The organism is Mesorhizobium sp. STM 4661, assembly GCF_000359125.1.
GTDB lineage: Bacteria > Pseudomonadota > Alphaproteobacteria > Rhizobiales > Rhizobiaceae > Mesorhizobium.
The window spans coordinates 1-55758 of record NZ_CAAF010000045.1; the positions used below are offsets into that span (position 1 = coordinate 1).

Consider the following 55758-nt stretch of genomic DNA (forward strand, 5'->3'; position numbering starts at 1 on the left):
CCGGCGCCGAGCAGGTGCTGAACTATGTTGGACGCTACACGCACCGTGTAGCGATCGCCAACAGTCGCATCGTTGACATCGAAGATGGCAAGGTCCGTTTTCGGTGGAAAGACTATCGTGACGGCGATCGGCAAAAGGTGATGACGCTGGAGGCCGGGGAGTTCATTCGACGCTTCCTGGTCCACGTCCTGCCCGACGGGTTCAAACGCATTCGCTATTATGGGCTCCTGGGTAACCGTCATCGCAAGGAGAAGCTTGCCCGTTGCCGCGAACTGCTTGGAATGGCGCGCGCCGATGTACAGGCGGAACCGAAAGACAGCGCCGATTATCACGACAAGGTCGAGAAGCTGACCGGGGTTTCCCTGCGTGAGTGCCCGAGCTGCCGCAAGGGGCGGATGGTCTGTGTCGAGGTCCTGGTGCCGTCTTCATCGAAGGCCGTGCTATTTTCGGATACGTCATGACGAGCGGCTGCACGCAACCATCGTTGGTTCGCCATGCTGCCTGTCGCGTCAGGCAACGGGGACCCTGTTGCCGGGCTTCCGGAATTGACCGATCGACGCTTCGTGCTTGCCGCCCTTGCGCGTCACGACAACATGCTTTGACGTGGATCTTTCGTCCTGATGCCGCGCTTGGCATGCGCAGGGACACAGCATTCAAAACCCATAGCAGCAACGTCGCGCCCTGCGGCTTCGTCCAACACGTTTTTAGCTTACCGGCGCAGCCAATGTAGGCGCTTGAATGGCAGGCGGCCGCTACAGCGCCGCCAACCTAAAAACGCTCTTTACTATGTCGACCAAGACATAGTCGGCACACGGTGGCGATGGACTTGCTTCACCACCGCGTCGACCGCTCCGTGATCGCGCTCTGGCTCGGCCACGAGGTGGAAACGACATCCATTTATTTGCAGGCCCGATATGAAGCTCAAGGAAAGACGCACTTGGCAAGTCGCCGTCCGTCGATGTTCGCGCCAGCCGGTATCGTCCCGACGATCACCTCATGGCTTTCCTCAGGGGCCTCTGTTTATGCCGACACACATGTGAGCCATACCCCGAGAAACGCTTGGGTTTTCGCGCCTTCTTGGGGCCATTCGGAGCAATCTGGGCCTCGGAATTATGGCGAAGGATGTGCACCGTCACCCGCTTCTCAACGGCCAGGAACTCGCAGGCTGCCCGACAGGCGCTCCCAAGTCTGCGGGTGGAACGGACCGCGACCATCGCGCCAGGGAAACTGTCATTGCCCCGGCTTGGTCAACCGCCAATAGACGCGCAAAATCTCCAGCAACTGCGGCGACAGCATCACATAGCGGTCCTTGCCGCCTTTGTCCTGATCAAAGCGAATGACCATCCGGCTGCATCGATGCCCTTCACCTGCAGACGCGCCGCCTCCGCAGCGCGTAGGCGCACCGCATAGGTGGTCATCAGAGCGACCGGTTCCTCGTGCACTCAGCACGACTAGCAACTTGCGCGGCGTCCTGGCGATCCGCTCAGTCAGCTCAGATCGACCCAGCGTCAGCCGTACAAGAGACGCAAGGCGCAAACGGTTTGGTTCAACGCGCCCACGAGACCCTTCGACCACCAAGCAGGCCTGATAGGCGCACCTCTTCATATCCAAAAAATCGACTGAACCTCGCCACGTGGGGGCGTTTGCTCGTCCGGGCGGTCAGTCCGAGGAACTGGCACAGCGTGGCGGGATGCTACGAGCAGTCGAGGGATGCTGGTTCGCGGGTCAGCCCAACCTGAAAAGTTGCCGTGGCGCCTTTGTGAGAACCTCGACGCCGAATTCGGTGACACGAATGCTCTCGCTAAGGACGTAGCCGAAGTCTTCCTCGACCCAGGAACCCAGATGCAAGTGGAAGGTCATGTTTGGCTCGAGAACCGTCGTATCGCCAAGCTTAAGGCTGGTCGTGTTTTCCATCCAGTCGATACCGATGGAGTATCCGGCGCGCGACCGCTTCTTGAATCCGTGTTTCTCAGTCGTGCTGTGAATCACACTGGCCACTTCGCCGCTGACGGCGCCGGCACGGATTACATTCAGCCCCGCCTCGAGACCGGCGAGCTGGGCTTCGTGAATACGCAGCAAGCGATCGGTCGGCTTGCCGAGGATATAGGTCCGGCAGATCGGAGCGTGGTATTCATGTCGGACGCCGGCGATCTCAAGATTGACCTGTGAACCTCGCTGGAGGGTATCCTCACTCCAGGTCGTATGCGGATTTCCAATTCGGGATGTGGCGCAGAAGTAGGGCGTTGCGATCCAAGTTCCTGGTTTGCCATTCGCTCCGCGGGCGAGCGTCCCGACAATTTCGGCAATGGCATCTGCTTCCCGCATGCCGGGCCGCATAACTTCTGCGGCCATGAGCACACCAGCGTCCGAAATCGCCGCCGCTTCCCGCATGGCGACAATCTCGAGATCCGACTTGAGCGTGCGGATTCGGCTTACCACTTTCGAGAAATCCTGGATGCGCGCCTGCAGCAAACGGCCCTTGAACTTTTCAGCTGAGTCGACCGTCAAGTTGCACAGCTCGAACCCAATGCCGCTCTGCCCAAGTCCCTGGTCCAACAGGAAGTCAATCACCGCGTCGTAACCGTTCTTCCCAGGGTCGCCCATCAACTCTTCCGAGTAGCCCATGATGCTGTCTCGTTCCATGAACGTCTCCTGGACGGCCGCGGCAACGTCCATCCAGCGCAGAATAAAGACCGGCTCTTCCCGCGAGGCCAGGATGACGACACCGCGCGTGTCATATGAGTGAGCGACGGACCCCGTGAGGTAAGTGATATGTGCGTTGTCGGTGATGACAACCGCTGCGATATCACACTCAGCCATCTTCGCTTTCACCGCAGCGAGCCTGCGCAGATATTCTGAGCGCGGGAATACCTGCGGACCTCTGACTACTGGCATAAAAAAACTCTCTGCTGGAAGAGACGGCATTGCACGCGGGGTAAGGCTCCGCCCATACGAGTAACCGAAGCTATGCGCATCCTCAGGCGGCCGGATCCGGTGAGGTGCGCCTAGCCAGCTTGTTTGCACGCCACCAGCTAGCTCCTAGCACCGCTAGCCAGAGCACCGGCAGCAGCGTCAGCAGCGACGCCACCGCAGCGATTGTCGGGTCGATCTCGTTGCGCATATTCTCCCACATCTTCAGCGGTAGGGTGCGGATAGAGAATCCGCTGACCAGCGACGTGATGATCACCTCGTCGAAGGAAAAGAGGAATGCGAACACTGAGCCGCCGATCATACCAGGGCGAATCAGCGGCAAGGTCACCTTGGTGAAGGTCCGGAATGGCCCGGCGCTCATGCTCATTGCCGCCTGTTCCAGCCTTCTGTCAAAGTTTCCCAAACTCGCCGAAACAATCACTACAACCATGCCGACTGCGCCAATACTGTGGGCGAGGACTATTCCGATTTTGGTGCCAACTAGTCCGAGGTTGAGAAGTCCGAGGTAAGCCGCGATTCCCACCACGACGATTGGGAGGATGATGGGCATCAGGATTCCCAGGGTCAGGATGCTGCGCACCCGAGACGAAGTACGGCTTAGACCAAAGGCCGCGAGCGTTCCCACGGCGGTTGACAGTATTGCCACGGCAACGCCGATCTGGATGCTGGTCCAAGCTGCTCCTGTCCAGGAGGGATTGCCGAAGAATGAATGGTACCACTGTAGCGACAGACCGGACGGCGGGAATTGCAGGTGTGTCCCAGGGCTGAAGGACATGATGATGACAACGATACTGGGGAAAAGCAGGTACAGGAGTACCAGCCCCACAGACACCGTTCCGGCGGTTGCCCACAGAGGGCCGCCTTCGCCGGCTCGATAAAGCTGTAAGGCCCACCGTCTGGCCCTGTATGGCGCGGCTATCTCGCTCAACGAGCGGCCCACAGCGGCGACCAAGGATGGACGTGACTGGCCGGGCTTTTGAAAGGAGCGTGTGGCAAAGCCCCGGTTATCGGAGAGGTCGACACCAAACATGAACAGGATCGCGGCGACTACCGCGAGGAGAACGAATGCCGAGGTGGCAATACGCGCAAGGTCGAAAGAACTGGACACCGCCGACGCGATGAACGTGGAGAGCATCGTGTCACGAAGCCCACCTAAGGCAGCCGGTGTAATGTAAAAGCCAAGGCAGGAAATGAAGACGAGTAGGGACCCCGCCCGAAGCCCGGGCAAGCTGAGGGGAAGAAATACCCGCCAACAAGCACCAAATGGCCGCGCGCCCATGCTGCGGGCAGCCACCATGAGCGACTTATCAATACCAAGCATCACACTGACAAGTGGGAGGATCATGATCGGCAACATTATGTGAACCATGCCGACATAGACCGCGGTGCGATTGTAGATAAGCGGAAGCGGGTTGGATATCAGACCCATGTCCAAGAGCAGATTATTGATAAGGCCGCGGTCGCCGAGGATTGCGACCCAAGCGTAGGTGCGCGCTAGGACGCTGGTGAGGTAAGGTACGAATACTAGGACCGTCAACACCCTACGCAACCGCTTCGGCCGCCCTACTATAAGGTAAGCAATTGGGTATCCGATGATCACGCATATCACTGTTGTAACTGCGCTAATCTGGATGGTTTGCAGCAGCACTCGGATGTTCGCGGGCTGACCAAAGAACGCGCGGTAGTTCCCCAACGAGAACGTCGGTGCACTGACACTAGTTAGGAAAAGCTGCACCATCGGTATGCCGAAGACTATGAGCAGAACCGCTAGGGCGGGGGCGACCAATCCGGCCGGAACGAGGTCCCGTTTCTGAACGGCTTTCATGGGTTGTCCTCTCCCGAACTCAGGCTGCTACGAACCGCACGTCGGAACGTAGCCAGTGCAGTTGGACCTTATCGTGGGGCCGGAAGATAGGCTGCCCCGAGACAACGTGCTCGCGAACGACAAAGGTGCTTTCGGCGACGCGGACTACATATCTGCGCAACGGCCCGGCGTAGATCACATCCTGCACGGTACCGCTGATCACCTGGCGAAGGGCATCGCTGTTGGGATTCGCGCCAATCTTCATGATAGCCACTCTCTCCGGACGTATCATCGGTAATGTCCCGGAGGGGGGCGCGGCGTCCACTTCGACCTCAAAGCCGGCCTTGTCTATGAAATTTGCCTCGCCAAGGAAGTTCGCAACGAAGCGCGTCGCAGGTCGGTCGTAAAGAAGCTCAGGCGAATCGACCTGCTCGATCTGGCCGCCCCGCATAACCACGATGCGATCCGACAGCGTCAACGCCTCCTCCTGGTCGTGGGTCACGCAGATAGTCGTCTTTCCGAACTCCCGATGAAGGCCCTTGATTTCATGCTGCATCTGTTCGCGCAGGTTGCGATCCAGCGCTCCCAGCGGCTCATCTAGGAGGAGGATCGGCGGGTCGGCGACGAGCGCGCGGGCAAGCGCGACGCGCTGCTGCTGGCCGCCGCTCAGCTGCGACGGCATGTGATTGTTGAAGTCCTGCAGGTGGACTCGCTGTAGCATCCTGTCAACCCGCCGCGCCCTCTCCGCTGCATTGATACCTCGCATTTCAAGTGGGAATTCCAGGTTACGCCGCACTGTGAGATGTGGAAAAAGTGCATAGCTCTGGAAGAGGATACCCTGGTCCCGCCGGTGAGAGGGGACGGCGGCCACAGATTTTCCGGATACGAGAATATCGCCGCTCGTCGGGGCGACGAAGCCCGCCAGCAACATCAGGGCTGTGGTTTTCCCTGAACCGCTTGGGCCCAGGAGGGTCAGAAACTCGCCGCTTCTAATCGAGAGCGACATATTTTTTACCACGGCGACGGACCCATAAGTTTTGGTGACATCCAGGAACTCGATTTGAGTGGGCGTAGGAGTTGCGTTCAATGTATCCATACCGAAATGAAGGACCTTTTATATGGCAGTGCATTCGATGCCCGAACAATCTAGGAGCGCCCGAAGGAGTGCAGCTCAACGATGCTGAAATCGGAGGTCGGCAAGCCGATAGTACATCGCAGAGCTTGCCCGCGCGTAGGTGAATCCTAAAGCAAGATCCACTCGTTCCAGCATCGGATCAGTCGGTCGGTATTTGTCAGGCCATCCGCCCCGACTTCGCCATACCAGTCTATATTCATCGCGACGCTCTGCTCGACGTATTCGGGATAAGTGCACAGCTTGCGCGCGAGACCGTCGGGGATATCCTTAAAAGCGTTACTGTTGCTAGGACCCTGCGGGAATAGTTTCACGAATGCAGACTGGCGGTCGGCTCGGCTCGCGAACTCGATGAATTTCTGCGCATTCTGCAGATTCGGGCTACCCTTAGGGATTGCCCAATAGCTCCAGTTCAGCTTGCCCTGGTTGCGGTTGATTTCGAGGGGCGCGCCATCGTTGATCGCCAACAACGCTCGTCCATCATAGGAATTGGTCAGATCAGTAGCTTTGTCGCGCATTATCTGCTGGATTTCCGAACCGCTGGTCCACCACTTCCGGGCGTGCGGCTTGATCCTGTCGAGGCTCGCAAAAATGCGGTCTACATCCATGGGGTAGACCTCATCAGGGGTGACGCCATCCGCGAGGAGTGCTTCCTCCCAAGGACCTTCCGATCCATAGGAACCGGACATCATGCTCCGCACGCCTGGAAACCTCTTCACATCCCAAAACTCCGCCCACGTATTCGGGCGCGGCTTGCCGGCGGGGTATTTCTCTATATTGTAAACCATTACTGATGCAAAAAACAGGGCCCCAACGCCCCACGGCTTCTTCGCGATCTCTGCAATACCGTCCAGATCGTCCTTCTTAAAAATCGAATAGTCGATCTTTTCAAGAAGGCCCTTGGCGGCGAGCGATACTGCCAAACCCTGTGCCGGCCCCACCACATCGACGGTGACATTGCTCGTTACCGCCATCAGTTCAATCTGGGCTTGAGTGAGGTCGTCGGAAATTGGCGTGACCTTGATTCCGGTTTCGGCTTCGAACGGTTTGACGTAGGCTTTAATGTTCGCCTTGCCCCAGTCGCCGCCGCCAACTGAAACGCGGAGTTCGTCGGAGGACTGCGACTTGGCACGGCTTGTCCCGGAGGAAAGTGCGCTGACGGCAACGGCGCCGGAGCCTGCCTGCATCAGGTGCCGTCGGGTGATATTGGAACTCATGCTTTCCCCTTGTTTGTCGGTTATAGGACAAAAAGCCCGCAGAAGGTCTTATGGCCGACGACAGTTGCGAGCTACAGAGACGAAAATCGGCGATTTACGCTGTGATGCCGAAGTCCTGCAATCTCCGGGCCAACTCCGCTTGTTTTCATCGCCGTGCTAGGTAGACGTATCCAATGGACGATCGCAAATGGAGGATTTCATGGGGTGCAGCTCGTGATGATCGCGAATACTTTCTCCGCAAAGAACACTGGGGCGAACAAGCTCCTACCCGATATGCTGCCCTCGATCTCCACAGTTGGATTAATACCTCAGGGAAATTAATCGCCGCCGAAACGCTTCCCAGGTGCGCGGATGGAGGACCAGTAATTCCCATCTGTTCGATAGTATTCAACTGTCCACCTCTGCCTGTTTTCCCAACCGGATGTTCTATCGAGCGGTTGTATCTACGCCGCCGACGTACCAACCATTCACGCACACTTGGCCAGTCCAATGGCGATCGGCGGTCCAAAGGGACCGGCAAATCCCGCGTGAACACGCCTGCTGCCAAGCCCTGATCGGTGTCGCTTTACGAGCTCGACCGCCATTACCGGATCTCGAACGTAGTGACGGCAAGAACCGGACCGACTACCTTTTTCCGGATGAGACTACTGTGTCGCTCAATATCGGGGATCCCACCACTTAGGGTCCGCTCCGTAGCGCGTTGAATGGCCACTTTTGTGCGAGCGGAACAGACGAAGTCGGGGGTGCTAACGATTGATCCAATTTCAGGGGCGGGAGAAAACGTACCGATAAGCCAGGCGTCGTTGCGGCAATATATATCTCTGACACGTATACATCTTATTAGACGAATTTAACATATGGCGGATAATCTGAGATATTCTTATACATATGTGTAATTTCCTCGCCCACCATTATGTCCTTTATTGCTACGATGCTAGCCCACGCGCCGGCGTCTCCGTCGGTCCAAATTGTTTGTGCATTTGGATTCAAGGAGTGATTCACTATCGAAATAAACCCAAAAACGACGTAACCTGCCACGGGACCAGCTTTTGATATCGGATCGTCGGGAACAAAGTAATACTCCAGAAGCCCCGTGCGCTTGAACAGTTTTTCTGCCTCTCTATCAAATCCCCACGTCGGAGCGCGATCGATCAAATCTCCTGATTTGAATGGAATGTTTGCAAATACCCCACGACCTTTTTGCGGAACTTGCTTAATATACACTGAGTAGCTGCGATCAAAGATCTTATCGACCATCGTTGGTTCCTTCTGATTTATGAGCGATTTACAACCTTGTCATCTCGTCATTGATGGCCGAGCTTCATTCGCAATACTGACTTCAACGATATTGGGGGTGGCGAGGCTCAATCCCGCTACCGGACGAGGCCCGCTTTTTCTTGTGGCAACCTGGTCCTTCACGGAACTGCCCCAGGAGGCAGGCCAAGCCAGGTATCGCCATCGCCATTCTCGCGCCCATGCAACGGGGCAGTTCCACCGGGAGAACATGTTTTCAACACCTCTACCTCTCAAGCGAAGATACCCTGCACTGCACCTCCTGGTACCTACCAATATGCGTGGGTGCTCCGCCATTTAGGATGTACTATTATTGGCATACGCTGTTTCTACGCGTACCTGGATCGACAGTGGAAACTGACCTTCAGAAAATTCACTCTGCCGGAGATTTGCGCGGACGCGGTGAATGCTGGTTGGAGAGACGTCTGTGCACCTGCCCGTCGGAGGGTTGTGAATATACCGCAAAGGCGCAAAGTAAATGAGTGAGTGCATCACAATATTTGATGTTTCCAAATATATTAACCTACTTGCTGAGGCAGCTAAGAAGTCCGGAATGCAATTCAGAATGGGCGAAAATTTCGAAGAATATGTCCATATCACGGAAAATATCGTTGGCAAATTGCCGACAGATCCGAGCTTTCGGCCGGATTGTTCGAGGCTTGAAGCTGGCCGTGCGTTTTGGATTGTCGGGGAAGATCAATCTGGCGAAATAGCGCATGTTCAGGCCCTTCGGGTGGACGATTTGACGACCACCAACTTGGCTAGACACCTCGAGTCTTTGAAAGCCTTCTACGCCAATCCAAGAAGCCACGCTGGCACAGGCTCGTTATGTATTTGCCGCGCACCGACCGCTCAAAACATAACTGGGTCGGTAGTTTATCACGGCGACATATGGCTACGAGAGGACTTCAGGCGGCAGGGGTTACCTAGAATTTTTGCGGGTATCGCATTTGGGCTCGCGTGGGTGAAATGGTCGCCCGATTTCATTTATGCCTTGGTCCATACCTGGTCAATCCAAAAGGGCGTCGCCGGTCAATATGGTTATCTCCACAGAGAAGCACATGCGGCGATTTTGAGTTTACCTGACAGGGGTATCGAGGAGGATGATTGGCTGATTTGGCTAACGCGACGCGAATTGTCTCGGATTATTAAACGTGGGAACCAGGGGCACTCATGAGCCTATCCTCAAGCCAGCAGGCGAGTCATGGGAGAAATAGAGAGGTTTGCCGGTAGGAATGTATCCAGATCAGCCATACGGTCGCTGTGGTGGAAGGCGCCGGCACAGCCAGGCCAGAGATTTCCGGACATTTCCTCAGATCTAGCGTCAGTCCGGCCGGCCTTCGTTGGCGGCCTCAGGCATTCAAATTCGCTTTTGCCGCGAGGCTGGTTCGACGGGCTCTGCAGTTTAGCGCGTTCGACCAAGACTGCGTGGTAACTGGCCCACGGCTGAAGCCATACGTCGCCTGTTAGCACATGTGGATGGGGGTTATCTTGGTTTTCGATTATATTGTGGTCGGCGGTGGCTCCTCCGGATGCGTCATAGCGAACAGGCTATCAGCCAATGGAAGTCGCGTCCTGCTCATCGAGGCTGGTCCTGACTTTTCCCCAGATGCCATTCCTGATGATATTCTCGATGGTAACCCCACGAGGGCTTACTACAATCCTCGTTATCAGTGGCAATCTCTCAACGCGACCATAGTGCAGGACGTCAGCAGGCGCGCCCACTATGAGCAAGCTCGGGTCATGGGTGGGGGCTCTACCATTAATGCTCAGGTGGCGAATCGGGGAGGGCCCGCAGACTATGACGAGTGGGCGTCTATCGGTGCGACGGGCTGGGATTGGGCAGGTGTCCTTCCATACTTCCGCCGACTTGAGTGCGATTTAGATTTTGATAATGAATTTCACGGCAACGAAGGTCCACTCCCTATCAGCCGCGTGGGTAAAGCAGAATGGTCTGGCTTTATTCGCGCTGTATCCACGGCTTACGAAGACAGAGATATACCGTTCCGGCCAGACTTTAACGGCGAGTTTGGCGATGGGCACTCAGTTGTTCCATTGACGAACCGCAACCGTCGTCGCGTCTCAGCTGCGATGGCCTATTTACCGGAAAGCGTCCGAGCTCGGCCCAACCTGAAAATCCTGTCCGAGACCACGGTCGTACGGTTAACCTTTTCAGGACGTCAAATAACTGGGGTGGAGACCGAAAGTAAGACCGGCCGGCCCTGCTATGGCGCTTCAACGGTTGTCCTATGTGCCGGGGCCATTCACTCGCCGGCCGTGCTGATGCGATCCGGAATCGGCCCAGCTGAGCAGCTGTTTAACCTCGGCATTCCAATTGTCGCAGATATAAACGGCGTAGGGAAAAACCTTCAAGAGCACCCCGGGGTCGCCGTCTCAGCGTATCTAAGACCGGGCGATCGCATGTCGGCTAACGCGACCGGGTATATTCAGATGCATGCTCGTTACTCGTCAGGCTACGAGGGCTGCCCGTCAACCGATATGGCTATCTCAGCCCTCGCAAAGTCTGCGTGGCATCCAATCGGCAACCGCCTTGGTACACTGGCTTTCTGGGTTAATCGCTCCTACTCAACAGGAACAGTTTCGCTCAAGAATTCTTCTCATGCTATTGAGCCGGAGGTGAATTTCAATATGTTGAGCGACAAACGCGATGCTGAGCGATTGAAGGAGGCGTTTCGGTTTGTAGCACAGTTGCTTGAGCACAAGGCACTGGTGGCGGTCGCCCTCGACCCATTTCCTTCTACCTGGACTGGGCGAGCAAAGCGGATCAGCAAGTACAGTCGTCTAAATCTGGGGCTCACTTCCATTATCGCCACCCTTATGGATAGCTCCCCGTGGCTGCGTCGAAGCCTCATAAGGTGTGCGATAACCGATGGCCGTAGCATATCAGACCTCATCCAGAGCGACGAGCTTCTTGACCAATTTATACGCCAGAATGTCTTTGGGAACTTCCATCCGACTTCAACTTGCCGCATGGGGCCTGCTCTGGACCCAGCTAGTGTTACGGATCCGTCCGGTCGCGTCCACCGAGTGGCGGGCTTAAGAGTTGCCGATGCGTCGGTGATGCCATTCTGCCCTAGAGCAAACACGAATATCCCAACAGTTATGGTTGCAGAAAAAATGTCAGACGCAATGCTCAATGAGCGTTAAGAGACCCGTGGGTGTCGTAGCGAGTCGTGTTTGAATCACCGCGGCGCGTCGCCACTTCCTCTGCCGCGGGAGCGGAGCGGCTCTGGCCGCGCTGGTGCGAGAAGTCGGTGATCAAGCCGTGGGTTCCTCGCAGCCACACGCTGTTGTGATCGTGTTGTTAGGAATCCTAGGACGCGTCGCCCTGCTGTCGGGCGAATTGAGAAGCTGAGTCCTCCTGAGTCACCGGAGAACGTTTGCCGGAGCCTTATGGTGCGTCGGGCTGTTGATTCCCGTCGCCGTCGAGGTGCTCTATCGCGCCAGAAAGCTGGACCGCGGACGGCTGATAGCCTGCCGCCGCCCGACCGAATGGTGCCCGCGACGAGTTGCACCTCCCCGCCAGCCGACCCCAGCCGGCGCCGCTTTGTAGACACTCATGGCAAGACGCCTGTCTCAGGCTGGCCAAAGGTCATGCAGCACGCTTGAAGTTGCGGCCTTGGCCTCTTCGATCTCTACTGCAGAGAAACGGTCCGCTAGCTGGCTTAGGACGCAGCGGGCGATTTCTTCCGAATCCACGGCAGGGTCACGGCGGACGCCCTCGTGGACCCTGTCGAGAAAAGAAGTCCGGTTTCTGGCTTTGGGGCGGCCGGGATGCCAACCCTCGTAGTAAAGGCCGCGTAGTAAGGCTGGCATCTTCGCGCCTATGTACACCGCCTCGTTGCAATCGAGGCAGTCGCGCAGGGCGTGCAGCGTTGCAATCAGGGTGTGGAAAACCCGCTCGCGATCATGCCAACTAAGTCTCCACGCGAGATCGCTGACCCAATTCTGGGTGGCCTGCAACGCATAGTTGAGATCATCGCTTGCCGACATGAGTATTTTCTGTCCTTGAAGTCAGGATCGATTACTAGCCTGCACGCGAATGCGTCTCCCGGCCTTGAGCCAGACAAAGCTCGTGAGAGGGGACGAAGCGCTACGAGGGCAGGTGGCTAGAAAAACGGTTTCCGTTCGCTCCAGATGCAAAGTGCCTGGAGCATGAATGTCGTTGATGTCGGAGTCGCATCCCGAGGCGCATTGCCGCGCGCTATACGCGCGACGCGGGACGGATCAAAAAGTGGGAGAGTTCTCCCAGCGTATCACCCGGATGCCCCGCGTCGTAGCCATAAGTCTGCGAAGCCTGAGATCGCCGAACACTTACTGCAACTCGCGCGCGCGTCCGGCGCCATTTCCGGTTTCGACTGACTCGTAATTGCGCAACATCATTTCCGCGACACTGAAGGCGTGGCGCCCTTCCCGCGAAGTCAGGCGCGCGTCGACGTCGGGATAGATAAAGAAGGGAAGCGAAATTCGGTCGGTCAGGCCATTGTGCGCGACCTGATGCGGCGTACTCTTGAAGCGGTCGTCACTCAAAGCTTGAAGCATATCGCCCAAATTGACTACGAGGCTGTCGGGCAGGCTCGGCACTGGCATCCAGCGCCCGCGCAACCACACCTGCAACGACCTGGTGGGGAGTTCCTCCTGCAGCAGCAGCGTGAAGAAGCCACCATCGGTGTGCTTGGCGCACATGCCGCCGCGAGCTGGATACCGAATTACGCGTTGCTCGAGCGTCGGCGGGCTGAAATGCCGTTGGAACCAGCCCTGTTCCATACCGATCACGTCGGCAAGCGCGGTTCCGAGTTCCGGGACGACTTCGCGGAGCACGGTAGCTTGCAAGGCAAGCAGGCTTCGCGCGAAACCAGGAGCCAAGGCCTCATCGGGAAACAGCGTGCTCCCGCCAAACGGACGGCTGTCGCCTTCGTTGTCGATTCCGAGATCGAACACTTCCTTCGGATCGCGGCCGGCGTCGGGATGTAGGATTTCCCCGTGCAATGGACTGTATCCACGGGCGATAGTGGGATAGATCCCTTGAGCGGCGTGACCGAAGCGTTCCTTCATCGACTGTGGCAACGCAAAGAACCGCCGGGAGGCCTCGATGGCTTGCGCGATCCGTTCCTTCGGGATGCCATGCTGGACAAGGTAGAAGAACCCGTACTCCTCGCATGCCATGCGTAAGCGCTTGCGCTCTTCAGGCCGCGTTTTGTCGGATGCCAGATTTTTCAGTGAAATTTGTGGTAGTGTGGTCATAATTGTTCATCCTTGGTCCTTGGGTCTGTGAAATTCGTCGCAACTCAGCAGTCTACATGTCTATCGCGAAGCTTCTGCGGTCGATTTAACGGTGTGCCGGCACAGCGTGCTCACATCCTGGAGAGCGAAGCCGCCGCGAACCGGCTTGCACAGCCAATCCGACCGGACGTCGCTGCGCGAAAGACGCATCCACCCGGTATTTGAAGGGGGTCTACAAGGATTGACGATGACTTGGACATGGCGGTTATGGCGGGTTTCCTTTCAAGCCATCGTAAGGCGTGCTTCCATTGTTTTAAGTAGAGATGACTTCCTCCCATCGTGGGATGTAGATCGGCGTGTTCAGAATTTGCCTAATATCCATCGAATACCCGGTTATATCAATACAGGATCAGATAAGAATATGTTGCAAAATCATTAACTCACGACTACCTCTGCTTAATATTTCTTGCTTTGCAGTTCGATTTCAAAGGCGGCGGCAAAGGATTCTCCTAGAATGATCAACGAAACCCTGGCAGGGTTCACCAAGATTAGCCAGAACTCGCTCGATTTTCGTACCTTCCCAGGATCCGCACCTCACAACAGGGTTATATAGTGCCCGCGAAGGCCTCAAGGCGGCCGTCAGCAAGGTGCTGTCGGCGACATGGCGACCTCCGCGTCCACTTCATGAGAAACGTGCTGGACCGCCTGCAATGATTTGGCGTAGGATTCGGGTCGAAGCAAGCCTTGCCACCACGTCTCGCGGAGCCACACCCACCATGACCGACGAAACGTTGCTTGCCGCTCTCATTCCAACCGTTACGCGCAAGAAGATCACAGCTGCGTTTGATGGCGGACGTATCACTTCGGATGGCGGCGTCATGCTTTTGGCCGGGGCCGAGCGAGGCCTGCAACTGCCCGACAGGCTGGCCGCTGCGAATCCACGATCCCCGTGATCCACAGCGAGTGACGCACGCCATGGCCGACATTCTGCGCGCCCGCATCTTTACGGCCGCTTGCGGCTACGAGGATGACAACGATCTCGACCGGCTGCACACCGACCGGGCCTTCAAGCTCGCCTGCAGGCTGTTCGACAGCGGGATTGATCTGTGCTCGCAGCCGACCTGCTCGCGCCTAGAGAATCTGCCAGACCTGCGCGCCGTCATCCGGCTCGGCTGGGTGGTGGTCGGATCTGTGGCTGTCCAACTATGCCGCGCCGCCCAAAAGCCTGACACTCGACGTCGCAGACACGCTTGATGTCGTTCCCGGCCATCAGCAGCTCTCGCTCTTCAACGCCCACGACGAGCGCTGCTTCCTGCCGACCCACATCTGTGAGGCCGTGAGCCTGTGTCCTGGCAAGACTCCGCCCGGCAAGGAGACTCGCGGCCATCTGCGCCAGCTTGTCCGGTGCATCCGCGCGCTGGCCGACCACCCGCATCCTGGTCCGCGGCGACGGCCACTTATGGCGGGGCGCAGATCATGGCCTGGTGCGAGAACAATGCGCTCGACTACCCCTTCGGATTTCCCGGCAACCGGTTCTCTGGGGTCTCGTTGAATGAAGCCGCCGATGACATCCCCACAGTGTAAGAATGCCGTTCTCAACCATGACACGCCGCACGCGACTTCTGTCCAAATATTTTTGGCGTTCATGTCAAGTTTATACTTCTATTGTCCCGCGCTTTAGCACTTCTACGACTGCGGTTATTCTGCTATTAGCGTCCATTTTTCTCATTACATTCTTTATGTGGAAATTAACGGTATTTACAGATATCCCTAGAATCTTTCCTATTTCCCACGACGATTTCCCTCTCGCCGTCCATAGGATGCACTCTTTTTCTCTTGAAGAAAGGTTAGAAGTGCTTTCAACGCCAGTCGAATTCGTGAATTCCGTGACTCTCAGATGGAAATGTAACGCCGCAAGTTGCAAGTACGTGATTGTTCTATTGCGGAATTCACCATCCCAGGGCTGAGCAAAGTTCATGATCGCAAAGCTGCCCTCGGGGCCGTGCAATGGGACGCTAATGCCTGACCTTAAGCCAAACGTGGCAGCCTCGTCCAAAACGCGCCGCCCGTCTTCAGTTGTGCTTTCGTCGTTGTACGCCTCGCTCCATCGAAAGGCTTCTATTCGCCTTCGACTTCTCTTGATAGTGGGGTCTATCTTGTCATAACCCATTTCGAAATAGCGCTCCCGCCATTCATCAGGGTAATTGAGCATGACAGCCGGATCGCCTCGCACCAGCTTTAAGCCTTTTCGGTCTGGTGCAAGAGAGCCATAGGCGACCCACGGACAATCAAAATTGAGGGCAAAATCAGATAGCAGGTCGAACAACTGCTTGGGTTTTCCGATACCATCAGCCTGGTCGAGAAAACGGGCAAATTCGGCCGCAAACGCCTCCCTGGCAGCCTTAGGGAAATTCATCCTGGATAACAAACAGAACTGGTCGGACACTCTAGGTGAAAGCGCTTGAAATTCAGTGACAGCAGTCGTTCGCCGGCGTTCCATAGTCTCTGCTCCGTAGCCATTCGTTTGGATGTTGTCCTTGGCGCACCACAGTTTCCTCCTGTGAAGGCTACGGCTCCCCGCCCGTCATCGGCAGACCAGTGTCATCGGAGCTCTAGCATCTCACTGCGATTGGGCGAAGTTAATTTAATTTAAAACTGTGCTTCGCTGCCGTGAATTTAGTGCAACAAAGGATAAATACACGTCTAGATCATGATGCTTTTGCGACCATCACATCATGGTCAAGCAATTTCGGGTGCCTTTCAGTCTACTCACTGGTGGGCGAACAACCTTCCTACCGAGAATTGTCAGTTAGGCGGGGTTGAGGGTCTTGAGACGCTTCGCGAATTCTAGCTCTGACAAAATCAGCGAGGTGGTGACGGAGTTCGAAGCGCTTGAGGATGGCGTCCTGGATGGTGCGGGTCATGCGCTCGACCTCTGGCCAGGGATGCCTAAGCTTTGTAAGGCATGATCGATATCGTTGCGGGCATGGCCATTTCGAAGGCATGAACGCGGAAGAGTTGCTTACGTGCGATCATTTTGTTGATTTCGGAAGCGTTCCAACTCTCACCTTTTTCTGCACTCTGTTGGGGACGCGGTTGCAACGGGTTGCCACAGAACGTCGATGGTTCGATGGCCTTGGCGCGCAGATGCGCCTTGGGCTTGGGAGGACCGTTTATCGGAATCTTGTGTGCAGCGACATTTGTCGAGGATGACAATATCACCTTTGCCAGCGTCGGAGCGAACTGCGTTTCTACGTAGGGCTCAAACATGTGCCAGTTCATGGGGTGTTGACGACGAAATGGGCGGTTAGCCATGGCAGCGCAGCCCGGCGATGAAGCCGTTGCCGTTCTGCAACCGGGCGCAGGCGCGCGGTTCCGTTTCGTTGATGAACACCAGGCGATGCGGCTCGAGCCGAATCGGCTGGCACTTCTTACGCCACTGCTGCCGCCTGCCGATGTCGAGAGGCATGATGGCCAGCAGCATCTTTTTGAGCGGTAGCCGCCCTTAATGAGCAGACGCGTGGTCGAGTGGGAGCGACCTGGGGGCCCGCAGCAGCAGGCCAGTTCGGCCGCAAAGGGCGGAGGTGTCGGTCAGTCGCTGCGACATTCACGTCAGGTCCACCAGAGAACAAGATCTGGCCGCGCAAATCCGAAAAAGCAATTCAGCAGCACGCGACGCTTTCCGTTGCCTGATTGACGGGTAACCCCATGAACGAAACCGCCGTCAAGTAGCGCGATATCCCCGGCCTTGAGCTGGATTTCGCGACTAGGCACGGCCTCGAGATAAGCTGCGGAGTAGGGATATCCCGTGGTCTCCACACCCTGCGACTTTCGATCTGCGACTGTCGGCTTGTGACTCCATAGCCTCAAGTTACCACCTTCCTCAGGCATGCTGGGATAAAAGTTGAGTGCTGCGACGGTGTTGTGCCCCACCGCAGAAAGCTCGTAATCGTTCCCAGCACGTAACACTTGAGCGACATCGTCGTGGGGGTCCAAGGAAAATGTGCCGCTTCCGGTCCAACTGAGAGCCCGACAAACGTTCGCCTGACCGTGTTCTGAGCGCGCCAGCCGCAATTCAATGCCTTGGTTGTGAAGCTCGCGCTTCAACGCGTCGAATAAGGCTCGGACCGGGTCAACTAAACAGCCAAAAAGAGCGTCAACGTGCGGCCGCGCAGTTTCTGCCTCCGCGAAATAGGTGGCTGCATCCTTCCTGTAGTGGGATGCGCCGACATATTGTCCAGGGACGCCATCTTTGCGCTCCTTGAGACCGGGACTGCCAAAAAACTTCGCGGTGATCTCCTCGGCTATTTCGGTGCTGAAAGCTTGGCTGATATGCAGAGCCGTGATCTCGCCTTTTAGGACCGAGATGATCTCCGCAGTGCTGATCGAGCCGGTTCGTTCCTCGATCGTAAGAGGCGAGATGGCCGGCGTTTGACGTGCTTGGTTAGTCGCCATTTGTTTTCTCCTGTAGTGCCTGATCGAGGATGGCAATGCCGTGATCAAGTTCGTCATCTGAGATTGTTATCGGCGGAAGGACTTTGATGACGTCGCGATTTGGCCCGGAGGATTCGATCAGCAGGCCGTTTTCGAACGAGACATCGTGCACACGGCCGACAACGGCCTGTGACCGGCACTTGAGGCCGGCCATCAGACCACGGCCGCGCTTTTGTTCGATGCACTTAGGGAATTTCGCAACGAGGCGATCAAGGTGTTCTTGCAGTTTTACGGCCGTCCCCTCGACGGCTTTAGTAAACTGCCTATCCGACCACATTTTGCACATGGCCGCGGAAGTCACAAACGCGAGATTATTCCCTCTAAAGGTCCCGCTATGTTCTCCCGGATTCCATATGTCCATGTCGGGGCGAATCAGAACTATGGACAACGGATTACCTGAACCGCTTAGCGATTTCGAAAGGCACACGATGTCGGGCTCGATTTTCGCGAACTCAAATGAGAAGAAGGCGCCCGTTCGTCCCGAACCTGCCTGAATGTCATCGACGATGAAAACAACGTCGTGCTTACGGCAAATGCGCTGAATTTCTGCGAGCCATGGTGCGGATGCGGTGTTCATGCCGCCTTCTGCCTGAATGGGCTCCAGGATGATTGCGGCCGGCTTTTCTATCCCGCTGCCTGGGTCGCCCAATACGTGATCAATGTAACTCGCGGAATCGAAAGTTTGGTTCGGATAGTTCTCGTAAGGGACACGGATCACATCGTGGCGAGCAACGCCGCCAAGCTGTCTGGTTGACGCTGAACCCGACACCGCCAAGGAGCCGAGCGACATGCCATGGTACGAATTTGTGAAGGCCATGACACTCGAGCGGCCGGTATATTTTCGCGCCAGCGCCAACGCCGCTTCGTTAGCGTTTGTCCCGGTTGGCCCAGGAAACTGTATCTTGTAAGAAAGGCCTCGGGGCTTCAGGATCGACTCGACAAACACTTCGATGAAATCACGCTTTGCAGCTGTATACATATCAAGCGACAAAACAATATTTTTATCGGCAAGATATTGAATTGCCGGTGCCATAATATATTGATTGTTATGACCGTAATTGAGCGCGCCGGACCCAACAATGAAATCAATATAAGGTTTTCCGGACTCGTCCCAGATTGTCGCCCCAAGAGACTTTGTAAAGACTGTTGGAAAGGATCGTCCATAGCGACGAACGTTAGACTCGTAAGCTTCAAAAATATCGATATCCATTAAAGGGCCTCTCTGTATGCGGCTTGCGATCAACGCTGCAGGTTCTATGTTCACGCATTCCAAACCATTTATTTCGACGATTAGCTGCGGCCAATCTCTGCCTTAAAGCGAACGTATCATGGTCAGCGACTTGAGTTCGCAAAGAGTCTGTAAACTTGTTTGACGAATCTGTTGCAACGCATTGGATAGCGATAGCGTGACAGTCAGTACCCGCCTTGCGGCAACGCTGTCGGCGGCGTTGTTGGCGGGGGCCACTGAGACAACCGCACCGGTTTTTCCAGCATGACTGCAACCAACCACGATGCTTTGATATTTCTCTACGTCGGCCGTGACGGGATCCTTGCCGACGCGTAGCTGTGACAGATAGCGATTTCTCTCCTTCGATGTGACGGCGAGACCGGTGCTCGCTCGAGTTTCGTTTTGGAACGCGGACGAGCCAGACCGCGATTTGCGATAGAACTGGAACTGTCCGCGGCCTCTAATCGCGGCCGTGGCCGCGGTGGCGGTGATTGCGCTGTTCCCTGGGCGGCGTGTTGGCCCACCTCCTGGCTTCACGGCATATTGAATGCCTCAGTCGGCCCTCGCGAGATGGCGGCCGCACTACAGTCCATGGTCCGAGCACGCGAGTGGTGTTCGGCACCCACGAGCCGACGCAGAATCACCCGGTGTTTGCCACCGCACTGCGTGGTCACGATGGCGCAGCTTTTGGAGCGCAGCACTACTTTAAGAGTTCCCACCCTTACGCTGGTCAACATATGATCGAAACGCTGGCTCAGGCGACGACACTGGCGATGTGTTCAATGCCGCTTCTGTACGCAAGGTTTCGCTTTGTCCGACATCCGACATTGTTGGATGTGAGACAGGCGCAAAATCCGCTAACCCGTTGTTTAATTGAATTTTCCTCTCTGGCACGTTCTGTGCAGCGAAGCTTGCGAAGCATCAGCAAGAAAATAGTCCATGATCACACTTACTGAAAACGCCGTCGCTGCCGTCAAGACCGCGCTTTCCCGCGCCGACGAACCGGCGGAAGGCTTTCGCATCATGGTCGAGGCGGGCGGCTGCGCCGGCCTCAAATACCTGATGGGTCTGGAAAGCGTCTCGCGCGAGGGCGATGCCATCATGGAGACGGACGGGTTCAAGGTGTTCGTCGACGCAAACTCCCAGCCCCATCTCGCCGGCATGACCGTTGACTTCGTCACGGAACCGGAGTCCTCGGGCTTTGTCTTCGACAATCCCAATGCGCGGGACAAATGTGCCTGCGGCAAGTCCTTCGGCTAGCCGCCATCACGACAAGGATCGGCGCCCATGCGGGACGACACCGACAACTTTTACCTCTTCAGCGACAAGCTCTATTTCATCAACCCGAACAATGTCGGCGCTTTGGACACCCCCAATGCGGCCGGTGAGGTCGGCGCCGTTGCCTGCGGCGATGGACTTAAATTGATGATGGGTTTCGATCCTAAGACGCAGACGATCACCGCCGCAACGTTCCAGACCTTCGGCCGCGGCTCGGCCATAACCGCTTCCTCGACGTTTACCGAATTCATCGTCGGCAAGACCATCGATGAAGCCCTTCAGATCACCGATCGGGACATAGCGGATTTTCTCGGCGCCCTGCCGCCGCACACGATCTACTCATCGCTCGACCGCCTCATCCTGGAGCGCGGCTTGCGCCTGATGAGCGAGTTCTTCCGTGCTGTAAGGATGGCCTTCGAGGAGACCCCAGGATTCTCACGCCTCGTCCTCGTCAAGGCATCCTCGCGATGAGCGACGTGATCGAGGCGTTTCTCGTGGTGATAGGCTTCGAGGAGCGAGAGGCCCTTCCCCGCAGTCTCCACCCGCTGAAACCTAATTCTGCGTGGAGTTCGGGCGAGTGGGTTTTCGGTAACGAGCCTCGACAGTGGAACGAGCTGGAAAACGTCCAGTGGGACATTTCCCACCTTTTGCCGCGTCTCGTAAGCCAGCAGAGATGCTCCCTTGCTCACTCGAAGGCCGCTTAAGCAATGTCATATGCGGTCAAGGAAATTTTCTACACCCTTCAAGGTGAAGGACGAAATGCCGGGCGTGCCGCCGTATTTTGTCGTTTCGCCGGCTGTAACCTTTGGTCGGGACGTGAAGGCGACCGGGCAAAAGCATTCTGCGGATTTTGCGACACCGATTTCGTTGGGGTAAATGGCCCCGGTGGCGGATATTTCGACACCGCGCGGCAGCTTGCGTTGGCGATCGAACAAGCCTGGCGCGGGTCGGGAGCTGGGCAGCGTGTTGTCGTGCTCACCGGAGGGGAACCCCTCCTCCAGATCGATGAAGAACTCCTGGAAGCGCTGCATTGCTTGGCGTTTGAAATTGCCGTGGAGACCAATGGTACCATCCCCACACCCGCCGGCATCGACTGGCTGTGCGTCAGTCCGAAATGCAATGCACGACTCGTGGTCATGGCAGGGGATGAGCTAAAGCTTGTATATCCTCAGATTGGCGCGGAGCCCGAACATTTCGAAGTTCTCGCGTTTGAGCACCTTTTGCTTCAGCCGATGGATGGGCCCGAGCGCGAGGCGAATACGGCCGCCGCAGTGGCCTATTGTCTTGCCAACCCACGTTGGCGCTTGAGCCTTCAGACCCACAAATTTCTCGGAATCCCATGAAGATTACGCAAGCTTTCACCTTCGAGGCAGCGCACTGTCTTCCGCGGGTGCCAGAGACCCACCGTTGTCACCGCATACATGGCCATTCCTACCGTGTGGAACTGCGTCTGGAGGGGCCCGTCGATCCAGATACGGGCTTTGTCATCGATTTCTTCGATGTCGAGGCTGTGTTCGGACCGCTTCTGCAACGTCTCGACCATCAGTATCTGAATGAGATTGAAGGTCTTGGCAATCCGACCGCGGAAAACATTGCGGTCTGGATCTGGAACCAAACCAAGCCGCTTCTTGGCCAAATGTGCTCGGTAACAGTCTATGAGACTGCGCAGTGCTGGGCTGAATACGAGGGTTGACCCGATGCAACGAGAGCCGGGAACCGCACTTGTCCTTTTCTCCGGCGGCCAGGATTCGACAACCTGCCTGGCTTGGGCGCTCGAGAACTTCGAGCGCGTCGAGACAATCGGCTTCGACTATGGGCAGCGGCATCGGATCGAGCTCGATGTGCGGCCTTACCTGCTCGAGCGCATTCGAACAGACTTTCTGGCCTGGCGTGGGCGACTAGGCGGGGACCACATGATTGACATGGCCGTGCTCGGCCAAATCAGTAATACCGCGCTCACGCGCGGCGTCGAGGTCGCACTGAACGCGAACGGTATTACAAATACCTTCGTGCCTGGCCGCAACCTTCTGTTCCTCGGCTTTGCGGCCGCGATAGCTTACCGGATGGACGCGAAACACCTCGTGATCGGCGTGTCCGAGACGGATCGTTTCAGATACCCGGACTGTCGGGATGACGCAGTCAAAGCGATGGAGCTTGCCCTGAACCTTGGAATGGAGACGCGTCTCGTCATTCACACACCCCTCATGCGGCGCGACAAGGCGCAGACCTGGGCGCTGGCGGATTGTCTGGGTGGCGAGGCGCTGGTGAAACTGATCTGCGAAGGAAGCCACACCTGCTATAGCGGAGACCGCGAGTATAGACATAGCTGGGGTTTCGGTTGCGGGACCTGCATCGAGTGTAATCTTCGCGCAGCGGGATGGGAGCAATTCCGGTCCTGCAAAGAGGCACCCGTGGCCGCCCATGAAACGACGTGAGCGCCCAGATCCAGGCCGACGGTGGCAATCTGTTCCATAGATCGTTCTCTTTGTGATGCTCAGCATGACCAGGGTGGGCGCCTTCGATGCCGTTTCGAAGGGCTGTTCCATACCATCGACCTTGATGATCTTTGCCGTTCGCGTGGTGCTGTTTGGTAGGGGAGTTCAGCACCATGGCGTGGAGCGTACCGCCGAGAAAAAGGGGAGGTGTGGTCTCGACGAGAGGCGGTTGATGCCTGAGCCTGCTTTCCGCAGCGAATATCCCGGTAAAAATTGGCTGCAGCGCATCGCGCTTAGCGCTCGCTGGGCGGAGCTGGTCCGGGTTGCGAAGCCCGGCGAGCGCGGATCGTCTTGGGCGATGTGGTGATCAGGCGCGGCTCTTGAAGCGCCAGGATTCAATTCCGATTTCGATGATCTTGCAACGATGTGTGAGATGATCGGAGCAGTGCGGTCGTTTTCCCATTGAAGAAGCGGCCGCGCCCGCTGTCGCGGATGAGCGCCCGATTGCAATGGCCAGATGCGACTTGCCGGGCCCACCAATCAACACGCCATTGGACAAATGCCATCAAGGGCATCCACCGCCGGGCGGCGGCGAAGAAGACGGAGAGGAAGTGATGGAGCGCAAGCTTGACAACATGATCGCAGCCCTCCTTGAGGAGCGTCGGGAGCGTGTCGACGCACGTTTCGAAGAGTTAAAGGACGAGTCGAGAGCCTCGGAGAGCTGCGCCGTCCGGCTGGGAAGCCCAGGCAGAGATTGCCTCGACCCTCAAGATCAAGCAGCCCTCTGTCTCGAAGATCGAGAAACAGGCCGATATGTATCTGTCGACACTTAGAGCTACGTAGAGGCGATCGGGGGACAACTCGACCTCATCGTCGCCTCGCCTCGCGCGCGCCCCTCCGTATAGAGCGGCTCGGCGACGTCGTAGCCCCCAATCCCCCTCCGCACGTAGTGCGAAAAGAGCCAGGTGGACCAACCCGCCCGAAGGCAACGCGCCGGCTGAACGCGCCGTTTCGGTCAAAATTGCGGAAGGGACGATGGTCTCGTCGACGCTCGCAATAGGTATGACCTCGTTAAGCCGGCGATGTGCTCGCCGACGACGACCCGCTCGAGCACGCTTGGTCACAGCTTCCATACCTGCTCAAGTAGATACCTCCGCGCCTGCGCGACACCTTCGGTGGCTTACATTTCAAATTTACGGCGATTATCGCCGCACCGCAAAATGACAACAAAGTCAAACGGCCATGTCTTCTCCCTTCTTATGCGGCTCTAGGACACATTGAGCACAGGCAAATACTGCCTAGCATGCCAGCACCACGACCCACGTCGTGGCGGCAGTTAACAGCTGCCCGCTGAAGTTTGCCAACGGGCCTTCGGTCAAACTTGGCGCAGCGCTGTTACGACAGGCACAGCACGTGGAGGTCTGTCGAGCATCAGCCATTGCGAAAGATGTAGCCATAACCGTTGATGGCCGGCGCGCCGCCGAGATGCGCGTAAAGTATCCTCGAGCCCGCTGGAAAAAAGCCTTTTTGAACGAGGTCAATCATCCCTTGCATCGATTTGCCCTCATAGACTGGATCGGTAATCATACCCTCGAGCCGCGCACACAGACGGATCGCCTCCTTGGTTTCCTCGGATGGAATGCCGTACCGCGGGTGCGCGTAGTCCTCGAGCAACACCACGTCATCCTCGGCAAGTTCCGATCCGAGCTCGACGAGGGTCGCTGTATGTCGGGCAATGCTTAGCACCTGCGCCTTGGTCTTGGCCGGGGTAGCAGAGGCATCGATACCGATCACGTTGCGCTGTCGACCGTCCTTGGCGAATCCGACGAGCATGCCGGCGTGCGTTGAACCGGTGACCGTGCAAACGACCATGTAGTCGAAGCCAAACCCAAGCTGTTCCTCCTGGGCGCGCACTTCCTCCGCGAACCCCACATAGCCAAGGCCTCCATTCGGATGAACAGACGCCCCGGCCGGTATCGCATAGGGCCTGCCGCCCCTTGCCTTGACCTCATAGAGCGCTTTTTCCCAGCTGCGGCGGATACCGATGTCAAAGCCATCGTCGACTAGACGCACCTCTGCGCCCAAGATGCGGCTCAAGAGAATGTTGCCGACCCGGTCGTAGACCACATCCTCATGTGGAACCCAGCTCTCCTGGACCAGGAGACATTTCATGCCGATCTTGGCGGCAACGGCGGCGACCATGCGCGTGTGGTTGGACTGCACGCCGCCGACGGTGACGAGGGTATCGGCATCCGACGCGATCGCGTCGGGGATGATGTATTCGAGCTTGCGCAGCTTGTTGCCGCCGAACGCCAGACCGGAGTTGCAGTCCTCGCGTTTGGCGTAGATCTCCACCTTGCCGCCCAGATGCTTGCCGAGCCGGTCGAGCTTCTCGATGGGTGTGGGTCCAAAGGTGAGCGGGTAACGCTCGAATTTTTCCAGCATATTCTCTCCGGCGATGATCATTCAGCTGAAATAGCCACGCAAAACTCGTTCCGTAAGCGCTGCTGGATTGGTCGGCCGCGCTCTCCGACCTCCCATCGGAGCCTTGGGGATTTCCAGCGCTCTCCTTGCGATTGAGACGAAGCGATCCACATGTCGCCATGCTGCGATGAGGCGACCATCGCCTAGGAAACCTACGACGACACGCGGTCGGCTTCTGCGTTTTTTGCCAGCTTTGCAAGTGCAGCCAGACCGCCAAACCAACAGACTTCGATAAAAACGCAGTGGCTCTTGTTTGCGATTGGACCGGCAGGAACTGCACGGTTGCCGAGCCGAATTCCGCGAGGCGATTTTTGTGGCGCTCAACGCCTCACAGAGGTTTCAGCTGCTCGATCGAAGTGCTCGTCTACCTGATCGAAACGGGTGCCAATGCCCTCGAAAGGCTGGCCTCGCCGCGGCCGTAAGTCGTCGGATTGTAGTTGACGAGTGTGTCGGTCCTAGCGGTATCCAGCAACTGATTAGTAATCTGTGTCGGTGTTGCTGACGTGAACTTGCTGCTGTTCTGAACGCGAGTCGTCTCAAAGGCATGCCCGGCAGAGACGGAGTTCCCTGCCGGGCCGGGTTCGCCTTGGGAGGTGGCGTAAGCTAGCGACTTTCGTGGCGGCGGGACCACTCAATCCGTTCGTTTTGCGCAATAACGAGCATGTACCGTGCCAAGCCAAAAAGCATTTAAAAAACACCCAAGAGTCAGCTTCCTCTACGTTGCATAGCCGACATTGTCGGTTATCGGACAATGCCGAACGTGCCTCTCGGCATCGACCTACGCCTGAACCCGAGCGCCCCCGCAAGGTCGTTCGCTCCATTTCGACCTGGCGAACTGGTGGTGACCGGGTTTTAGCTCCGACTGTTCTCCGGCTGACGGACAGGGCGGATGTCGCTTTTAAAAGAGGAAACTGTCTGTACCTTCAATTCAAGAGGGCGCGGCCACGAGAGACGGCGCGGCGAATGCGGTCGCGCAGATGATCGCGAGGATCAACACATCCGGCAGACGGGCAAAACCGCAGCCTGATCAGTGTCCACCCCTAGGGCGCTCTCCAACCGGGGGTCAAAATTGGACGCCGATTCCCCGCCTCAGGTGTCAAAATCGCACGCCGAAACACAGGACCGTCGTCGGCGAATCCGCCCGGAGAATCGAAACTGCATTCCCCTGGCGTTAGAACGATGAGCATGCCGTCGCCTTCGATCATACCAGGGAACCATGGCCTGAATAATCAAACTTGAACAAAGGGATGAATCTGAGCTCTGATCTTGTTACGGCGCCTCAAGGGAGGAGCAGCGATATGCCGAGCGTTTGATTGCGCTGGGGCACATCTTGAGTTTCATTCCTATGCTCATCGTCGCGCGACTGGTACAGAACTTCCTGGGACCTATCGAAAAGCTCAGCCCCTTGCCCGGCTTTGCCAGCGCAGCTCGATCGCCAAATCAGAAAGAGGACACTTGCGAAATAGCCCAGCTGAAGAAGTAGCGAACAGCCCAGCGTCGTGACGACTGCTAGACGGAACGAATGCGAGGCGAAGTAAACCGTCACAGCGTTGCCGCACAGGACTAGCCCGAGGAGCCGACAAAAGATGATGAAGCGCATGGCGTTCTCCTGATTTGTCTCGTCAAATCATGCAGCTCATGCTGCGATCTGGTCGGCCGTGACATGAGTCTGGCAGTTCTTTGGGCAGACGCGGCCGCAGGCTCCGCAGCCAATGCAGCGGCCGGCATGGTCGACAACCATGATCATACGATTGAGCTCACCGTCGAAATCGTCGTCATCGGCGTCGCAGGCGCCGAGGATTTCGCCCGCGTCATCGACGCCGTAAAGATGCATGACCTCGCGCGAGCAGACTTTGAAGCAGCGGCCGCAGCCGATACAGATCTTGCCATCGATAGCGATCAGATATTCCGGCACCCATATGGAGCCGTCGCGGCTGATGAATTTGCTCCTCATCGCAAAGTCTTCATTTTGGCAAGCTCTCTCCTGGCACCATCCAACTCGGCATAAACGGCATGCGTTTTCTCGGCGACTTCCTCTATCTCAATCCATTTGACCGGGAGACCCTCGGCAAGGTCGCGCAAGTTCGTCTTGGCAATTGCCGCACGCAGTTGAAGCTTTCGGACTTTCTTCGCCATCTCATCCAGGTTTGACATGATCCTTCCTCGAAAATGGGTTTCTTCACGCCCGCGCCACTTCGGGATAGGCAATAGCTGTAGTCGCATCGCCGACCAGCTTCGCGCCGGTATCCGCGAGTTTCCGGAGAGTCTCGAAGCCGAACCGGTAGACGTCTCGACAGACGTTTGATTTCCGTTGTTGACAATGTCATCACGCCTGAGCGCTCCTCGATCGCCAGCTCCGCTACGGTCTAAAACATGTCGAGCCTCCACAGCACGTCCGGATCCGGATTGCCAATGAGTGGATATTCCGGCGCAGTTCCTCGGTGATAATGAAATCGGCCAGCAGCCCGGTGTCCGATTTCCGTTGGCATGAGCCGTGAAAATCCTGAGCACGGATCAGCCGCAGGAGGCATTTGACGAACGGGCGGGAAAGGGCCTCGCCATCCTTGTTGACGGCAGGGCCAAGCGCTGCGTGAGACATTTCGTTTCCTCAATTTCAGGTCTCGTCCTCAACGGAGGATTTCTGCTTTCGGTTACGCTGACTTCGGGCTCGCTTACGCAGCCGACGTCCGGCCTCGCCACGCCGATTCCTCGTAAATGCTGCCCCTGTGGCCGACCTTGAACAGGTCCTGGACTCTGACGTCTTCAACGACGGGCCAAATTCGCGTCGAATATCGCCGCCGCGGCTATTCGGTTGGAAGTCTAAGGTCCGATCCCTGACCTGGAGCAAACCGTCGACCCTGTGCTCCATGGACACAGTTACTGCGGGCGCGCCGCAGAAAATGGGCGAATTGATCAGGGTTCCATTCCACTTGTCGTCCCGACACCTTGCTGGGCTGAAAGTTCGTGAGAGGTTAGCCACGCAGCCAGTCGTCCACTTTGATCAGAGGAGCCGGGGACTCTCTACGCAACATGTTGTTCTCCATTCCCACACCTTTCCTGACGTTTATGCGCGAGCTGGTTCTCTCAGAACGGAACACACCGGTTAGGAGACCATCAAAGTCTTGCGTGTTCTCATGCGATCAGCCCTCACTCAGTATTGCCGATCTCAACCAGCAAACGTCATGCCAGCGCGTTGCCTGCAGTAAATGCATGATTTCGCCTGGAAACCTTACAAGCCCAAGACGGCCGGTTGTTTTGAACCCGACATGTTTTCTGCCGCTGTCAGCTTTTGGACACGCATCATGCGTCAGACGCTTGAGGGCGAATCCGCTTGGCTATCTGCCCTGCGGTAATGTTGGCGTCGGCTCATCTAGCATCATTCGCCGCCGGCGAAGCGCGGGCGCGCATAGCTAGGCCGACCCAGCGCCCCGAACCGCATGACCTTCTTGATCGGCTGGCTACAGGTCGGAAATTCCGCGATTCCGAAAAAGTTGGTCAGCGCAGTGCAGCCCGCTCGGCATTTGGCGCACGAACGGCAAGCGCTCGAAAGCTGTCAACCGAGCGATCCTCCAGGGCGCGGGCCGGCGTCTCGACGATATGTTGGTTAAGCCCGGCCAGTGTTTGTGCCTATGGTCTGGGAGTGGCCTTCGGGCAGCCAGTGGTAGCGAGTAAAGCTTCGGCATCCTCGGCTTTGATTGCCGCCCAAATCTGGTCGAAATCACGATAGGCTATTATGCCTCCTCCTCATTGAGAACAGGAAGCTCTGCTCTGGTGTAGAAGCCTAGCACGGGTCCGAGATCAAAGGTCGTTCCTGGCGCAAGGCGCCGGACGGACGTGGGCCATGTTTCGGTCGAGACGCCATCGATAGCTCGCGCCAGCGTGCTGGCGAATCGGGGCATCAGCGGTGCGAGTGTCTGCGCCAGGATCGCAGCGGCCGTCGTCTGAAGGGCGAGCGAAGTCCGGGTGCGGGCGGGATAGAGACGTCGCGCCGCTGTATAGTCTTGCGCCTGTCGGTAGACTACACAATCGCTCACAAAATCGCAGGCCTGCGCGGCCGCGCGCCGGACCGAGAAGCCATCGTCCGAATAGGCGCGTTCCATCGCCGCGCGATGGATCTCTATCCGAGCAAAGAAAGCGCGATCGGCGGGAGCCCAGTCGCCTGCATCGGGCACACAGCCGCCAAAGTCCTGCTTGATTTCCCGGTGCAGCGCATCAAGCCAATTCAGCCAGATCCCTCGGAACACCTCGTTCTCGGTGCGGCGTAGCGTGTCCAGCGTGAAGTTCGTTCGCTCACCTTCCGGGCGTGTCAGGCCCAAATGAAGACGGACGACATCGACTGTCTTTGGGCCCAGAACCTCTTTGCCCCAGACCGCATGACCGCGGCTGGTCGAGAACTTCTGGCCGTCGAGCAGGTAGAACTCGTTCACATGATACCGGATGCACGGGGTCCAGTGGGAGAAGACCTCAGCATAAAGCGCCGGATAAAGCAGGGCGTGATAGAAGGAATTATCGAAGCCGAAGAAATGGACAATCTGCCAGTCATTGCTGGGCAGGGCCGCATTCCAGTCTCGACCGAGCGATGTAGCTAACGCCTGGATGTTGTAAAGAAAACCAAACGCCATCTCTGGCCAGACCCAGATCACCTGCCCCGGGAGCCCCTCGGCTGGCAGGCCCCAGTCCGAGGGGTGGGTGATGGGCACGGAAAAGTCGCCACGTTGGCGTAGACGCGCGAAGAGGTCCATGATCCGAACGGGGGCGCCCGACGCCCTTAAATGCCGGTCGATATTGTCGTAGCACCGTTCCAGCGCAAGTTCGGGACGGCGCACGGAGCCGACCACCGGCGCCTCGGCCGAGTGCCGCGACCGGACTGCATCTAGGTCGTGGCATAGGTTCGGTGCGCCGCATTCCTCGCAGATGTTGCCACCAGCGGAGCTGCCGCAATCGGGGCAGAGGCCGCTTATATCCGGCTCGTAAAGGTAGTCGCCTGTCACAGCATCGAAGAGCGCAGGGCTCTGGCGCAGATCTACCGCCGTGCTGCTCAGAAGACTACCGAAACACGCGGCTTGAAACTCTGCATAAGCGCTATCGCCCAAAGTCGGGAGGAAGCTGTGGACCTCACAGTCGAGAAGCGCAAGCGTGGCTCGAATCTCATGGGCGTAGTGGCGCGCCACCTTTGCGGGCGTCGATTGCTCGGCATCGGCTCGCGTGGCCACGTAGCTCTGGCAATCGTCGCTTCCAGTCAGGTGATAGGCTTCGACCCCTTTCATGCGCAGGAAACGCGTGTAGACATCGGCGCCAAGATAAGGGCCAGAAAGATGCCCCAGATGCAGATCGCCATTAGGCGTCGGCGGCGTGGAGAAGACGAAGATCGGCCCGCGGGGAATCGCGACCTGTGCAGCAGCTGCGAGGGCGGCCTTGCCGTCGCGCCAGTAGACATCGACGAAGTTTAGGTTTTCGACCCCATCGTTGTGCAGCACATGCGCTTCAAAAGGATGGAACAGAACGACATCGCCGGTTGCGACCGAGCTTTCCCCAAGGTCGGTCCTGACCTTGCCCGCTCCAGACAGGACCACGAAGGCCTCGATTTCGTCGTGCCGATGGGGCTCGGATGTGACGCCTGGTGCCACCTTGCCAAATGAAAACCCGGTGCCCGCGCTTCCCGTCCCAAGCGTAGCCATGTCGATGCCGAACGCCCGCGACAGCTCCGTTCGAGAAAACGTGGATTTGCGCATGACGAACCTCAGCTGTTGAAGCAGTGGTATCTTCGGCTGCCAACGCAACAGGCTCTGCTGCAAGTTGCGAAGAGAGGCGGTAGCCCGACACGTTGGCCGGCTCCGTCAGAATAATCCGGCTCTGGGGCCCAGGCGGGCGACGACGAGCACCAGTGGGGCTCTAGGCGTTACAGAAGACCCCCGGCGACACCTGCACAATCGACATACCGAAGTGTTGTAACGGACTGCGGGCGGGGTCCAGTAGCCGGCAATCAGAACGTCCTGCTCTGCGCGCATTTTTTAGCGGTCGATCAGTTTCGTGTGCAAGCCTCGCCTGGTTCCGTGAGCTCAATCCCGATAGAAAATGCCGTTTGGGGGCTTGAGGTTGTCGAGATCGGCCACTTTGCCCTCTGGCGGATTAAGGGCGCGCTTAAGCACGTTATATTCAGCGCGGGTCGGTCCACCGGTTGAAGCACGCTGGAACACCAAGTAGAGTGTCCGCCGAGAACGATTGCTTTTGTTCGGTTGTGAGTAGTGCGGTGCGTAATCGTCGAAGATGAAGACGTCTCCAGCCTTCCATACTATGGGCTCCCAGGAAAACCTTTCGGCAACTTCAGGATCGATCACCCCGCCGGCATCCATGGGAAATACCCCCTTCTTGTGGTTGCCGGGACTGAAGAAAAGGCCGCCGTTGTCCGGGTCGGAGTCGTCAATGGCTATGGCAACGACCGCATGAACCATCCGGTCGGGCAGCCTGTGTGGAATGTGATAAATGTCCTGATGCGGGCGATAGCCGCCGGTATCGGGATAGTGGAAAATCAGCAATTCCTTGAGCCTGCGCGAATCTTCGCCAAGCAAATCCTCGACCGCAGACTTGATGCGCTGATCTTCTAGGAGGAGACGACGCAATGGGTCATGGAAGTCGAGAAAATTCTCGACCTTGGAGATGATCTTCCGATTGTCCGTCGTTTTCTCGAACCACATGAGCCATTTATCGTCGCTGACATCCCAGCGTGATATGTCTTCAACAGATCTGGAAATACCTTCCAGAGTCGCGGGATCGAAGAACCTCTCGAGCCTGACGTATCCGTCTTTCTTCCACTTTTCTCTTTGTGCATCGGTCAACATGCGAAAAGCCTCCTGTTGGAAAGAGTGGTTGGTCAAACATTCCGGTTAGAGGCAGTCGGGCGCCGTCAGGGTGTGGGCCCACGGAGACGATACTCCACGGCATGCAGACGGCGACGCAAAGTGCGTTCCGCTCCGGGTGGATTGCAAGGCTTTGTTGTCCCTCCTCAATGGAGAGATCGCCCAGGCCCGTAAAGATCTATCGATCCGGTACGTCTGCATAGTAGTCACGGCCGAGCATGCTGTTGATGGTGCGACTGCCCGATAAGAGACGCAACGCAAGTCGTGCGCCGCGAAAATTTTTGCGACAAGTTCCCGTTCCGGTCGGGCGATCAGGGAGGCACGTCGCTGGCATCGGGTCCATCGATGCTCCAAAAACGAGTATTGTCCGCACAAGTTCGGCGCTAGACTGCCCATCCGAGGCCAAGCCGGGTCCTCGGGTTCCCTAAGCTGGTCCCGATCAATTACCTCACCCGGTCCAGCCACCACACGCATCGCTACGGGCGGGAGGCCTCCGCTAACGGCCGACGCAGCCATGGCCACTAGGGCCACTGGGCACTTTCGAGTGAGCGACCTTGTACGGTTTCGACGACCGTGGGGCAAATTCTCGCCCGCAGAATTAAGCGATGCGCCCATAGGTCCAAGGGCATGTTCAGTCACGATGAGTTCGGAGCGGGCTCCGGACTGCGCCGCAGCGGAGGCGGACATCATTCCTTGGATGCCACCGCCGATGATCAGTAGTCGCTGAGTCATATCCCGCTGCCCATTTCTTCGGCTACCGGGTCGGGCCAGCTCTCGACGGTGGTACGGCTGATAAAGCCAAGATGCTCAGGGTTCGCGCACGGCGCGCGCTGTAGAAGGCTGTCAAGAATGCGGCGAGCTCGCCAGGCCAGCAGGCTTAGGTTCGGATCGGCCAGCCCGCGCTGCCCGGGATTGGCGTTCTGTACGAAGATGCGTCTGTCACGCGGTCCGTCCCAGCACACCGAAAAATCCGCGTTGATGACCAACTCATTGTCGGTCTGTTGCAGCCGATCCGCCACCGGTTCCAAAAAGCTTGGCACGGCGTTCTCGTAACCGGTGGCCAGGATGACGATGTCGGCCGTGACTTCTTCGACGTCGCCCAAGCCGCGCTGCAGCGTCAAGTTGTGACCCGCGCCGGCGTTGATGCAGCGCGAAACGTTGCAACCCGGCCGCAGTGCGATGTCACATAGGTCTGGCTCAAGAAATTCGTGGCGATACAGCGCCTGGTAGACGGCGCGCAAAGTGCGATCCGAAATACCATCCGAGGCGAGCACGAAACGCCGCAGGAACAGCTTGCGCTGCGGCTCGCTCATTGCCGCGAAACGATCCGAAAAACAGGGCATGAACAACTCGTTTGTGAACGGGCTGTTGTCGAGGGGCAGGTAGTTTTCGCGCTGCGAGACCCAGGTGATCGAGGCAGGCCGCCGTTCTCTTGGCCCACCGACCAAATGCAACAGCACCTCGGCTCCCGACTGGCCTCCACCAACGACGCAAACATGTTTTTGCCGCACCTCAGGATGGATGTGCAGCAAATCGGATGAATGGAACAGGTTGCGTCCGATCCAGCCCTGAAATTGAGGTGGAATCCACGCTTGCTTGCCGATGCCGACCACCAGGTCTCTGGCACTAAGCACCGCGTCGTCCGTCCGCACCCGAAACTCGCCATCATAGCGTATTTCGCGGACGGTCTCGCCGCCGCGCACAAGTGGGTTCCTGCGGAACGCCCAGTTCAGGTATTGCTCGAACTCAGCCCTGAGCACAGCATCGAACTGTGCATTCAGGAAGTGGTACAGACGCCCGTTCTCGTGCAGGTAGTTTATGAAAGTGTAGGCGGATCGCGGATTCACCAGCGTTACCAGATCCTTGACGTGGCTGACCTGGAGTTCTGAAGAGTCGAATGCGCTGCCTGGATGCCAGCGGAAGTCAACTTGCCGATCCAAGAACAATGCCCCGTGCCCGATTTGCTCGTGTATCTGACACGCAAGGCTCAAATTGGACGGGCCAGCACCGATCCCAATGCAAGAGAGATCCAGTTGTCCTGCTCCTGCTGACGCCTCCCAATCAGGCGCTATATGCGGCGAATGTCGGCCATGGCCGCTGGGCTTGCCCTTCCCGCACGCATCGTCGACACCGCAGGACTTGCAACAGTTTGTCCGCGCGTTCGTAGTATGGGGTGTGACGCCCGCGGATCCCGGCTCCGTGATGAGATCGGCACTCATGCCGGCGATATGTTGCGCGTGGCTGGCATCGAGAATCCCGCCTCGATGACCCCCGCGTGGTCAGTGACATGCTTTCGCAGCCTATCCCTCATTGCAATTGGGCTCAGTTGCCCGCCTCGACCGTGATGAGCCGACCTTCGGCCTGCTTGGCGGCCAGCGAGGGCGCGGTCATGAGTGCGGCGACAGCATTTTCCCGTGGGTTTGATCATAGAAGACATCCGATGCTGCGTTCGGGAGGGTCCCATGCATCGAACGTGCCAGAGCAAAACATGAGCAAAGCAACGGAAGGAGGTTTGCGATCCTGTCGAGTATCCGACATTGAGGCCGAAACCTTGCACCGGCTGCGCAAAGCCACGTGCAGTCTCCCTCGGGACCGGGAATACACCGCCAATGCCGATACGCTCGGCACGCTGCTGCTGCCGAGCGATCCGCATTCTTCGTCTCGAGAAAGAAACGCGGTTCTACCAGGCGTCAACTTCCGAACTCTTTGGTTCGGTCGAGGGCATCCCGCAGCAGGAGAGCACTCCGTTTTATCCACGCTCGACCTATGCGGTGGCGAAGCTCTACGGCTACTGGATCACCATGAACTACCGCGAGGTATACGGGCTCTATGGCATCCTGTTCAATCACGAAGGGCCGACGCGCGGCGAAACTTTCATCATGCGCAAGGTGACGCGTGCGGTGGCTCGATCATGGCCGGCAAACGGGACTGTCTCTATCTCGGAAACCTGGAAGCAAAGCGCGACCGGGGCTCGGCCCGCGCCTATGTCGAGGGCATGTGGCGCATCTTGCAGCATCAACCTGACGATTTCGTGCTGGCAACCGGCGAGACACACACGGTCCGCACCTTTGTCGGGGCTTGCCGTCAGGCGAGTCGAAAAGGAGATCGCCTGGGAGGGCGAAGGCGTTGACGAGGTGGGCCGTGAACGCATGAGTAATCAAGCGCTGATCCGGATCGACAAACGCTGTTTCGGGCCAATCGAGGTTGACCTGCTGATCGGCGATGCCTCCAAGGCAGCCGACAAAACTCGATTGGAAGCCGAAGACCACTTTCGATGAGTTCGTCTCGGAAATGGTCGGGGCTGACTGCCGCGCCTACGGGATCGTGTTAGCGTGACGTGAAAACACGATGACTTCGCGGGCATGTGCATCTTGCCGTTCAGGGACGTCGGCATTTCAGGCCCGCCGCGGTCAGCCGGCGTCAGTCAGTTCTATCGTTTGGATCGGCAAACTCACACATCCTGCAAAGCAGAAAACCAGCCGCTCCATTCATGCGATCGACGATTTCGCAAAAAACTGGGCTTTTAAAGAGATCGCCATATTCGTCGCATAGAAGGTTGCCCAATACGTGACGCCGCTCAAAATCCATGGAGCAGAGCGTGACCTCGCCGTTTGGAAGGAGTACATTCCGATACTGCCGTTCGTCCACGCATATCAGCGCTCCGACGACTGGCTGCCGTGGTTCTACAATCTTAGGGTCTACGCTTCCACCCCTGCTGCTCACCGGTCGCGCGCGAACTAGGGCTTGGGCAGGGATAATGTCGGCGATATCGGGATGGGGCTCACCCAAAACCACGAATCGGATCGAAGGGATGTCGGCGTCGACGAGTTGACCAACCAAATCGCGATACTTGGCTCCGACAAGGCGGCTATTCATGTGGGCGCCATCATCAAAAACATGAACCACGAATACCCCCAACCGCAGCGCCTGCAAGCGTTGTAGATCCTGCCCCTTCATTCCCACAAGCGTCGTGAAAATCCTGATGCCGTGGCCTTTGGCGGAAGCGTGCTCGACCATTTCGGTGCAATCCGGATTGAGCCATGGCTCAGAATACCCGGCAAAACTAATGTCGACGGAGGCTGGTACGCGCGCCAGACAGCGCTTGAAATCTCCAAGACTAAGATGCTTCGTATCAGATACCTTTCTTTGCCGGTCAGCGAACTTGTCCTGCGGACAATATGAACATCCCACGATGCATCCTGTGGTCGTCGTTATCTCCAAAACTCTGCCGGCTGGGATAGCAGAGCGCAGTTCCGGTAAAATCATTCGTTGTGACTCCCACTCGTCTTGGTCATGCATAACGTCCAGTATGGTGTCTTTGGCTTCATGACACCGACGGTCAAGACAGTCCGAATGAGCCCAGCCATCTCCGCCTTGGCAGCAGTCAACAGCCGGTTTCCTCAATCGGCCGAGCGGACTATCAACGAACTTTGGGCGCATCGGCGCGGCAGGGCGGCGCAACCGCAAAGTCGCGCGTCAGCCGTTGCCAAGGGTGTAGCCGTGACCGTTGAGCGAACGCGCCGCCGAGATGGCGCAGCAGACCATCAATCGTCTCGCGTTCTTATGCGGTCAGCCCCGACTCAATATTGCCGCATCTCTAGCAAAGGCCGTGCCAGCGCGCTTAGCCGCGCAACTGCACGAGTAGGCTTCGAGAAACCTCACGCCCAAGGCGGCCGGTTGTTTTGGACCAGACATGTTTTTTGTCGCTGTCAGCTTTTGGACATGCATTTCAGACGCTAGAGGACAGCTTGGCTGTCTCCCCTGCGGTAATGTTGGCGTCGGCTCATCATCTAGCATCATTCCGGCGCCGGCTGTGTGCGCGGAAGATCTACACGACCTGACCGCCGCGTGCAGCGATTGCCTGCCGGCTCATAGCTGATCTTTTCTCCTGAAGCCGGCGATGAGGCCGGGCCGTCGAGTGCGTGCTGCCGGATGCTGCGTAAGCTGTTTCGCTAGACGGCGGATACCGCGTCACCTCCATATTTTCGCGACAGAGGTTTGGTGGCGTCGCGGGCCTTCCTGCTACATCACCGCAGTGCTCGGGAATTCGTATCTGATCCGCGTGAGGCGAAGACCTTCTCTCTCGACTGGCTCGCCGAGGCCGTCTGTCCTGCTAGCCTCGAACGATTTCTCATTTGGCATGGCGCATGCGCGTCGATCCGCAAACCCCGTCGAGGAGAAATCGGACCTGGCCGCCACTCCACCTCCTCCTACCACGAGGGCAGACGGGAAGCAGCGCCTTCAAATGAGGAACAAAATCACCTTACCTCGAATCTTGCCTCCCTCGATCACAACCGGAGCCATGGAACCGCGTGCGCGACCATCGCCAATGATCGCGCCCCAAGGCAATTGCCCAGCGCAAAATGGCTACGCGCGATTACGCCATGCATCCCTTACGAGGCTGCGACAGCACCTCGGAGAGCCTCGCCGCCATCATGCAGACCGATCTAAGCCCACTTGATCCAGCACAAAGGAATTTCAAACATGCACCAAGATACCGTCCGGGCGAGCGCATTCGCCATGCCCCTGACCAGCCCGGCCTTCCCGGCCGGCCCATATCGCTTCGGCAACCGGGAGTATCTGATCATCACATATCGCACCGATCCGCAGAAACTGCGCGACCTTGTGCCGGAGCCGCTTCAGGTGTGCGAGCCTCTGGTCAAATTCGAGTTCATTCGCATGCCGGACTCGACCGGCTTTGGCGACTACACTGAAAGCGGGCAGGTCATCCCGGTCTCCTTCCGAGGCCGCAAGGGCAGCTACACCCACTGCATGTTTCTCGACGACCATCCGCCGATAGCGGGCGGACGCGAGTTGTGGGGCTTTCCAAAGAAGCTCGCTAGCCCAACGCTCCGAACCGAGACGGATACCCTTGTTGGCACGCTGGACTACGGGCCGGTCCGCGTCGCGACGGGTACCATGGGCTACAAGCACCGAGCCGCCGACCTCGCGAGCGTGAGGGCCTCGCTCGCTGAACCGAACTTCCTCCTCAAAATCATCCCGCATGTCGACGGCACGCCGCGCATCTGTGAGCTCGTGGAATATCATCTAGAGGACGTCCATCTGAGGGGCGCCTGGACCGGGCCGGCAGCCCTGAACCTCTGGTCGCATGCGCTTGCCCCCGTCGCCGAACTGCCGGTGCTGGAAGTAGTCTCGGCCGTACACCTCGTCGCAGATCTCACGCTCGCGCTCGGGAAGGTCGTCCACGACTATCTCGCGAAAGCCTAGCCTCGCCATCGGAAAGGAAGAAACCATGAACTTTTACAGTGATATCTCATTGAACCAACGCGATGGGGAGCCGGTGGCCGGCTTCTCGACAAGGTGGCGCTGATCACCGAAGCCGCGAGCGGGGTCGGCAAGGATAGCGCGGTTCGCCCGCGAGGGAGCAAGAGTGGTCCGCGGATCTTGATCACAGCGAAGTCCAACAACGGCGTCCGGGATCGATCGGTTGACAGAAAATGGTTGCCAGCGAGAGTGCAGGTGGAAAGCAGCTGATGCAGGCGATCGAAACCTTCGGGCGCCTCGATGTCCTGGTCAGCAACGCCGGCGTCCAGAACGTAGCGCCGCTTGTCGAGTTCTGCCACCAGGCACTTCCCGCCCGTGATAGGCTCCATGTCACGGTGTCGGCGAACTCAATGCCACCAAAATCAGTGTAAGGCTCGGTCTGCTGTTCGGCGTCTGCCTCAGAGGCAGACGCTCGCCCTGTCGCCGATATCGCGTCGAGACTCGGCCTGCAGGGGAGGTGGACTACGGCCTACCTTGGACTTTGCTGCTGGCTTTTACCGTCGTCAGACGAAGCGAGCCGAATGTTGCGCCGCGGTGCTGATGAACGAAATTCTCGGCGACTCGACCTTTACCTCGCCTTTACGAGGAGGTTGCACGAAAAGCGCGGCCTTGCCCACTCGTACCACAAGAGTGACACGGGGCCGACATGGCGGCCGAAACGCTCACCTCATGCGCAACCTGGTTAAGAAGCTGGCGCAAACGGGGCCGAGCGTGGCGGAACTCGAGGGGACGAGGATGAAACGCCCAAATCCTCAAAGAGACGGCCCGCGTCGAAAAAACCCGTGCCTAGCCGAGATTGGGCAAGGGCCGGGAGCCAAGGCTACCCAGCCGTGGCGAAGCCCGTGATCACGCTTTAGGCACCCAATAACGATAGTGGAAAAATCTGCGCGAAACGGTCGCACCGGTATTGACATTAATTGACACACCCCGCGAACACTTGCATAAGCCACATAGCGGTAGTGACTAGGTGCATGCCGCAGCCAATTTTTTCCCTACGGGCGAGGTCTGATCTATGGCGGCACTGGCGAAATTCAGACCAGTTGATTCCGGCCAACACGACAAGGACGAACTCCGCGAGATTGTCCGTGAGCGCTCTTTTCGATTCGGACGCTACACGCTCTCGTCGGGCATAGAGAGCGACATCTATTTCAATATGAAGCCTACCATGATGGTGGCGCGAGGCGCGCAACTTGCCGCTCTTGAATTCCTAAAAATAGCTGAGCAAGTGAAAGCAGAGTACGTCGGCGGTCTTGAAATGGGAGCGGTCCCCGTAATCGGATCGATGGCGGCTGTCAGCTCGATGACGAACAAACCCATAAACACGATCTTCGTTCGCAAAGTTCCAAAGGCCCATGGCACAAGGGACGTGATTGAAGGACTTGGGCCTAAAGAAGATCTCGAGGGAAAAGTGGTCCTGATCGTTGACGACGTTGCCACAAGCGGCAAGTCGATATTGAAGGCGATTGAAGAGGTTCGCCGCGTCGGCGGCATTGTGGGTGACGCTGCTTGCCTCGTGGACCGTGACGAGGGAGCTACGGCGCTGCTAGCCCAACATGGCGTCACGCTGCACTCCGTACTGCATGCGAGCGAATTTGTGGAACGCCACTGACAATCTCATACAACGTCTTTCCGGCGACCTAGCCTTAGAGGACATTCCGCCGCTTTGCAGCGAGTGCAGGCGCCTCGCGAGTAAGAGCGATTGCCCCTGCCCATCCTCCCTGCTTTTGGTGCAACATATGCTCGCTGCCGTTCACCAGCGGCTTGACGCCATTGACTACCTCTCAGAGCAAGGCGCCATAAGACTGAAGGCTTTTACCGATTATCTGGCGGCGGTCGTTCGAATAGCTTCAGAGAGCGGCGACGCGGTACCCTGGATTGATCTAGTAACCCGGTTTAGCGCTCTTTTCGGTCCCGACGAGGTTGCCCATTGATCTCGCGCTTATTGCTTTTTCGTGGAACGAGCAGCCTCGTCGGCAGATGCGTCATCGATCGCCAGCGGCGTGCCGGCGCATATGCGAGCGTAAAAGCGCCGAGCAACCGGTGATGTATCTCGAACGTGACGACGCCGATTGGCGCGATGCGCGTTGGCTCGGGGCCCTCGTGCCCAAGCATGGGTGCGTTCCCATTCCGCGGCATCGTACTCGCGATCCCGTCTGTGCCGTGCTCAAGCAAACGAGCTCGAGCGAACCGCCCCAGGTTGCGGATTTAGACAGTCGTTGATGGAGTTGGCTGGCGAATTGGCGCGTTCGGCCTTCGGTTGGAAGACCGGCTTGAGGGGGGCCAACGAAACGGAATTGGCGAAGCCACGCTGGAGTATGCCTTCACTGGGGTCGCGTCCCTGCACGTGGTTCGCGAAGCCGCTCGCGAGCGCGCCCTCATAGCGCTGAGCGGGCGAGCGGCTTCGGGGCGGGCGCAGAGGCTGGGTAGACAGGCCGGACTCACCTCACCCGGTCCAGCCACGATATGCATCGCCAAAGGCAAGGACCCCGCTGACCGCGCCCGCAAGGGGGGAGATTGGCCGTCATCGCTGCCTTCGCCAATCTCCAAGGCTAGAAGTTTGGAGCCGCCAGGGAAGCTGCCGGTCTCCCCCTTGCGGGGGAGATGGCCGGCAGGCCAGAGAGGGGGCTGTCCCGCCAGCGTTAGATCACATTCAATTCCCGTTAGATCACATTCAATTCCCTGAACGCCCGCCCTTCAGCGACACGGCTGTACCCAAACGCCGAGCAGTCCACCGTGCGGTAGCCGCCGTGCACGATCAGCTCGGCCAGCGCCTTGCCGACCGCCGGCGCCTGCTGCAGGCCGTGGCCGGAAAAACCATTGGCGAAGAGGAAATTCTTAACCTGCGGATGCGGGCCGATCACCGCGTTCTGGTCGAGCGTGTTGTAGTCGTAATGGCCGGCTCAGGCGCGTGTCGGCTTGATCGCCTCGAAGGCGGGAATGCGGGTCGCCAGCACCGGCCAGATCACCTCTTCGAACAGCGGCCAGTCTACCTCGAAATCGGTGGGGTCGGCCGGGCCGTCGCCTTCTTCCGGTTCGGCGCCGCCAGTGAGATAGACCGAGCCTTCCGGCCGGACATAGATGCCGGAGGGATCGACCAGCAGCGGCATATCAGAATATTGTCGCGCGCCTCGAAGACGAAGACGTTGCGCTTGCGCGGCTCGACCGGCAACACCAGCCCCGCCATGGCAGCCGAGTTGACGACGATGCCGACTTCCAGCCTGTCGCCATTGTCGAGGCTGACACTGGTCACGCTCTGGCCGTTCCACCTCCGCCTTGTGCATGACTGGAGAGATTTCCGGCGGGCGTCGCCTCCCGAGCAATGCTTTTCATGTTCGTTACTCTTCGTAAGATCGATTATTTCGATGGAGCCCATCTACGTATGAATGCAGGCGTCACAGTAGAGCTTTGAACAGTATCGGTGCGGGTCCGGAACCGTCATCGAGCCAAAAACAGCGGCAATGTCGGCTTTTCAAAGATCCATCTGGTCACACCGCCAAAGAGCCGCTCACGCAGCCGACGGCTGCCATAGGCGCCCATGACGATCATGTCCGCAGAAATGTCGATTGCGTGCTGCGCAAGCACCGTGGCCGCCGATTTGCCGGCACTTGGCAGGAGGTCAACCGACACCCGAGCACCGTGCCGAGTGAGATAGGCAGCGATGTCGGCTCCAGGCTCCGCGCCGTTCCCGTTGTAGTTGGCCTTCGGATCGACCAGGGCGACACGAACTTCCTCAGCAACGCATAGGAGGCCCAGCGCTTCTCGAACCGCACGGGACGCCTCGACTCGCGAATCCCAACCGACCAGGACGCGCCGTGGCCACAGCGTCGCCTCAGCCCCCTTCGGCACAACGAGCACCGGCTTTCCCGTATCGAACAAGCAGCCGTTGACCACAGGAGGTCCGAGATTCTCGTCGTTGAGGAGCCCCGGTCCGATGATCGTGAGGTCGGCGCAGAGCGCCCGCTGTCGTGCCACTTCACCGAGGCTGGCCGGATCGTAATAGTCGGTGTCAACGTCATAGGCGAGCGACATAGATTCCAGCAGTTTCTGAACATCTCTGGAGCGTTTTTCCAGTCTGACCGCGTTCTGTGTAAATCGATCGATTTGCCGAAACCGATCGTTCAATCTGGCAATTGCCTGTCCACGTGCTACCGGCCACTCTGGGACACCATCTCCGATCCGCCGATGCGACATAAGGAGCATCGGAGCGGGTATAATCAGTACGGAAAGGTGCGCGCCGATTTCCGCACACAAGCCGGCAGCAGTTCTGACGTCCTGATCGGAATGGTCAGCGCCGGTCAAACAGAGTACCGTTTTAAAGCCCATTTTCCTGTTTCTTCCTGAGTATCCGTTGAGGGCGTTTCAGGCCGCGAGACCGGCTCACAGCGCGAGGAAAGGGAGTGGAACCACACCCGGCACTCGATTCAGCCGTCCAGCTTCTCGAGCGAGTAGCCGGCCGACCTGACGGTACGGATGACGATATCGGTCGAGGCCGTCTCCAGCGCCTTTCTGAGCCGACTGATATGGACATCGACTGTGCGTACACCGACATGGATATTGGCCGGCCAGGCCCCCCCGATCAGCTCGTCCCTGCTGAAGACCTTGCCGGGAGCCTCCAGCAAATGCCGCAGCACGTTGAACTCGATCGGTCCGAGATGGATGTCATGCCCATTGCCGCAAACCCGGTGGGCATCGAGCTTCATCTCAAGGCTGCCATAGGAAAGCCAGCTGTCGTTTTCAATCCCGCTTGAACCCGGCTTCGGCAGCGCCAGCCTCGTCCGCAGATAATCGAGCAGCTTGGCCGGCGCCATTGGCCGCACAAAGCTCTCGTCAATGCCGGCCTTCAACAGATCAAGGTGCTGGTTCTCGGCGCCGGGCGCGATCAGGGCAATGATGGGCACGCCGCCGGTCCGGGGCTCTCGCTTGAGCCGGGCGCAGATTGCGGACCCGGTAAGGCTCGTTGGACCGCAGTCCAGCACCACGGCCTGGAAGTCGCGATCGTCGGCCTTTGCAAGTGCTTCCTTGGCGCCGCCTGCCGGCTCACTGACGAAGCCGTCCACCTCCAGTATGTGGCTGAGGAACAGATAGAACTCCGCATCTTGCGAACAGATCAGGACGCGTGGCTTCATCAGCGCTACCCCGAGAACCACATTGGCCTCGACCGCGTCGGCCGCGTGGGCTGGCCATCGCGGCTCCTCAAGGCCTGACATGGTCCTCTTGCTCGAAAATTGGTTTCATGCCCGTGCCACCTCGGGATAGGCGTCGATGGCTGCGATGGCATCGTCGACCAGTTTCGTACCGGCGGCGGCGAGTTTGCAGAACGTCTCGAAGCCGAACCGATGGACGTCGCGCACGGTCTTGGACAAAACGACCAGCCGCCCGGCGGTGAAAAGCACGCGCCCGAACCCCTCATGGCTCATTTCGATCATCGGCGATGCCATCAGGCCGGAGCGCTCCTCGATCGCAAGGGCGACGGCAGTGTAAAACTTATCGAGCCTCCACAGCACGTCCGGATCGGGATCGCCGATGATTGGGATCGTACGACGCCGTTCCTTGCTGACGATGAAGTCGGCCAGCAACTCGGCGTCCGCTTTGCCGTCCCACGACCCGTGGGAATCTTGAGCAAGGATCAGCCGCACGAGGCACTTGACGAACGGGCTGGCAAGGGCCGCCTCGTCATCGTTGACAGCAGGGCTGATCGCGACTTCAAACATTTTGCTCTTTCCTTGTTTCAGTCCTCATCCTCGAAGGAGGGTTTCTTTTCGGCGACACCAGCTTCGGCCAGCACCTTGCGCAGCCAGGGCGGAGGACATGTCCTCAGCATCGTCTGCGTGCGCAACAGTACCTCTTGGATGGTTTGTGGCTGCGGCACCTTGATTGGATGGATTTTTGCCGAAACAAGCTTGGCTGCCGAAGGCCCGCCGATGGCCAGACAAAACAGCAGATGGCAGCCCTTCAGCGCCTCCACCTTCGGCGTGATGCGGTCATCGCCGGTTCGACGCTTCCCGCTCTCATCGGAAACGTCATCGAAGGCCACGGCTTCCACGAGATGCCACTCCTCGCGCGTCACGTCGTAGACAGCAAAGCGCTTAGCCGACCCGAAATGGGCATTGAGATTCTTCATGTCTTGCGTGGCGATGGCTACGCGCAATGCGCCCACTTGTCGGTCCGGCATCGGTGCGTGATCCTCGTCAGTGACGAGTGAGAGGCGACGAACGGAGCTCATCTGGCATTTCTCGTTTCCGGAATGGATCAAGCGCCTCAGGCGTCGGCGCGTGCTGGTTGGCCTGGAAGATGTTGGCAACATCGAAGATCAGGTCGCGGGTCCCCCGATAGAGGATCCTGAGCTTGTGCTGGCTGCCGAGCCGGTCGAAGATCGGGAAGCCGACGCGCATGAGCGGAATGCCAAGGCGTCGCGACGCCTGGCGACCGTGGGAATGTGTTACGAGAAGATCCGCGCCCGCTGCAAGAGCTTCCAAATCGCCGAGATCGCCGATCTGAACCCACTCCGCCGGTACTTTTTGCAGAATCTTCGACATATCGGTCGTCGTGACCGCCGCCGCGATGTCACAGCCCATGCCGGTGAAGAAGGTTGCGAGTTGATAGAGTTGGTCTGGTTCAGCAGCGATCGCAATTTTCTTGCCTCCGAAATGGAAATGTCCGTCGAGCAATGCATCCTCCAATTGCGCTCGGTGACGGCGAACCCGGGCCGGCACCGCCGCGCCCGAAACCGCCGATAGCAGCGAGACGAACCGGTCGACGGCCATTAATCCGGTCAGCGACTGGAACACCGCGTAAGGCACGCCGGTCAACCCGTGCAGCGTTTTCGCCGGGTGGCGCATGTGCTCGCCGATGACGATGCATTGCACGGCCGTGCCAAGCTCGCGGATTTCCTCGACGCTGGTGCCGCCATAGGTAGTGGTTACCCAGCGGTCAGGAACCGTGCCGTCGAGTGAGCCGGAGACGTCCGGCAGGATAACCGGATTGAGCCCGAAACTTTCAACCATGTCACGCAAATGCTCGACGTCAGCGACAGTGAGGTTGCATCCGGGCAGGATCGCGATCTTCTTCGGCTGCCGGGTCCGTGCGCCCGACCGTGTAATCCCTTCGATCATCGCCGCGACAGCCTTGGCCCAGCCTTCTTCGATAGCGCCGCCGAAATCAGGCGTGTTGGCCAGCACAACCTCCGTACCCGTGAGCTCTTCCGCATGCTTCAGCTTGACGTTGGCGATATCACTCGCGCAGTCTTCGCCACGGGTCTCCACCAGCGCGGTCGTGCACACTCCTATCAGCTTTGGCTTCGTGCGGGTTTTGAGGTTGAGGATCGCCTCTTCCAGATGGTCCGCTCCGCCGAGTATGGTTGCCACCTCATCCATCGCCGTTGTCTGCAAGGGGATCGCTTCCTTGAAATGCCGCACGAAGAGCACGAGCGCGAAGCTGGTGCAGCCTTGGCTGCCATGGAACAGGGGCATCGCACCCTCGACTCCAAGAAAAGCGAAGGCGGCACCCAGCGGCTGCGACGACTTCAGCGGGTTGACCGCCGCTGATTTGATTTTGCGAAGGATGCGGACCATCGGATTTCCTCAACGGTTGCCGAAGCGGTGAGCCGTCGCGCCGGCGAATTCATTGAAGACGTTCACAGTCGCGGTCCCGTTCTTCGTGCTCGCCAGATCGTCCTGCCCGGCAGGCTGGCGATCCCACGGCGCCGGCTCCCGCACCTGGTCCCAGATCGGGTTATGAATGGCGAGGTCGATCTGCCGGACAAGTTCCACCATGCCGTCATAGCCGGCATAAGGATGTTGGCGCTCCTGGTTGATATCGAGCCAGGGCGTCTTGGCCTTCAGCGCGATGAATTGCGTGCGCCCGCCCGACAGCATGATGTCGGCCTTGTGTTTTGAGAGCATGGCGTAAAGATCGCGCGCTGCCATCTGCTCGAACATGTGGTTTTCGTCCTTGAGGATCCGTTTGATCCGCTCCTTGTCTTCGACGGTGGATTTCTTGACCGAGGTGCCGACGATCTCCATGCCGACCTCCATCAGCGCGTGGACGACTGACCAGGACTTCACACCGCCCGTATTGAGCAGCACGCGCTTGCCTTGAAGCCGCTGGCGGTAGGCCTCGAGTTTCTTCCACGCAATCGCCTCCTGCTCAGCGATCAGCGTGTCTGTGCGCTCGAGGATCTCCGCATCGGCGCCCTTCCTCACCAGCAGCTCAGCAATGTTGCGAAGTGCCTCTGAGGTATCGGTTATGCCGTAGAAGGAGCCCTCGAAGAACGGGATGTCCCAGCGCCCCGCCATCTTGCGGGCCAGATTGATCAGTGCGCTCGAGCACACCAACATAGCCGCCTGGGCGCGGTGCGCGGATGCAACGTCGATGTAACGCGCATCGCCCGGAATGCAGGCGCGCACCCGGATGCCGAGCCGATCAAGCAGCGGCTTCACCAGCCAGAATTCGCCGGAGAGGTTGAATTCGCCAAGGATGTTGATGTCGTAGGGCCCGGCGTCGTCGGGTTCCACCGTGCCGATGACATGATCGAGCAACGCTTCGGCGGCAAGTTTGTTGCCGAGGTTCTTGGAGCCGGCCAAGCCCGGCGCATTGATCGGCACCACGGCCAAGCCGAATTTTTCGGCCGCGCGTTTGCACACGGCCTCGATGTCGTCGCCGATCAGCGCCGTCACGCAGGTCGAATAGACGAAGACTGCCGGCGGCGCATATGTATCCTTGATCTCGCGGATCGCCCTGAACAGCTTCCGCTCGCCCTGCCCCATCACGACGTCGAGTTCGGTTAGGTCGGTTGTGAAGCTTGTCCGCCACAGGGTTGGCCCGGACGAAGCTGCGCCTCTGTTGTCCCAGGAATTGCCCTCGCAGGCGAGCGGCGCATGGACCAGGTGCGCAACGTCGGTGATTGGCTGCAGGACGATCTTGGCGCCGTCAAAGGCGCAGCCGCCGGCTGCCGCCCCGGGGGTCAGCGGCTTCGAGCAGCCCTGCTTGCGCGCTTTGGCATCCTTGCCGCGGTTGTTATCGCATGCGGGTTCGTCGAAAACGTCCTGGATCTTGGCACTGAGCGAGGTCATTGCGTCAGTCTCCGAAGTTCATTGGGCAATGGACGGCCTCGGCGAAAAGCCGGCACGGGCTTAGCGGGTGAGGTCATAGGAATAGTCCGTCACGCCCGTTTCGCTCGTCTCGCGATCGAGCTTGTCGAATATCTTGTCGAGGATCGTCGTCAGCACGCGTAATCCACCCTGGTACCCCATGAGGGGAAAGCGATGGTGATGGTGCCGGTCGAAGATTGGAAACATCAGCCGGATCAGCGGCGTGCCGGTGTCGCGCTCCAGATACTTGCCATAGGAATTGCCGATCAGCAGGTCCACCGGCTCTGTAAACAGCAGCGAACGCATCGCCCAGAGATCCTTGCCCGCCCAGATCTGGGCATCCTGGCCAAAGGACGAGGATGCAAGCAATTCCTTCATCTGGGCCTCCCAGGCCGATGTGCCGTTGGTCGCGAGGCAATGTGTCGGCTCGCCGCCGGTCTCCATGACGAAGCGGGCCATGGCGTAGACGAAGTCCGGATCCCCATAGATTGCGTACTTCTTGCCGTGCAGCCATGACTGGCTGTCCGCCATCGCATCAACCAGTCGGCCGCGCTCCACCCGGATTGTCTCGGGGATCTCCTGGCCGGAAATCGCCGAGATCTTCATCAGGAATTCGTCGGTCGCCTGGACACCCAGCGGATAGTGGAAGGATGCCGTCGCTTGCCCGACCTCGTTGCAATATTCCAGCGTCTTGCGGGTGTTGTAATGCTGCAGCGACAGTGTCGCCTCCGCGTTGAGTGCCCCTTTCACGTCTTCGATCTTGGTGCCACCGTCATACATGCGGTATTCGCCGTCCGACGGCGTGTCGAACTGGTCAGAGGAGTCCTGAATGACGGTATAGGTGACACCCATCAGGTCGAGGAGGCGCTTGAGTTCCCGGTTGTTTCCGACGCAGAATCCGTCGAAGCCTGGAATGATGTTGATGGTCCCAGCGGCTTGCGAGCGCTCGCTGCCCTTCCAGAAATGCTCCAGCACGCCCTTCACCATGCCGTCGTAGCCATCGACATGGCTGCCGACGAAGGCAGGCGTATGAGCGAAAGGCACGTCGAAGTCGCACGGGACCGAGCCTTCGTTCTTGGCGTTCTCTATGAAGCTCCGCAAGTCGTCGCCAATGACCTCGGCCATGCAGGTGGTCGAGACGGCGATCATCTTGGGGTCGTAGAGCTTGTAGGTATTGGCGAGCCCGTCGACCATGTTCTTGAGGCCGCCAAACACTGCCGCGTCCTCGGTCATCGAGGAGGAAACCGCTGACGAAGGCTCCTTGAAATGTCGCGACAGATGCGAGCGGTAGTAGGCAACGCAGCCCTGGCTACCGTGAACGAACGACATGGTCTTCTCGAAGCCCGCGGCCGCGAACACCGCGCCGAGCGGCTGGCAGGCCTTGGCGGGGTTTATGACAAGCGCCTCGCGAGCGAGGTTCTTTTCGCGGTATTCCCAAGTCTTGGTCAATTCGCGTTGGTCGGTGACGATCTGATCAGGGTGCGGACATTCGAAATTGAGCTTCTTCTCGGCAAGCATTTGTCTGTATTCCGGCTCGCGGAACAGGGGAGCATGGTCGAGAACTTTTTCGGCCGATTGCGGCATGGTGGTCACCTTTTCCATCTGGCCGCGGCAAGCGGCAGCACAGGGACATCGAAGCGTTAAAGGGCATCCAGCGTGGATCGAGCACGCCCCAAGCATTTATCGGCCTCCCTGCCAGGGAGGGAGGCCAGTCCTCATTCGGCGGCGACCGCCGTCGGCGGCGCGTCCTTCATCTTTTTCCACGGCGCGCGGTAGAGACCCCAGACCGGGTTGTTGATGGCCAGATCCATGTCGCGGGCGAAAATGGCGAAGCCGTCATAACCGTGATACGGGCCGGAATAGTCCCAGGAGTGCATCTGGCGGAACGGGATGCCCATCTTCTGTACCGGGTACTTCTCCTTGATACCGGAGCCAACGAGATCCGGGCGGATGCCTTCGATGAACTTCTCCAGCTCATAACCGGTGACGTCGTCATAGACGAGCGTGCCATTCTTCACGTAATGGCCGGTGCGCTGATAGTCGTCGTTGTGGGCGAATTCGTAGCCGGTGCCAACGATCACCATAGCGAGGTCCTCGTAGGCAGTGATGACGTGACGGGGGCGCAGGCCGCCGACATAGAGCATCACCGTCCTGCCTTCGAGGCGCGGTTGGTACTTGGCGATGACGGCATCGACCAAGGGCCGGTACTTGGCGATGACCTTTTCGGTCTTCTCCTCGATTTCCGGGCCGAAGTGTTTGGCGATGTTGCGCAAGGAGGCCTCGATCTGGGAGGGGCCGAAGAAATTGTATTCCATCCAGGCGATGCCGTACTTTTCCTCCATGTGCCGGCAGATGTAGTTCATCGACCGGTAGCAGTGGATCAAATTCAGTTTGGCCTTGGGCGCGCGCTCTATCTCGGCGAGCGTCGCGTCGCCCGACCAGTTGCCGACCACCCGAAGTCCAATCTCCTCAAGCAGGATTCGCGAAGCCCAGGCATCGCCGCCAATGTTGTAGTCGCCGACGACATTGACGTCGTATGGGCCGGACTCGAACGCGACATCGTCCTTGTCGAAGACCCAATCGCGGATCGCATCATTGGCAATGTGGTGGCCGAGCGATTGTGAAACGCCGCGGAAACCTTCGCAGCGCACCGGTACAATCGTCTTTTCGTGCTCCTTGGCCTTCTTGCGCGACACTGCCTCGATATCGTCCCCGATCAGGCCGATCGGGCATTCGGACTGCACCGAGATGCCCCCACTGAGCGGAAACAGGTCCTCGACCTCGTCGATGATCTTTTCCAGCTTCTTGTCGCCACCGAAAACGATGTCCTTCTCCTGGAAGTCGGAGGTGAACTGCATTGTCACGAACGTGTCGATACCCGTCGTGCCGACGTAATAGTTGCGGCGTTGCGACCAGGAATATTGCCCACAGCCGACTGGCCCGTGCGAGATGTGGACCATATCCTTGACCGGACCCCACACCACGCCCTTGGAGCCGGCATAGGCACAGCCGCGGATTGTCATCACGCCCGGAATGGATTTGATGTTCGATTTGACGTCGCATTCGGAAAGGCCCTTGTCCTCACCTCCAGCCTCGTCCTTGCTCGTTGCGACACTGAGGTGCTTCCTGCGACGCTTCGCCGCCTTGTCTGGATATTGGGACAGCACGTCTTCGATAAGCTTCGCATGCAAAGCGCCGTCATTCTCATAGTCGAGGCCCATGGGACCTGCCCCTTTCAAGGTTCGGGTAACGCCTCGCCAACGAGGCCTTGTTTCGTACAAAGGGGCGCCAGGTCACGGTCGGCGCCCCCTGTCGGTAGCGGCGGCTACTGAGCGACGGCCAATTTCGCTTCCTTGGCCTGAAGCTCGGCAAGCATTTGCTCGTCCGTCTTCATGATGCCGAAGTCGAGCAGCATGTCCTCGAGCTCCTCCATGGTGATTGGGGTCGGGATGGTGCCCTGGCCCGAATTGACATGGATCTTCTCGGCCAACGCGCGGTACTCCCCTGCCTGTTTGGAGTCCGGCGCATACTGGATTACCGTCATCTTTCTCAGTTCGGCGTGCTGGACGATGTTGTCGCGCGGCACGAAGTGGATGAGCTTGGAATTGAGTCTGGCGGCCAGCGCCTCGGAGAGGTCGAGCTCGCGGTCGGTCTGTCGCTCATTGCAGATCAGCCCGCCGAGCCGCACGCCGCCCGAATGGGCGTATTTCAGGATACCCTTGGCGATGTTGTTGGCGGCATAGAGCGCCATCATCTCGCCGGACATGACGATGTAGATTTCCTGGGCCTTGTTTTCGCGGATCGGCATCGCAAAGCCGCCGCACACCACGTCGCCCAGCACGTCGTAGGAGACATAGTCGACATTATCATAGGCGCCGTTCTCCTCGAGGAAGTTGATCGAGGTGATGACGCCGCGGCCGGCGCAGCCGACACCCGGCTCGGGGCCGCCGGACTCCACGCACTTGATGTCTTTGTAGCCGATCTTGAGCACGTCCTGGAGTTCAAGGTCTTCCACAGAACCTTCTTGGGCGGCGAGATGCAGAACGGTATCCTGCGCCTTTGCGTTCAGGATCAGCCGGGTGGAGTCGGCTTTGGGGTCGCAGCCGACGATCAGGATTTTCTGTCCGAGGTCGACCAGGGCGGCTAGCGTATTTTGAGAGGTGGTGGACTTGCCGATGCCCCCCTTTCCGTAGAATGCGATCTGACGCAGACCTGACATGTTGCTTCCTTCCTTCTTTCCATCCATAGCGGTTACCGCGACTTCAATGCCGGTCGGCAGATCCCGCCGCCTCGCACCGATCGTTTCAAAACTCGTGCCAATTCGGCCGGTTGGATCGAAGAAGAAATTTTATGATTGCTTTTCAGCTGTTTAACATTTGGCAAAAATATTAAATTGGCTAAATAAACTTGTGTCGCGGCCCTGACAAAGGCGACAGGAAATGTCGGATGGCGTTGAGTGAGACGTCGGCCGCGGAGCCCGGAAAGAAGCTAGTTGTCAAAATCTGATGGAGTAGATGCCCCCTCCCGACGCCATCGCAATGTGCCAGTTTGGTGATTGCCAGAATCGACCAAGACAGAGACGGCATCCATGGAAGTTACCATCATTGGAATCGATCTCGCAAAGCGGGTCTTCCAGGTTCACGGCGCGGCGAGTGACGGGAAGGTTGTCTTTCGCAAGGAGCTGTCGCGCGCAGTTGCTGCCGTTTCTCGCCGGACAGCCCCGGTGCACGGTGGCGATGGAAGCGCGACCGCCCACGACTGGGGGCGTACGATCGGCGGGCTCGGGCATGCCGTCCGGCTCCTGCCGCCGGTCTATGTGAAGTCCTTTGTAAAGCGGCACGCGGAAGCGGCCCTCAGGCCGACCTTGCGCTTCATGGCTGTCAAAACCGAGGAGCAAGAGGCGCGGTCGATGATCTTCCGCACGCGCGACCTCTTGGTGCGCCAGCGCACGCAGCTGATAAACGCCCTGCGCGGCCACCTCGCCGAAGCACGGGGTCGTCGCCCCACACGGCCCGGCCCACGTGAAGCGCCTTGCGGATGCAATCGAAGACGAGGAAGGCCTCATCCAGCCGATCGTCCGCGACGTTGGTCGTCTCTACCTCCAGCAGATCGCCATCTACAGCGAGAAGATCGCCGAGCTCGAGAAGACCCTCCCTTGGCTGTAGATCATCTGGGAGCTCGTCCCGCTGGATTTGGCGCGCTGAAGGAGCGGGGATCAGCCAAATCCGCGAGCGTTCCAAGTGGATTCTGTCCACTCTATCTGAGTTTCAGCCATCTTGCCCTCCCGAGCATTCCTTAACCCCGCCGCCGCATCAGACCGCTCCGCGTATCGGATTGACGACCTTGAGCCCGGCAAAGTCTTTTTCGTTATCCGTTACCAGCACGCACTCGTTCGCACCGGCGACAGCGGCGATGATCATGTCGAGCCCGCTGCGCGGCTTGCCGGCCAGTTTTCCTCCTGCCATCAGCCGCGCCCAGATCAGCCCTGCCTTGTCGTCGAACGAGAGGATGCGGCCCGCAAACAGCGCCTGCGGCCCCTCAGGCCCAGAGAACCAGTTGTCGAGTGCGTCGCGTTTTTTCCCGCGCGGCTTCTCCAGAACCCTGCGAAGAATTTCCGCAACGGTCAGCGAAGCGATGAACAAATCCTCGTCACGCTGTCTCGACATCCATGCCAGGAGCGATTCCGAAGGCTGCGATTTGACACATCGCTGATGATGTTGGTATCGAGGAGGTAGCGTGTCACAGGTCGATCTTCCGCCCCTCTTCATGGGGGCGGGAAAGATCGAGGTCAGCTCCCACGAGCGGCGAACGACGCAATGCGGCGAGAATCCCGCCAAGCTTGGGTGGCTCGCCGGCGATGGTCTGGCTGACAGCAGCGCGCAGGCTAGAGGCATCCGGTCCATCTTCGGCCAGGCGGCGAGCCAAAGATCGAATGAGGTCGCGATCGGCATCGCGGCCAAGCACCTCGAAGCGCGCCAAGCCGCGCTCGCTGAGGCGAGATCGATAGTTTTGAATGGCGCGTTTTTGCGAGCTGCTCATAGTTGCCTCCGACTACAACACACATAAATAATACATTCGACATACATCATAACTACAACAAGAAGGAACATACAGATCTAAATAAAAAGACAGTCTTCATTTCTCATTTCCAGTAATATAACCAGAATACTGGGTTTGATCAAGGTGCAGGCAGTCCGAGCAGTGCTCTCTTTCTGTTGAATGGCATCGGTGGGGACGCGCGATATATGTTACGCGACGGTACTTTTTGACCAGCGTCGAGTTCTTGCGCTGACAAGAGAAATATCTCGGCGCCGACAAGAGGGCCTCGGCCCCAGGACGGGCGAGGCTCGTTCGGAGAACGGCGCGAAACAGGGATTGGTCGATTCGCGCGGCGATGATTGACCACAAGGCCTGCTGGACGGGTTCCGCGTGCAGGTGCCCGTCGCTGCCCGCCTTGAAAAACTGTCAGAAAATCGCATACATTTCTGACAGGAGCATGGCCATGCAACGGTTGACCGAACAGATTCTTTCGCACGCGAAAGGGCTGCCAGAGGGCACGCCGGTCGCAGCTAAGAGCTTGCTTCACCTCGGGAATCGCGCCGCGGTGGATCAGGCATTGTCGCGTCTAGCCGAGCGGACGCAGTTGATCCGGGCGGGTCGCGGCGTCTATCTCCTTCCGGTCACGAGCAGGTTCGGCACCCGGGCTCCCTCCGTGGAGCAAGCGGTCGAGGGGCTTGCCAGCCAGCGCGGGGAGATCATCGTCACGAGTGGGGCCGTTGCCGCCAACACCCTCGGTCTCACGACACAGGTGCCGGTCCGGTCGGTCTATCTGACTTCCGGCCGCACCCGGAAGATGAGCCTCGGCAAGCAGGTCGTCGAGCTTCGCCACGCGCCTCGTTGGCAGCTCGCCATGGCGCATCGGCCCGCTGGCGAGGCGGTGCGAGCGTTGGCTTGGCTTGGGCCGGAGAAGGCTGAGGCCGCCCTCCAGACACTGAAGCGGAAACTCCCGCCGGGCGCCTTCAGCGAGTTGGTCGCGGTAGCGCCGCAGCTTCCGACCTGGATGGCGCGCAGCGTGGGCAAGGCCGCACATGGCTGATCCCTTTCTCCACCTCCCGATCGAGGATCGGCGGGAGGCGCTCGGCGTCGCGGCCGATCGGTCCGGCCGGCCGGCGCATCTCCTCGAGAAGGACGTGTGGGTGGTCTGGGCGCTCGCCACCTTTACGGCTCGGCGCTCGGCGAACATCTGGTGTTCAAGGGCGGCACGTCGCTGTCCAAAGCCTATCAGGTTATCCAGCGGTTTTCCGAGGACGTCGACCTAACATACGACATCCGGGCGATTGCACCCGACTTGGTGGGCGACGACGGCGAAGCGTTGCCGGAGACCCGTAGCGAGGAAAAACGCTGGTCCAGCGAGCTGCGTAAGCGCCTGCCCAATTGGGTTGAAGGAAGCGTTCAGCCGATCATCGCAGATGCGCTCGCGGCTGAAGCTTTGGCGGCCGCCATCCGCGTCGAGGGCGAGAAGCTGTTCATCGATTACGAAGCCGCGACGGCTGGCTCCGGCTATGTGGCGCCGAGCGTGATGCTCGAATTCGGAGCACGATCGACGGGCGAGCCCGCGAGCTTGCGCGACATCGCCTGCGACGCGTCTGGCCTGATCGAGGGCGTGACCTTTCCCACGGCTCGTCCACGCGTGATGCATGCGGAGCGAACCTTCTGGGAGAAGGCGACGGCCATCCATGTCTTCTGCCTGCAGGAACGCCGGCGCGGCGATCGCTTTGCTCGTCACTGGCACGATGTCGCGCGGTTGGACGAAACCGGTTTTACCCCGTCCGCCTTTGCTGATCGCGATCTGGCGAACGCAGTGGCGCGCCACAAGACCATGTTCTTCGCTGAGAAAGCGCCCGATCGAACGCCCATCGATTACGTGGCGGCTGTCAACGGCGGTCTGCGGCTTGTGCCCGCAGGCGATGGTCTGAAGGCGCTTGAA

Annotated in this window: 44 protein-coding genes and 8 pseudogenes; 18 read left to right on the plus strand and 34 right to left on the minus strand. The window is 58.5% G+C overall.

Features of this window, described 5'->3' with window-relative positions:
* The coding region (locus MESS4_RS13815; protein ID WP_036241250.1) for a transposase at positions 1-461 on the plus strand (461 nt) is incomplete at its 5' end.
* Positions 462-1725: 1264 nt separating this feature from the next.
* On the opposite strand, the gene MESS4_RS13825 is transcribed toward MESS4_RS13815, so the two are convergent.
* From MESS4_RS13825 to MESS4_RS31175, 5 genes are all read right to left on the minus strand, one after another.
* Positions 1726-2832 (minus strand): Xaa-Pro peptidase family protein, encoded by a 1107-nt coding sequence (locus tag MESS4_RS13825; protein WP_348259839.1) that lies wholly within the window; start codon positions 2830-2832, stop codon positions 1726-1728.
* A 145-nt stretch (positions 2833-2977) separates the two neighbouring features.
* Positions 2978-4756, minus strand: coding sequence for an ABC transporter permease subunit (locus MESS4_RS13830; protein ID WP_006331649.1), 1779 nt, complete (start codon positions 4754-4756; stop codon positions 2978-2980).
* A 19-nt stretch (positions 4757-4775) separates the two neighbouring features.
* Entirely contained in the window at positions 4776-5831 is a 1056-nt protein-coding gene (locus MESS4_RS13835; RefSeq protein WP_006331650.1) for an ABC transporter ATP-binding protein, read from the minus strand.
* Positions 5832-5977: 146 nt separating this feature from the next.
* Positions 5978-7084 carry an ABC transporter substrate-binding protein gene (locus MESS4_RS13840; RefSeq protein ID WP_006331651.1) on the minus strand — a complete coding sequence of 369 codons (1107 nt, stop codon included), beginning with the start codon at positions 7082-7084 and terminating at the stop codon, positions 5978-5980.
* Positions 7085-7924: 840 nt separating this feature from the next.
* A complete protein-coding gene (locus MESS4_RS31175; protein ID WP_006331653.1) occupies positions 7925-8341 on the minus strand; it encodes an SET domain-containing protein-lysine N-methyltransferase in 417 nt (138 codons plus the stop codon).
* A gap of 514 nt (positions 8342-8855) precedes the next feature.
* Between MESS4_RS31175 and MESS4_RS13855 the strand changes: the two genes are divergently transcribed.
* On the plus strand, positions 8856-9554 hold the full coding sequence (locus tag MESS4_RS13855; protein WP_006331654.1) for a hypothetical protein: 699 nt from the start codon (positions 8856-8858) through the stop codon (positions 9552-9554).
* 314 nt (positions 9555-9868) lie between these two features.
* A complete protein-coding gene (locus MESS4_RS13860) occupies positions 9869-11545 on the plus strand; it encodes a GMC family oxidoreductase N-terminal domain-containing protein (protein WP_157385572.1) in 1677 nt (558 codons plus the stop codon).
* A gap of 429 nt (positions 11546-11974) precedes the next feature.
* Here the strand turns inward: MESS4_RS13860 and MESS4_RS13865 are convergent, their stop codons facing one another.
* Complete coding sequence (locus tag MESS4_RS13865; RefSeq protein ID WP_006331657.1) at positions 11975-12391, minus strand: DUF2267 domain-containing protein; 417 nt, start codon at positions 12389-12391, stop codon at positions 11975-11977.
* 321 nt (positions 12392-12712) lie between these two features.
* A complete protein-coding gene (locus MESS4_RS13870; RefSeq protein WP_006331658.1) occupies positions 12713-13642 on the minus strand; it encodes a 2-oxoglutarate and iron-dependent oxygenase domain-containing protein in 930 nt (309 codons plus the stop codon).
* Between the two features lie 755 nt (positions 13643-14397).
* Between MESS4_RS13870 and MESS4_RS32195 the strand changes: the two are divergent.
* Positions 14398-15199 (plus strand): annotated as a pseudogene (locus tag MESS4_RS32195) (transposase); the annotation flags it as partial.
* Between the two features lie 76 nt (positions 15200-15275).
* Here MESS4_RS32195 and MESS4_RS13880 read toward each other — a convergent pair.
* The 6 genes and pseudogenes from MESS4_RS13880 to ectB all read right to left on the minus strand — a co-directional run bounded on the left by MESS4_RS13880 (position 15276) and on the right by ectB (position 19325).
* Complete coding sequence (locus tag MESS4_RS13880) at positions 15276-16121, minus strand: LuxR family transcriptional regulator (RefSeq protein WP_006331664.1); 846 nt, start codon at positions 16119-16121, stop codon at positions 15276-15278.
* Between the two features lie 321 nt (positions 16122-16442).
* Positions 16443-16584, minus strand: a pseudogene (locus MESS4_RS34525) (IS481 family transposase); the annotation flags it as partial.
* Positions 16571-16891, minus strand: a complete 321-nt coding sequence (locus tag MESS4_RS13885; RefSeq protein WP_006331667.1) for a hypothetical protein — start codon at positions 16889-16891, stop codon at positions 16571-16573. The pseudogene MESS4_RS34525 and the gene MESS4_RS13885, both read right to left, overlap by 14 nt.
* A gap of 37 nt (positions 16892-16928) precedes the next feature.
* Positions 16929-17105, minus strand: a complete 177-nt coding sequence (locus MESS4_RS33460; protein ID WP_006331673.1) for a hypothetical protein — start codon at positions 17103-17105, stop codon at positions 16929-16931.
* A 128-nt stretch (positions 17106-17233) separates the two neighbouring features.
* The gene (locus tag MESS4_RS13890; RefSeq protein WP_006331675.1) at positions 17234-18076 is read right to left on the minus strand and encodes a hypothetical protein; all 843 of its coding nucleotides are present in this window, start codon (positions 18074-18076) and stop codon (positions 17234-17236) included.
* The gene (gene ectB / locus MESS4_RS13895; protein WP_036241253.1) at positions 18066-19325 is read right to left on the minus strand and encodes a diaminobutyrate--2-oxoglutarate transaminase; all 1260 of its coding nucleotides are present in this window, start codon (positions 19323-19325) and stop codon (positions 18066-18068) included. Before ectB ends, MESS4_RS13890 begins: the two co-directional genes overlap by 11 nt.
* A 957-nt stretch (positions 19326-20282) precedes the next feature.
* On the opposite strand from ectB, the gene MESS4_RS13900 reads away from it, so the two are divergent.
* The 6 genes from MESS4_RS13900 (at position 20283) to MESS4_RS13930 (ending at position 23423) form a co-directional block, all read left to right on the plus strand.
* Positions 20283-20603: an iron-sulfur cluster assembly accessory protein gene (locus MESS4_RS13900; protein WP_006331684.1), complete on the plus strand. Its 321-nt coding sequence runs from the start codon at positions 20283-20285 to the stop codon at positions 20601-20603.
* A 27-nt stretch (positions 20604-20630) separates the two neighbouring features.
* Entirely contained in the window at positions 20631-21092 is a 462-nt protein-coding gene (locus MESS4_RS13905; RefSeq protein ID WP_006331685.1) for an iron-sulfur cluster assembly scaffold protein, read from the plus strand.
* A gap of 236 nt (positions 21093-21328) precedes the next feature.
* Positions 21329-21964 carry a 7-carboxy-7-deazaguanine synthase gene (queE, locus tag MESS4_RS13915; protein WP_006331687.1) on the plus strand — a complete coding sequence of 212 codons (636 nt, stop codon included), beginning with the start codon at positions 21329-21331 and terminating at the stop codon, positions 21962-21964.
* Positions 21961-22314 carry a 6-carboxytetrahydropterin synthase QueD gene (gene queD, locus MESS4_RS13920; RefSeq protein ID WP_006331706.1) on the plus strand — a complete coding sequence of 118 codons (354 nt, stop codon included), beginning with the start codon at positions 21961-21963 and terminating at the stop codon, positions 22312-22314. Before queE ends, queD begins: the two co-directional genes overlap by 4 nt.
* Before the next feature lie 4 nt (positions 22315-22318).
* Positions 22319-23056, plus strand: coding sequence for a 7-cyano-7-deazaguanine synthase QueC (gene queC, locus MESS4_RS13925; RefSeq protein WP_006331710.1), 738 nt, complete (start codon positions 22319-22321; stop codon positions 23054-23056).
* Between the two features lie 64 nt (positions 23057-23120).
* A complete protein-coding gene (locus MESS4_RS13930) occupies positions 23121-23423 on the plus strand; it encodes a hypothetical protein (RefSeq protein ID WP_157385573.1) in 303 nt (100 codons plus the stop codon).
* Positions 23424-24487: 1064 nt separating this feature from the next.
* Here the strand turns inward: MESS4_RS13930 and MESS4_RS13940 are convergent.
* The 8 genes and pseudogenes from MESS4_RS13940 to MESS4_RS13970 all read right to left on the minus strand — a co-directional run bounded on the left by MESS4_RS13940 (position 24488) and on the right by MESS4_RS13970 (position 34430).
* Entirely contained in the window at positions 24488-25501 is a 1014-nt protein-coding gene (locus MESS4_RS13940) for a 1-aminocyclopropane-1-carboxylate deaminase (protein WP_006331715.1), read from the minus strand.
* A 1318-nt stretch (positions 25502-26819) separates the two neighbouring features.
* A complete protein-coding gene (locus MESS4_RS13945) occupies positions 26820-27140 on the minus strand; it encodes an exopolysaccharide production repressor protein (protein WP_006331720.1) in 321 nt (106 codons plus the stop codon).
* A 36-nt stretch (positions 27141-27176) separates the two neighbouring features.
* A complete protein-coding gene (gene fdxB, locus MESS4_RS13950; RefSeq protein WP_036241256.1) occupies positions 27177-27494 on the minus strand; it encodes a ferredoxin III, nif-specific in 318 nt (105 codons plus the stop codon).
* Positions 27491-27694, minus strand: coding sequence for a CCE_0567 family metalloprotein (locus MESS4_RS13955; protein WP_027033222.1), 204 nt, complete (start codon positions 27692-27694; stop codon positions 27491-27493). The genes fdxB and MESS4_RS13955 overlap by 4 nt, the downstream gene beginning before the upstream one ends.
* 25 nt (positions 27695-27719) lie before the next feature.
* Positions 27720-28139, minus strand: a pseudogene (locus MESS4_RS32210) (DUF269 domain-containing protein).
* A gap of 1132 nt (positions 28140-29271) precedes the next feature.
* Positions 29272-31320, minus strand: coding sequence for a class I tRNA ligase family protein (locus MESS4_RS13960; RefSeq protein ID WP_244441135.1), 2049 nt, complete (start codon positions 31318-31320; stop codon positions 29272-29274).
* Between the two features lie 279 nt (positions 31321-31599).
* Positions 31600-32379 carry a phytanoyl-CoA dioxygenase family protein gene (locus MESS4_RS13965; RefSeq protein WP_006331729.1) on the minus strand — a complete coding sequence of 260 codons (780 nt, stop codon included), beginning with the start codon at positions 32377-32379 and terminating at the stop codon, positions 31600-31602.
* Between the two features lie 746 nt (positions 32380-33125).
* Positions 33126-34430, minus strand: coding sequence for a lysine N(6)-hydroxylase/L-ornithine N(5)-oxygenase family protein (locus tag MESS4_RS13970; protein WP_036241272.1), 1305 nt, complete (start codon positions 34428-34430; stop codon positions 33126-33128).
* Between the two features lie 563 nt (positions 34431-34993).
* Between MESS4_RS13970 and MESS4_RS33470 the strand changes: the two are divergent.
* A pseudogene (locus MESS4_RS33470) lies at positions 34994-35733 on the plus strand (GDP-mannose 4,6-dehydratase); the annotation flags it as partial.
* An 84-nt stretch (positions 35734-35817) separates the two neighbouring features.
* On the opposite strand, the gene MESS4_RS33475 reads toward MESS4_RS33470, so the two are convergent.
* Entirely contained in the window at positions 35818-36663 is an 846-nt protein-coding gene (locus MESS4_RS33475) for a radical SAM/SPASM domain-containing protein (protein WP_036241273.1), read from the minus strand.
* Between the two features lie 1218 nt (positions 36664-37881).
* Between MESS4_RS33475 and MESS4_RS13985 the strand changes: the two genes are divergently transcribed.
* From MESS4_RS13985 to pyrE, 3 genes are all read left to right on the plus strand, one after another.
* On the plus strand, positions 37882-38625 hold the full coding sequence (locus tag MESS4_RS13985) for an acetoacetate decarboxylase (RefSeq protein WP_006331740.1): 744 nt from the start codon (positions 37882-37884) through the stop codon (positions 38623-38625).
* A gap of 266 nt (positions 38626-38891) precedes the next feature.
* Entirely contained in the window at positions 38892-39053 is a 162-nt protein-coding gene (locus MESS4_RS13990; protein ID WP_157385574.1) for a hypothetical protein, read from the plus strand.
* Positions 39054-39694: 641 nt separating this feature from the next.
* The gene (pyrE, locus tag MESS4_RS13995; RefSeq protein WP_006331743.1) at positions 39695-40291 is read left to right on the plus strand and encodes an orotate phosphoribosyltransferase; all 597 of its coding nucleotides are present in this window, start codon (positions 39695-39697) and stop codon (positions 40289-40291) included.
* A gap of 1051 nt (positions 40292-41342) precedes the next feature.
* Here the strand turns inward: pyrE and MESS4_RS14005 are convergent.
* From MESS4_RS14005 to nifH, 10 genes and pseudogenes are all read right to left on the minus strand, one after another.
* Positions 41343-41932, minus strand: a pseudogene (locus MESS4_RS14005) (FAD-binding oxidoreductase); the annotation flags it as partial.
* A gap of 185 nt (positions 41933-42117) precedes the next feature.
* Positions 42118-43005, minus strand: a complete 888-nt coding sequence (locus MESS4_RS14010; RefSeq protein WP_006331751.1) for a universal stress protein — start codon at positions 43003-43005, stop codon at positions 42118-42120.
* Between the two features lie 98 nt (positions 43006-43103).
* Complete coding sequence (locus MESS4_RS14015; protein WP_006331753.1) at positions 43104-43889, minus strand: response regulator transcription factor; 786 nt, start codon at positions 43887-43889, stop codon at positions 43104-43106.
* Between the two features lie 24 nt (positions 43890-43913).
* Positions 43914-44393 carry a NifX-associated nitrogen fixation protein gene (locus tag MESS4_RS14020; RefSeq protein WP_006331754.1) on the minus strand — a complete coding sequence of 160 codons (480 nt, stop codon included), beginning with the start codon at positions 44391-44393 and terminating at the stop codon, positions 43914-43916.
* 17 nt (positions 44394-44410) lie between these two features.
* Entirely contained in the window at positions 44411-44905 is a 495-nt protein-coding gene (gene nifX, locus MESS4_RS14025) for a nitrogen fixation protein NifX (RefSeq protein WP_036241259.1), read from the minus strand.
* Positions 44871-46253 carry a nitrogenase iron-molybdenum cofactor biosynthesis protein NifN gene (nifN, locus tag MESS4_RS14030; protein ID WP_006331756.1) on the minus strand — a complete coding sequence of 461 codons (1383 nt, stop codon included), beginning with the start codon at positions 46251-46253 and terminating at the stop codon, positions 44871-44873. The genes nifX and nifN overlap by 35 nt, the downstream gene beginning before the upstream one ends.
* A gap of 9 nt (positions 46254-46262) precedes the next feature.
* Complete coding sequence (gene nifE / locus MESS4_RS14035) at positions 46263-47753, minus strand: nitrogenase iron-molybdenum cofactor biosynthesis protein NifE (protein ID WP_006331757.1); 1491 nt, start codon at positions 47751-47753, stop codon at positions 46263-46265.
* A gap of 60 nt (positions 47754-47813) precedes the next feature.
* Positions 47814-49355, minus strand: coding sequence for a nitrogenase molybdenum-iron protein subunit beta (gene nifK / locus MESS4_RS14040; RefSeq protein ID WP_006331758.1), 1542 nt, complete (start codon positions 49353-49355; stop codon positions 47814-47816).
* 131 nt (positions 49356-49486) lie between these two features.
* Entirely contained in the window at positions 49487-50992 is a 1506-nt protein-coding gene (nifD, locus tag MESS4_RS14045; RefSeq protein ID WP_006331759.1) for a nitrogenase molybdenum-iron protein alpha chain, read from the minus strand.
* A gap of 104 nt (positions 50993-51096) precedes the next feature.
* Complete coding sequence (nifH, locus tag MESS4_RS14050; protein ID WP_006331760.1) at positions 51097-51990, minus strand: nitrogenase iron protein; 894 nt, start codon at positions 51988-51990, stop codon at positions 51097-51099.
* 369 nt (positions 51991-52359) lie between these two features.
* Between nifH and MESS4_RS34530 the strand changes: the two are divergent.
* Both MESS4_RS34530 and MESS4_RS33485 read left to right on the plus strand, forming a co-directional pair.
* A pseudogene (locus MESS4_RS34530) lies at positions 52360-52758 on the plus strand (IS110 family transposase); the annotation flags it as partial.
* A 34-nt stretch (positions 52759-52792) separates the two neighbouring features.
* Entirely contained in the window at positions 52793-52936 is a 144-nt protein-coding gene (locus MESS4_RS33485; protein ID WP_157385576.1) for a hypothetical protein, read from the plus strand.
* A gap of 147 nt (positions 52937-53083) precedes the next feature.
* Here the strand turns inward: MESS4_RS33485 and MESS4_RS14060 are convergent.
* Positions 53084-53514 (minus strand): annotated as a pseudogene (locus tag MESS4_RS14060) (PIN domain-containing protein).
* Positions 53511-53810, minus strand: coding sequence for a hypothetical protein (locus MESS4_RS32215; protein ID WP_006331763.1), 300 nt, complete (start codon positions 53808-53810; stop codon positions 53511-53513). Before MESS4_RS32215 ends, MESS4_RS14060 begins: the two are co-directional and overlap by 4 nt.
* Before the next feature lie 463 nt (positions 53811-54273).
* Here MESS4_RS32215 and MESS4_RS14070 point away from each other — a divergent pair, with 463 nt between their 5' ends.
* The gene (locus MESS4_RS14070) at positions 54274-54867 is read left to right on the plus strand and encodes a DUF6088 family protein (protein ID WP_006331764.1); all 594 of its coding nucleotides are present in this window, start codon (positions 54274-54276) and stop codon (positions 54865-54867) included.
* Positions 54860-55758: pseudogene (locus MESS4_RS14075) on the plus strand (nucleotidyl transferase AbiEii/AbiGii toxin family protein); the annotation flags it as partial. The gene MESS4_RS14070 and the pseudogene MESS4_RS14075, both read left to right, overlap by 8 nt.

Excerpts from the sequence above, each read along its gene's own strand:
- MESS4_RS13830 (WP_006331649.1), bottom strand. The coding sequence starts at position 4,756 with ATGAAAGCCGTTCAGAAACGGGACCTCGTTCCGGCCGGATTGGTCGCC.
- MESS4_RS13835 (WP_006331650.1), bottom strand. The coding sequence starts at position 5,831 with ATGGATACATTGAACGCAACTCCTACGCCCACTCAAATCGAGTTCCTG.
- MESS4_RS13840 (WP_006331651.1), bottom strand. The coding sequence starts at position 7,084 with ATGAGTTCCAATATCACCCGACGGCACCTGATGCAGGCAGGCTCCGGC.
- MESS4_RS31175 (WP_006331653.1), bottom strand. The coding sequence starts at position 8,341 with ATGGTCGATAAGATCTTTGATCGCAGCTACTCAGTGTATATTAAGCAA.
- MESS4_RS13855 (WP_006331654.1), top strand. The coding sequence starts at position 8,856 with ATGAGTGAGTGCATCACAATATTTGATGTTTCCAAATATATTAACCTA.
- MESS4_RS13865 (WP_006331657.1), bottom strand. The coding sequence starts at position 12,391 with ATGTCGGCAAGCGATGATCTCAACTATGCGTTGCAGGCCACCCAGAAT.
- MESS4_RS13870 (WP_006331658.1), bottom strand. The coding sequence starts at position 13,642 with ATGACCACACTACCACAAATTTCACTGAAAAATCTGGCATCCGACAAA.
- MESS4_RS13880 (WP_006331664.1), bottom strand. The coding sequence starts at position 16,121 with ATGGAACGCCGGCGAACGACTGCTGTCACTGAATTTCAAGCGCTTTCA.
- MESS4_RS13885 (WP_006331667.1), bottom strand. The coding sequence starts at position 16,891 with ATGTTTGAGCCCTACGTAGAAACGCAGTTCGCTCCGACGCTGGCAAAG.
- MESS4_RS33460 (WP_006331673.1), bottom strand. The coding sequence starts at position 17,105 with ATGCTGCTGGCCATCATGCCTCTCGACATCGGCAGGCGGCAGCAGTGG.
- MESS4_RS13890 (WP_006331675.1), bottom strand. The coding sequence starts at position 18,076 with ATGGCGACTAACCAAGCACGTCAAACGCCGGCCATCTCGCCTCTTACG.
- ectB (WP_036241253.1), bottom strand. The coding sequence starts at position 19,325 with ATGGATATCGATATTTTTGAAGCTTACGAGTCTAACGTTCGTCGCTAT.
- MESS4_RS13900 (WP_006331684.1), top strand. The coding sequence starts at position 20,283 with ATGATCACACTTACTGAAAACGCCGTCGCTGCCGTCAAGACCGCGCTT.
- MESS4_RS13905 (WP_006331685.1), top strand. The coding sequence starts at position 20,631 with ATGCGGGACGACACCGACAACTTTTACCTCTTCAGCGACAAGCTCTAT.
- queE (WP_006331687.1), top strand. The coding sequence starts at position 21,329 with ATGTCATATGCGGTCAAGGAAATTTTCTACACCCTTCAAGGTGAAGGA.
- queD (WP_006331706.1), top strand. The coding sequence starts at position 21,961 with ATGAAGATTACGCAAGCTTTCACCTTCGAGGCAGCGCACTGTCTTCCG.
- queC (WP_006331710.1), top strand. The coding sequence starts at position 22,319 with ATGCAACGAGAGCCGGGAACCGCACTTGTCCTTTTCTCCGGCGGCCAG.
- MESS4_RS13930 (WP_157385573.1), top strand. The coding sequence starts at position 23,121 with ATGACCAGGGTGGGCGCCTTCGATGCCGTTTCGAAGGGCTGTTCCATA.
- MESS4_RS13940 (WP_006331715.1), bottom strand. The coding sequence starts at position 25,501 with ATGCTGGAAAAATTCGAGCGTTACCCGCTCACCTTTGGACCCACACCC.
- MESS4_RS13945 (WP_006331720.1), bottom strand. The coding sequence starts at position 27,140 with ATGCGCTTCATCATCTTTTGTCGGCTCCTCGGGCTAGTCCTGTGCGGC.
- fdxB (WP_036241256.1), bottom strand. The coding sequence starts at position 27,494 with ATGAGGAGCAAATTCATCAGCCGCGACGGCTCCATATGGGTGCCGGAA.
- MESS4_RS13955 (WP_027033222.1), bottom strand. The coding sequence starts at position 27,694 with ATGTCAAACCTGGATGAGATGGCGAAGAAAGTCCGAAAGCTTCAACTG.
- MESS4_RS13965 (WP_006331729.1), bottom strand. The coding sequence starts at position 32,379 with ATGTTGACCGATGCACAAAGAGAAAAGTGGAAGAAAGACGGATACGTC.
- MESS4_RS33475 (WP_036241273.1), bottom strand. The coding sequence starts at position 36,663 with ATGATTTTACCGGAACTGCGCTCTGCTATCCCAGCCGGCAGAGTTTTG.
- MESS4_RS13985 (WP_006331740.1), top strand. The coding sequence starts at position 37,882 with ATGCACCAAGATACCGTCCGGGCGAGCGCATTCGCCATGCCCCTGACC.
- MESS4_RS13990 (WP_157385574.1), top strand. The coding sequence starts at position 38,892 with ATGCAGGCGATCGAAACCTTCGGGCGCCTCGATGTCCTGGTCAGCAAC.
- pyrE (WP_006331743.1), top strand. The coding sequence starts at position 39,695 with ATGGCGGCACTGGCGAAATTCAGACCAGTTGATTCCGGCCAACACGAC.
- MESS4_RS14010 (WP_006331751.1), bottom strand. The coding sequence starts at position 43,005 with ATGGGCTTTAAAACGGTACTCTGTTTGACCGGCGCTGACCATTCCGAT.
- MESS4_RS14015 (WP_006331753.1), bottom strand. The coding sequence starts at position 43,889 with ATGTCAGGCCTTGAGGAGCCGCGATGGCCAGCCCACGCGGCCGACGCG.
- MESS4_RS14020 (WP_006331754.1), bottom strand. The coding sequence starts at position 44,393 with ATGTTTGAAGTCGCGATCAGCCCTGCTGTCAACGATGACGAGGCGGCC.
- nifX (WP_036241259.1), bottom strand. The coding sequence starts at position 44,905 with ATGAGCTCCGTTCGTCGCCTCTCACTCGTCACTGACGAGGATCACGCA.
- nifN (WP_006331756.1), bottom strand. The coding sequence starts at position 46,253 with ATGGTCCGCATCCTTCGCAAAATCAAATCAGCGGCGGTCAACCCGCTG.
- nifE (WP_006331757.1), bottom strand. The coding sequence starts at position 47,753 with ATGACCTCGCTCAGTGCCAAGATCCAGGACGTTTTCGACGAACCCGCA.
- nifK (WP_006331758.1), bottom strand. The coding sequence starts at position 49,355 with ATGCCGCAATCGGCCGAAAAAGTTCTCGACCATGCTCCCCTGTTCCGC.
- nifD (WP_006331759.1), bottom strand. The coding sequence starts at position 50,992 with ATGGGCCTCGACTATGAGAATGACGGCGCTTTGCATGCGAAGCTTATC.
- nifH (WP_006331760.1), bottom strand. The coding sequence starts at position 51,990 with ATGTCAGGTCTGCGTCAGATCGCATTCTACGGAAAGGGGGGCATCGGC.
- MESS4_RS32215 (WP_006331763.1), bottom strand. The coding sequence starts at position 53,810 with ATGAGCAGCTCGCAAAAACGCGCCATTCAAAACTATCGATCTCGCCTC.
- MESS4_RS14070 (WP_006331764.1), top strand. The coding sequence starts at position 54,274 with ATGCAACGGTTGACCGAACAGATTCTTTCGCACGCGAAAGGGCTGCCA.